Below are 56685 nucleotides of genomic sequence, written 5' to 3'. Positions count from 1 at the left end.
ACGAGAAGGCGCGGCAGCGCAACCTGGCGATCCGGTCCTCGGTGAAGACCGCGATCCGCAAGTTCCGCGAGGCCGCCGAGTCCGGCGACAAGGACAAGGCCCTCGAGCTGCAGCGCGAGGCCGCTCGCAAGCTCGACAAGGCGGTCACCAAGGGCGTCATCCACGCCAACCAGGCCGCGAACAAGAAGTCGGCGATCGCGAAGCGCGCGAACCAGCTCTGAGCCGGTTCGCCTGAAGGCCCGGTGACCTCGGTCGCCGGGCCTTTTCGTATGCCCAGGTGACCTCGGGCCACGCAACCTCGTCCTGGTCCTACCCGTCAACGGCCTGCCCGCACCGTTCGTGCTGCGATGTCCCACGACCTGCGTTCCGTCTGCCACCCGAAGGACTCACAGCACACGCAGGGTCGCGTGGAACAGCACCCCCACCGCCGCGTCATGCACCCGGTCTCACGTCCTGGACCGGGACCCCGTTCCCCGGACGACCGCAGTTCTTGCGCCGGAACCCGCCGCCTTCGACCGATCCGGTCTTCGGTACCTGCCGCATACCCTCCGGATGACCAGGGAACGCGGCCACGCCACCGCGCCGGACGACGGCGCCGGACGATCGGGGTTCAGCGGTCGCCCCTCGCGACGACCACCTCGACGACGGCTCGTTCCAGGGCGTAGTCCGCGTCCGCGGCGGCGCCTTTCACCTCGGCGTTCAGCCTGGCCACGACGCGCATCGCGGTGGCAAGGCCATCCTGGCCCCAGCCCCGGGACTGGCCCTGTGCCTTGCGGATCTTCCACGGCGGCATGCCGAGCTCGCCGGCCATCTGGTTCGGGTTGCCGCGCCCGGCGGCGGACACCCGCGCGATGGTGCGGACGGCGTCGGCCAGCGCGTCGGCGACCAGCACGTGCGGGACGCCCAGCTGCATCGCCCAGCGCAGCGATTCCAGCGCGGCGGCTCGGTCACCGGCCACGGCCTTCTCCGCCACCGCGAACCCGGTCACGTCGGCGCGGCCGGTGTGGTAGCGGCGTACCGCCTGCTCGTCGATCACGCCGCCGGTATCCGCGACCAGCTGGGTCGCCGCCGAGGACAGCTCGCGCAGGTCGGAGCCGACGGAGTCGAGCAGAGCCGACACGCCCGCTGGGTCGATCTTCCCGCCCGCACGGCGGACTTCGTTGCGTACGAACGATTCCCGTTCGGCGGGTTTGGTGAGCTTCGGGCATTCGGTGATCTCCGCGCCTGCCTTCTTCAGCGCGCCCGGCAGCACTTTGGCCGCCTTGCTGCGCCCGCCGCCGCTGTGCACGACCACCAGCACCACCCCCTCCGCCGGGGCCTTCAGGTAGGCGAGCACCGCGTCGGACAGGTCCTGCGAAATGTCCTGCGCCGACTCCAGCACGATCACCCGCCCCTCCGCGAACAGCGAGGGGCTGACCAGTTCGGCCAGTTCGGGCGGTGTGAGTTCAGACACCCGAATCCGGGTCAGGTCGGCCGTCGGATCGGCGGCCCGCGCCGCGTCCAGCGCGGCGCGCACGGCCCGTTCGATGAGCAGTTCTTCCTCGCCCGTGACGAGGTGCAGCGGCGCGGGTGCGGTGGTCACCCGGCCATCCTCTCACCCGGCCGGCAGTCCGCCCGCTCCGGTGATCTGGACCGCCTCCATGGCACGAGGTGATCGGTGTGCCGTACGGTGTGGCCCAGGCGGCATCCACATCCACTGCGGTGCGCCCACAACTGAATACCGCTCATCCAGAGGGGCAGAGGGAACGGCCCGACGAAGCCCCGGCAACCGGCGTACAGCCTGTCATCCCGCGATCGCGGGATAGCTGACGAACACGGTGCCAATTCCGGCCCGCCATGGCGGGACAGATGAGGAAAGGAACCTCGCGATGACCGCATCCCTCGGCACGGACCCCGCCCGCACCACGCTCGATCTCGGCCCCGCCGTCGAGCTGGTGTCGAAGGAAGAGGGACACCGGCAGCCGCTCGCCCCGGAATTCGTGTCCGCGGAGGACTTCTCACCGCTTGAGGTGGCCTACGACTTCGGCCGCGTACGCCGTGAGGACATCGAGGCGGGCCCGAAGAACATCTGGCGCTACAAGAAACTCCTTCCCGTCCCCTCGACCGTCGAGCAGATCCCGAACACCGAACCGGGCGGTACCCGGCTCGTGCGCGCCGACCGGCTTGCCAAGGCACTCGGCCTGAAGACCGTGTGGGTCAAGGACGACACCGGCAACCCCACCCACTCGTTCAAGGACCGTGTGGTCGCGGTGGCACTCGCCGCGGCCCGCGAGTTCGGCTTCGAGGTCCTCGCGTGTCCCTCGACCGGCAACCTGGCCAACGCGACCGCGGCCGCCGCCGCGCGCGCCGGCTGGCGGTCGGTCGTGCTGATCCCGAAGAGCCTCGAACGTGCCAAGATCCTCACCACCGCGGTCTACGACGGCGACCTGATCGCTGTCGACGGCAATTACGACGACGTGAACCGCCTCGCCACTGAGTTGGCCGCCGAGCACCCGAAGTGGGCGTTCGTGAACGTCAACGTCCGCCCGTACTACTCCGAGGGCTCGAAGACGCTCGGCTTCGAGGTCGCCGAACAGCTCGGCTGGCGCCTGCCGGAACAGATCGTGGTGCCCATCGCCTCCGGTTCCCAGCTGACCAAGGTGGACAAGGGTTTCCGCGAGTTCGGTCAGCTCGGCCTCGTGGAAGCCAGCCCGTACAAGGTGTTCGGCGCCCAGGCCACCGGCTGCTCCCCGGTGTCGACGGCGTTCCGCAACGGGCACGACGTGGTCCAGCCGGTGAAGCCGGACACCATCGCCCGTTCGCTCGCGATCGGCAACCCGGCCGACGGCCCCTACGTGCTCGACGTGGTCCACCGCACCGGCGGCGCGATCGAGGACGTCACCGACGAGGAGGTCGTGGAGGGCATCCGGCTGCTCGCGCGCACCGAAGGCATCTTCACCGAGACCGCGGGCGGGGTCACCGTCGCCACCGCGAAGAAGCTGCTGGAGACCGGCAAGCTCGACCCGGACGCGGAGACGGTGCTCCTGATCACCGGCGACGGCCTCAAGACCCTCGACGCGGTGGAGAACCACCTCGGCCCGAAGGCGACGGTGCCGCCGTCCACGGAGGCCGTGAGCAAGGCACTCGGCTACTGACACGACGGTCCGGTCGTATCCGGTCGCCGCCGTTCGGTGACCGGACACGAACCGGCACGCCACCGGCACTGGCAGCAGCTAGTGCGGTGGTCCCCGTGGCTCACCCCTGCGCGCGACGACAGGCCCACCGTCGCCGGGAAGTACCGCGGTGTCCCCGTCGACGTCGGTCCGGGTGATCAGCGCACCCAACGCCCCCAGAACGTCCACTGTGGACTTGCTGGGATGCCCATATCCATTGCCCGCACCGACGCTGATCAACGCCGCGCGCGGCCTTACCGCAGCAAGGAACTGCGGCACGGAGTATTTCGAACCGTGGTGCGGCACCTTGAGCACATCCGCGGTCAGGTCCACTCCCCCGGCCAGCAAGTCCGCCTGCGCGGCCAGTTCGACGTCCCCGCTCAGCAGCACCCGGCCGGCAGACGTGGTGGCGCGCAGCACCACTGAGCTGTTGTTGATCATCGTGCCATCCTGGAGGGCAGGCGATCTGGTAGTCGCGTAACGCGGCCCGAGCACGTCGAGAGACAAGCCCGGCCAGTCGAGCCGCCGGCCCTGGTTCAACTCCACCAGCGGTACCCGGTGCTTCGCGGCCTCGGCCGAGACCTGCTGCCATGCCCACGCAGGCGCCCGCCCCGGCCCGACCGCGACCGCGCCGACGGCTCTCCCCTCGAACACCGACGAGAGCCCGCCCACATGGTCGGCGTGCAGGTGGCTCAACACGATCAGCGGCACCCGGTCCACACCGAGCCGGTTCAGGCATTCGTCGACCGGCCCCGGTTCCGGCCCGGTGTCGACCACCACCGCACGCCCGGGTTCTCCGGTCGCCAATACGAGGGCGTCCCCCTGTCCGACGTCGCATTCGACTGCGGCCCAGTCCTTCGGCGGCCAGCCGAGCTCCAGCACCCGGGCAGGCACCACCGCCAAGAGCACCACCACCAGCCCGACCGCCACGAACACTCGCAGACGCCGGAATCGCAGCGCCACCACGGCGAGGATCATCAGTCCGGCCGCCCACAGACCCCCAAGCCAGCCACCCGGCCAGCCGAGCACGGCGCCAGGTGCGCGCGCACCGTGGCGAGCCACAGTGATCAGCCACCGCGCCTCAGGATCTGCCAGCCGGATCAACAAGTGCCCGGCACCGCTCCACCACGGCCCGACGACGGTGGCCAGCACTCCCAGCACAGTGACCGGCGCGACCACCGGTGCAGCAAGCACATTCGTGAGCACCGAGACCAGGCTGACCGTGCCTGCCATCCCGGCGATCACCGGCGCGGTGACCACGAACGCGGCCAGCGGGACCGCAAGACCTTCCGCGTAACCCGGCGGAATCCCTCGGCGGGCCAAGGAATCCGCCCACTTCGGCGCGATCAGCACCAGCCCGGCGGTGGCGAACACCGACAATGCGAACCCGAAGTCCGCCGCCATCGCCGGGTCCCATCCGACGAGCACACACACCGCGAACGAGAGCGCGGGCAGTGCGGAGCCACGGCGCCCCAACGCCAGCGCGAGCAGCCCGACAGCGCCCATCATCCCGGCCCGCACCACACTCGGCTCCGGTCCCACCAGCACCAGGAAGCCGAGCAGACATACACCGGCGGCTACTGCGGACAATCTCGGCCCGGCGCGCAGTAACCTGCACAACAGCAGTACCGCGCCACAGATAATCGCAACGTTGCCACCGCTCACAGCCATCAAATGGGTGAGACCCGAGGCAGTGAACTCTTGCTCCACCTGTTGCGGCAGCGCGCTGGTGTCGCCGATGACGAGACCGGGCAGCAAGCCGGCCGGTTCCTCGGGCAACACGGAGCACAACGAGTGCAGCCCGCTCCGCAATGTCTCCGCCGCGCGTTGCCACCATGGCGCCGGACCGACGTCTACGGGTCGGTCGCGCACGGAGAGCACCGCCGCCGTCAGATCGCCGCCCCGTGCGGAGCTGAGCCGCCCGGTGGCCGTCACCTCTTGGCCGGGCAGCAACGCTCCCCATCCCGCTACCGGCGCGAGCAGGAGTACCCGCCCCGTCGAGTCGACTGCCTGACCGTCCACAGTGGCCGCTTCCACTACCGCGGGGACGGCGACTGACCGAGCACCGGCTTGCTGATCGGCGTAACCCGCTCTGTGAATGGGCCGCGGACGCTCGCTGACCTCGATCCGGAGCAACGCGGCGGTTCCGCGGACAGCGGCTGACGCGAGAGGATCGTGTTCCGCGTCGTGAATACGCGCCGCGGTGGGGATCGCAGCGACCAATCCGAGGAGCAGCAACGCTCCCCCGGCACCGACGAACCGCCGACGACCGCAGATCAGCAGGACCAGCGCCACGACTGCCGCGAGCGCTCCGGTGAGAACCGCGACCCACCAGCCGAGCTGTAGTCCGCCAAGTGCACCCGCCCATCCCGCCACCGCCGCCGGAACGAGGCGGAAATCGTGATCACGCCAGGAATTCATCTGCGGGTCCGAGCGGCTGGTGATCGTCATCCGACCACCACTTGCGCGCGCAACTTCTCAAACTTACTCTCCCCAATACCGTCGACCTCGCGAAGCTGCTCGACGCTGGTGAAACCGCTGTGCTGGGTACGCCAGTCGATGATGCGCCGCGCTGTGACCTCGCCGACTCCGGGAAGGGTGTCGAGCTGTTCGGGCGTCGCGGAGTTCAGGTCGATCTTGCCGGGCGCAGCCCCGGCGCCTGCCGGAGCGGCCTGGGCCGCCGGCAGGCCGACCGCGAGCTGTTCGCCGTCGGTGAGCTTGCGCGCCAGATTGAGACCGGAAAGATCGATGCCCGGGACCGCGCCGCCCGCCGAGCGCAGTGCGTCGGCCACCCGCGAACCGGGCGGAACCGTGACGAGCCCCGGATTCCGTACTCGCCCAATGACGCTGACGACGAGTTTCGCCGCCGACGATGAGGACGCCGCACCCGCTTCGTGCCCCTGAGCACGAGCACTTGGCAGCGGCGGGGCTACCTCCGCCGCTGGAGATCCGCCGAACACCACGAAGCCGACCACCACGACCACGGCAGCGAGCGCTGCGGAAATGCCGACGAGCACGCCTCGACGGCCGAAGATCGCGGGCAGGCCGGGGTGCCCGGGGTCGTTGCCCCCGGGCAGCCAGCGGCGGACGAGCCGACCACCGGGCCCGACCGTCTGCGGGCCCGCGGCCAGCTGGTCGGCCAGCCAGGCGAGCCTGGCGTTGACGGGAGTGCCCGGATCACGGGCGGATTGCTCGAACACACGATCGACGCTAGCGGCTGGACCGGCCGTCGGCGAGCAAGTTCCGCGGGGGCTGTGGACAACCCACCCCTTGTGGACAACTCGGCCCCCGAAGCCATTAATCGCCTTGGTTCTTCAGGACCGGCGTGCACTATGGCTTCCATGCCATCTCCTTCAGCACGGGCACTCACTCACGTCACCGCACAGTCCGCAGGCGAACCGGTGGAACCGGCCTGGCGGGTAACCCTGCACTTCCACCCGGATCGGCTCGCCGGCGGCGTACCGATCCTCGACCGCATGGCCGACGATGGCCGATACCGCTCGCAGTTCGAAACCGGTACCGGCAACGGTGGGCTGACCGCGTATCCCGGTGGCGACCGGTGGCGCTGGGAAAGCCGGATCTTCGCCGGCGCCTACGACAATGCGCCACCGGCGGATCGGCCGGTCTACGGTGCGTTCAATTTCCGCGCACGTCGGGTCGGCGGCTCGCCGCGATTCGGCTCGGCGCACTTCCGGCTGGCCGCACATACCTTGGCTCGGACCACGTTCTGCTATCCGGACAGCGTGTTCGAACCCACGAATTTCGGGGTTTCCGCCCGGCTCTCACCCTTGATCGCGCAGGCTGCAGCAGACGACAAAGACCCCTTGGACGATTACGTGGAGGCGCACGTACACGGCGGCCTGGATCTGCGCCGGGATGTCGAGGCGCTCGTGCTCGATCCGGTTCATCGGGGCACTCCGACGGAGAACTCCGCGCTGCGGCTCGGCTGCCCGATCGAATGGCACGGCGGTTTCACGCTTGCCGTTGCGGAACTCCGCCGCCATCCGACGTACCGGGGCGCGGAATTCGTCACGCTCGGCCTCTCCCTCGCACAGGACGGGCGGCTCGATCCGGCGGTACTCGGCACCGCCTCCCGGTCCGGGAAGCACGACGAACAGGCGCTCAAACGCGTGTGGCACTACGTGGCGAGATTCGGAAGTCCCGAGATGCGGGCTCACTCACCCGCGGCCCGCTGCACGACCACGCCGAGCACTCCGGGACCGGTGTGCGCGCCGATCACCGCACCGATTTCGGAGACCACGCACCCGCCGCCGCAGCCCGGAATCGCTTCCTCCAGCCGGTTCGCCAGCTCGACTGCTCGTTCCGGCGAGGCGAGGTGGTGTACCGCCAGTTCGACCGGCCCGGTACCGGCGGCACGCACGGACAGCTCGACCAGTCTGTCCATCGCCCGGTTCATCGTGCGGACCTTCTCCAGCGGCAGGATCCGTCCTTCGGACATGTGCAGCACCGGTTTCACCGCCAGGGCGGTGCCGAACAGCGCGGCCGCGGATCCGATCCGCCCGCCGCGACGCAGGTGTTCGAGCGTCTCGACGACGAACAGTGTCGAGGAACGCCTGGCGGCGTCCACTGCCGCGGCTTCCACCTCGGCGGGGCCGGCACCGCTTGCCGCGACGGCCGCCGCGTGCAGTGCGGAAAAACCCAAACCCATTGCCGTGGTACGGGAATCGACCACCCGAATCCGGTCGGAACCCACCTCCTCGGCCGCGATCACCGCGGCCTCCCAGGTGCCGGACAGCTCGCTGGACAGGTGGATCGAGACCACCGCGTCCGAACCCGCATCGAGTGCGGCTCGGAACTCGGCGGCGAACTCCGCGGGCGTGGGCCGGGAGGTCGTGATGATCTTGTGCTCGCCCAGCGCTTCCGCGAGCGCGGCCGGGCCCATGGCGACACCGTCCAACGAACTGACACCGTCTACCAGGACATGCAGAGGCACCACCCGCACCGCGTGCCGCTCGGCGAAGCCTTCGGGCAGGTGCGCGGTGGAGTCCGTGACCACGGCGACCGACACGCGCTCAGCCTACGTTGCCGACGCGGACATACGGCGCGATCAGCTTCGCCATCGCAGTGCCGAACGCCTCATGTCCCGCCCATCCCCAGTGCATACCGTCCGGATTTCCCGCACCACTGAGCACGTGTTCGGCGATAGCGCCGGGCGTGTCGAGCAACGGAACTTCGCGCTGCGCAGCCCACGATGTGAGCGAAGCGACCGCTGCGGCACGCCCCGTGTGTACCCGGCCGTATGCATCCGCGCGGTGCACCGACGGCGCCATTCCGAACACCGGCAACTCGGGACGCAGTGCGCGCAACGCTTCGACGGACTGATCGAGGAAGCCGACCGTCAGGTGCGCCGGCAGGACCCGGGGACGCCCGCGCAAAGCGATGGACAATTTCGGCTGAGCGGCCAGATACGCGCCCCGGACGACGTGGCGCACGCGCTCGGGCCGCAAATACCGCAGACCTTGGCGGAGATAGGTAGGCAACGGCGACGGCAACGTGTCCATGCTGCCCACCCCGAGCACGACGGCGTCCACGCGGTGCAGATCGGCCCAGACTCGAGGATCGCCGGTGAGCGACCACCAGAGATCGCGCGCGGTCCAGCCGATCCCGGCGACCAGATCGGCGCGGCCGGAAAGGACGTTCGCAGTGACATTGGGCCATAACCGCGGCTCATCCGCGGCGCAGGGGCCCTCGGGTCCGTGGAAACTCAGCGAATCGCCGAAGACGAGCAGGTGCGGGCCCATCAGCTCAGCCGGTGATCCCCGCGTTGTAGGCGTGCAGCCGCCATTTTCCGTCCCGGCGGCCGAGCTCCACCCAGTGGCAGTTCATGATCCCGCCCAGCGACGGCCAGAGCCCGACGGGCAGATCGAGCAGCTTGGCGGTGAGCGCGACGATCAGCCCGCCATGGGTGGCCAGCAGCACCGCGTCGCCGACCTCGGAGTTCGGGGCCAGCAGGTCCTCGACCACCTCGGTGGCCCGCTCGGCGACGTCCACGCGCGACTCGCCGCCGGGTGGCGCCCACGCGGCGTCGGCGCGCCAGCGGGCGCGGTCACCGGGGTAGGCCTCGTCGACCTCGGGGCCGGTCATGCCCTGCCATTCGCCGAGGTGCGTTTCCCGCAGCCGCTTGTCGATGCGCAGCGGCACGCCGATCGCTTCGGTGAGCACGGTCGCGGTGTCGGTGGCCCGGTGCAGATCCGAGGCGATCACCAGATCCGGGGAAAACCGGGCAAGCGCGGGGATGGCGAATCGCGCCTGGTTCCAGCCGACCGGGGTCAGCGCGGAATCCAAGTGCCCCTGCATGCGGCCGGCGGCGTTGTAATCCGTCTCGCCGTGCCGCCACAGCAGCAGCCGCCCCGGGCTCACGCCCGCCGGCCCTCCGCGTCGTCGCCGGGCACCTCTGCGGGTACCGGCTTGAGCCCTTCGACCTCGATCCGCGGGCAGTCTTTCCAAAGCCGCTCGAGCCCGTAGAACGAACGCTCTTCGACATGCTGCACGTGGACCACGACGTCGACGTAGTCCAGCAGCACCCAGCGGCCCTCGCGAGCCCCTTCGCGACGGACCGGCTTGTGCCCGTCGATGCGCAGCTTCTCTTCCACGTTGTCGACGATCGCGCCGACCTGCCGCTCGTTCAGCGCGGACGCGATCACGAAGGCGTCGGTGATCACGAGCTGGTCGGACACGTCCAGCACGATCACATCGCTGGCCAGTTTGTCGGCGGCCGCGTGCGCTGCCGCCACCGCCAGGTCCCGCGCCTCGGACGTCGCTGCCACAGTGCTCCTTCGGATTCGGGGTACGCCCGGAAGAGAGTACCCGGTCAGCCGTCGCGGTCCTTGCGGTACAGGTCCTTCTTCGCGATGTAACGCACCACACCGTCCGGCACGAGGTACCAGACCGGCTCCCCGCGCTCGACGCGCTCGCGGCAGGCGGTGGACGAGATCGCCATCGCGGTGACCTCCACCAGGCTCACCTTGCCGCTGGGCAGATGATGCGAATTGAGCCGGTAGCCGGGCCGGGTGACCCCGATGAAATGCGCGAAGTCGAACAGCTCGTCCGCCTTGTGCCAGGTGAGGATCTGCTCGAGTGCGTCCGCTCCGGTGATGAAGAACAACTCGTCGTCCGGGTACTCCTCGTGCAGATCCCGGAGCGTGTCCACGGTGTAGGTCTGGCCGCCACGGTCGATGTCCACCCGGCTCACCGAGAACACCGGGTTGGAGGCGGTCGCGATCACCGTCATCAGATAGCGGTCCTCGGCCCGGGTGACCCGGCGACCCACCTTCTGCCACGGCTGGCCGGTGGGGACGAAGATGACCTCGTCGAGCGCGAACCTGGACTGGACCTCGCTCGCCGCGACGAGGTGGCCGTGGTGCACGGGGTCGAAGGTGCCACCCATGACCCCGATCCGGCGTGGTGACATAGCTGGTGAGCCTATACGCGCGCAGGCGCGGCGGCTGCCCCTCCGGACTGCGACGTGGCTAACCCTGAATCGGCCAGACTGTGACATGAGTCACATAACCCTGGGTTTCCGAGTGTGAGCGGCCCGTTCGCTCCGCATCCGGCTCCTGCTTTGTCGGGGGCATGGGGTAGACGTGGGGATGTGGACACCACCGAGACCCTGCGAACCCGCGCCGAGACACTGCTCCGCGCGCTCGCCGGGGAGACCGCCCAGCTTCGTGACGACCAGTGGACCGCCATCGAGGCGCTGGTCGCCCACCACCGGCGCGCGCTCGTCGTGCAGCGCACCGGATGGGGCAAGTCGGCGGTGTACTTCCTGGCCACGGCGCTGCTGCGGGAGCGGGGCGCGGGGCCGACGGTGATCGTCTCGCCGCTGCTCGCGCTGATGCGCAACCAGATCTCCGCGGCGGCGCGCGCCGGGATCCACGCGGCGACCATCAACTCGGCCAACGCGCAGGAATGGGATCAGGTCCAGGCGACCGTGGCGACCGGCGAGGTGGACGTACTCCTGGTCAGCCCCGAACGGTTGAACAACCCGGACTTCCGCGACCAGGTGCTGCCGAAGCTCACCGCGGAGGCCGGGCTGCTGGTGGTCGACGAGGCCCACTGCATCTCCGATTGGGGACACGACTTCCGGCCGGACTACCGGCGGCTGCGCACACTGCTGGGCGAGCTGCCGGACGGCGTGCCGGTCCTCGCCACCACGGCGACCGCGAACGACCGAGTGGCCACCGACGTCGCCGAGCAGCTCGGCATCGGCGACGATGCGGGCACCCTGGTGCTGCGCGGGCCGCTCGACCGGGAGAGCCTGCGGCTCGCGGTCGCGGAGCTGCCCACCGACGAGGCCCGGCTTGCCTGGCTCGCCGAGCACCTCGCGGATCTGCCCGGGTCGGGGATCATCTACACGCTCACCGTGGCGGCCGCGCACGACGTCACCGCATTGCTGAGCGACCGCGGGTACCCGGTGGCGGCCTACACCGGCAAGACCGATCCGGCCGACCGGCAGGCTGCGGAGGACGATCTCCTGGCGAACCGGGTCAAGGCGCTCGTGGCCACCTCGGCGCTCGGTATGGGGTTCGACAAACCGGACCTGGGATTCGTCGTGCACCTGGGCGCGCCGTCCTCGCCGATCGCGTATTACCAGCAGGTCGGCCGAGCTGGGCGCGGGGTGGAGAGGGCCGAGGTGGTGCTGCTGCCGGGCCGCGAGGACAAGGCGATCTGGGCCTATTTCGGCTCGCTCGCCTTCCCGGACGAGCTGCGGGTGTCCCAGGTGCTGAACGCGCTTTCCTACGCCGACCGTCCACTTTCGACAGCCGCGCTGGAGCCGTCGGTCGAGCTTTCCCGGTCGCGGCTGGAAATGGTGCTGAAGGTGCTCGATGTGGACGGTGCGGTCCGCCGGGTGCGAGGCGGCTGGGAAAGCACCGGGCAGCCGTGGGAGTACGACCGCGAGCGGTACGCGCGGGTCGGCACGGCGCGGGCGGCGGAGCAGGACGCGATGCTCGGCTACCTGGCGACCACGGGGTGCCGGATGGAGTACCTCCGCAAGCAGCTGGACGATCCGGAGGCGGCACCGTGTGGCCGGTGCGACAACTGTACCGGGCAGCACTGGGACACCGCGGTATCCGAGGAGATCGCCGGCGCGACGCGGGAACGGCTCGACCGGCCCGGCGTCGAGATCGCGCCACGCAAGCAGTGGCCGAGCGGGATGAGCGGGCTCGAGGTGCCGCTGTCCGGCCGGATCGCGGCGGGCGAACAGTCCGAGCCGGGTCAGGTGCTGGGCAGGCTCACCGACGTCGGCTGGGGTGGCCGGCTGCGTTCGCTCGTCGGGCCGGGCTCGGCCGACGCCGAAGTGCCGGACTCGGTGTTCGACGCGTGCGTGAAGGTGCTTGCCTCGTGGCAGTGGAAGCAACGCCCGGTGGCGGTGGTCGCGATCCCTTCGGCGACGCGGCCACAGCTGGTCGACAGCCTCGCCTTGCGGTTGTCCGCGATCGGGCGGCTGGACTACCTCGGCGAACTGGCGTCGGCAGGCCCGCCGCCCCGGCAGGCGAACAGCGCCCAGCGGCTGGCGGATCTGTGGCGGCGGCTGAGCCTGCCGGAGCCGTTGGCCGAGGCACTGGCCGGGACGCACGGACCGGTCCTGCTGGTGGACGACGTGATCGACACCGGCTGGACGATGACGTTGGCCGCCCGTCTGCTCCGGACCGCGGGTGCGGACGCGGTGCTGCCGTTCGCGTTGGCCAGCACGGCCTGAGCCGGCTCCGGGGTGCGCGGGGTCGGAAAGGGGCGGGACCTGGAAAGAGGGTGAGGAAGGAGCGGATCCGGAACCAACGGGGCGTGGTCAAGTCGATGGCGTTGGTGAATGGCGGCAGGCTGGTTCAGGAAGGCGCCGGTCGATGGTGCCGATGGACGGAGGGGACTGAGTGAGCGATCTGGGTGAACCGGGCGTGTGAGCGGCCCGGTCCGCCAGGGCGGGTGTGCCGGGCGAGCGATCTGGGAGAGCTCGGCTTGACGGTGTGCGTGGGCGGTGTGAACAAGCGGCGCTGGCGGCCTCGATCGCGCGGCGTGGGCAAATCCGGACCGGCGGCGTGCTTGTGCGGCCTCGGATAGGGCGTCGGCGCGCCGGGACGGTGGTGCGGCGAGTCGTCCTGATGTGTGGCTCCGTAAGGGCTAACCGGGTCCGTAAGGCAGCCGAGTGGCCTGAGCGCAAGACTTGGCAGACGGGCTGTGGCGAACGCACATCTCGTCCCGGGTACGCAGAGACACGGCGGGAGCTGAGGGAGCGAGTGGGCGGTTCGATTGGGCTGTTCCCTGACCCCGAGCGACCGGAAATCCCGGTTTCGGCGGGGCTCATCGGCCGAGGAGTATGCGGGCACTGCGGCACGTCGAAGCCCGGCCAGAGCGGGCAACAAGCAGGTCCGCGGCGCCCGGACGCGCCGGACCCCAGCACGCCAAGCCCTAGCCGGACGAGCAGGACCCAGCACACCGGGCCTGACCGGGTCACGCACCACGCAGACCCAGCCCCGACCGGCCAGGCACCACGTGCGCCAAACCCGACGAGCGGCAGGCACAGGCACCAGGCACACCCAGTTCGACCAGGTCAGGCACCACGCACACCCAGCCCGACCAGGCCAGGCACCACCGGTACCAGACCCCACGAGCCAGCAGGCACGCCAGACCAGCCCGAACCGGCCGACAGGCACGACCGGCACCGAGGGGAAGGCGGGTCCCGGGACTCGGCAGGAACTGATCAGGAGCCGATTCGGCAAGAACTACCGAGGCCGGGCGGTTTCTGGCAAAGTGCCGTCCTGTTTCGGGTGAGACGGGGAGGTCGGGAATGGGCGAGCCGGCGGTGGCCGACGGGACGGCGCGGCATCGGTTGCCGGTGCGGAAGTTGTTCGCGGCCAGTGCGGGGAACGCGCTGGAGTGGTTCGACTGGACGATCTACGCGACGTTCAGCATCTACTTCGCGGCGGCCTTCTTCCCGGCAGGGAACGACACGCTGGCGTTGATCAACACGTTCGCCACCTATGCGCTCGCGTTCTTCTTCCGGCCGCTCGGTGGGGTGCTGCTCGGGCGGTTCGCGGACGTGCGCGGGCGCAAGCCGGCGATGATTCTCACCATCGGGTTGATGGCGGGCGGGTCCGTGGCGATCGGGGTGCTGCCGACGTTCGAACAGGTGGGATGGCTGGCGCCGGTGCTGCTGCTCGTCGCGCGGATCGCGCAGGGGCTTTCGCTCGGGGGTGAGGTGTCCAACGCCTCCGCCTACCTCGGGGAGATCGCGCCGAGCGAACGGCGGGGGCGGTATTCCTCGTTCTTCTACATCTCGACCGGGTCGGCGGTGCTGGTCGCGACGGTGCTCGGGTTCGTGCTCGCGCGGACGATGGACAAAAGCCAGCTGAGTTCGTTCGGCTGGCGGATTCCGTTCCTGCTGGGCGGAGTGCTCGGCGTGGTCGGGCTGTGGTTGCGCCGCAGTCTCGCCGAAAGCGAGCTGTACCAACGAAAGAAGGAACAAGCCCGGCGCGTCGAACGGCCGTTGCGCACCACGCTCACGCACCACCCGCGTGCGGTCGGGCAGCTGGTCGGGTTCACGATGCTGTCGACGCTTTGCTACTACACGTTCTTCAGCGCGCTCACCTCGTTCGCGGTGAAGAACCGGGGCGCGGACGACGTCGACACCTTCCTGGCGTTGTCCATCGGCACCGCGTTGTTCGTCGCGCTCCAGTACCCGATGGGGGCGCTCGCCGATCGGGCGGGGCGCAAACCGCAGCTGCTCGTGTGGGCCGGGGCGACGGCGCTTGTGATCGTCCCGCTGTCCTACCTCGTGCGGCCGGGGCTCGGTGGGTTACTCGTCGTGTTCTGCGTGGGACTCGGGCTCTACACGGCGATGACCTCGCTCGCCCCGGCGATCATGAGTGAGCTGTTCCCGACCGAACTGCGCGGGCTGGGCATCGGCGCCTGGTACAACCTCACCGTCGCGGTGTTCGGCGGCACCGCTCCCCTGGTGCTCAACGCGCTGTCCGCGGCGGGGGCCGGGACGGCGTTCTTCTGGTACGTGGCAATCGCGGCGGCCATCGCGTTCCTGGTCATCCTGCGCCTGCCCGAGACAACGGGCACTGAGCTGCAGTAATCCATTCGAGACCGTCCGCGCAGAGTCGATACGCTGCGGCGATCCGCCGACGCGAAGGAGGGACACCGTGCAACCGCAGCTCGAAGTGAACGAGGACTTGGCGCGACGCGTGGTAGCCGCCATCGGCCGCGCGTTCGGTCTCGATCTGGCCCCTGCCGAAGCGCTCATCGCAGTGTCCACACGCGACGGTGTGGACTACCAGTGCAACCTGGCGATGAGCCTGGGCAAACGACTCGCCACCCCACCCCGTGAAGTGGCCAGGCGGATCCTGGAACACCTCGACCTCGGGAATGTCCTGGAGCCGCCGGAGATCGCCGGGCCCGGGTTCCTCAACTTCGTGTTGCGCCGAAGCTGGCTCGAGGACCGGGTGCACGCGCTGGCCGGGGACGACCGGCTCGGCGTGGCGCCGGAGGAGCAGCCCCGCCGCATCGCGCTCGACTACAGCAGTCCCAACGTCGCGAAGGAAATGCACGTCGGGCACCTGCGGTCCACGGTGCTCGGCGACGCGATCACCCGGCTGCTGCGGTTCGCCGGGCACGAAGTGCTGCCACACAACCATCTCGGCGACTGGGGCACGCCGTTCGGCATGCTCATCGAGCATCTGCTTGACAAACCACCGGCGGCCCGCAGCGGGATAGGCGACCTGAACGCGTTCTACCAGACCGCACGGCGGAAGTTCAACAGCGACGAGAAGTTCGCCGCGAGATCTCGTGAGCGCGTGGTCAAGCTGCAGAGCGGAGACCTCGAAACCCTTGCGGTCTGGCAGGAACTCGTCGACGAGTCGACTCGGCACTTCAACGAGGTCTACCGAAGTCTCGGCATCACGCTGACCGACGCCGACATCTACGGCGAGAGCTTCTACAACCCGTACCTCGCGAATGTTGTACACGAGCTGGAAGCAGACGGGCTCACCGAGATCAGCGACGGCGCGGTCTGCGTGTTCCCCGAAGGCTTCCACAACCGCGAAGGCGACCGCCTTCCGCTGATCGTCCGCAAACGCGACGGCGGCTATGGCTATGCGGCCACGGACCTCGCCACGGCGAAGTATTGGACCACGGAACGTGGCGCCACCGATCTGCTGTACGTGGTCGGCACACCGCAGGCACAGCACTTCGCGATGCTGTTCGCGGTGTGCCGCGCAGCAGGCTGGCTAGACGGCGTACACGCCAAGCACATCGGGTTCGGCTCCGTACTCGGTACGGACGGCAAGGTGATGCGGACGCGCGCGGGCGAGACGATCAAGCTCGCCGACCTGCTGGACGAAGCGGTCTCCCAAGCCGCGGAAGTCGTCGCCGAACGCAGTGAATTGGGCGCGGACGAACAGCGTGCCGTCGCGCACGCTGTCGGCATCGGCGCGGTGAAGTACGCCGACCTGTCCGGTGACCGCGAGCGTGACTACGTGTTCGACTGGGGTCGCATGCTGGCGAAGGACGGCAACACCTCCGTGTACCTGCAGTACGCACACGCACGCATCGAGTCGATCCTTACGAAAGCAGGTAACCGCAGCGACGACACGGCCGTGCTACTCGCCGAACCAGCGGACCGCGCACTCGCGCTCACCCTGTTGCGCTTCGGCGAGGCCATACGAGCAGCAGTGTCCGCGTACGCGCCGCACAAGCTGTGTACGTACCTGTACGACGCCGCAGTCGCGTTTTCTCGCTTCTACGAACAGTGTCCGGTGCTCGCTGCAGAGAACGCCGAGCTACGCGCTTCCCGGCTCCAGCTGGCAGCGTTGACCTCGCGCACCTTGGTGCTCGGGCTGGGGCTGCTCGGCATCGAAGCGCCGCAACGTCTGTGACCGGCGGCGGTGATCGGTGGCGATGCGTTGCCGCGGCAGCGCAGGTGCGGAAAGGAAACAGCGGGCGCGAGCAAATGCAGATCGGTGAATTCGCCGAGCGTACCGGCCTTTCCCTGCGCACCATCCGCTACTACGAGGAAGTCGGGCTGTCGTGCCGAGCGCGCGCAGCCAGGGCGGGTTCCGCCTGTACACCGAACCGGACATCGACCGGCTACAGCTGATCAAGCGGATGAAGCCGCTGGGCTTCCATCTGGAGGAGATGCGCGAGGTGCTCGCCATCCTGGACCCGTTTGTCGGGCAGCCCACCGGTCGACGATCCGGCCGGGTTCAGCGGCACCGCCGAACAGGCCTGCCGCGATCTGCGCGCGAAGCTCGCCGCGGTCGGCGGGTCGCGGAGATTCGGGGCGGCCTCGGGTGTGGTTCGGGGTAGCCGGAACCGTCGGCTGCCGCAGGGAAGGGGTTCAGCGGCACCAAGATCCGCGTGCACCCCGTTCGCGGCGCTGCCCCATGGGAAATTCGTAGCTGGAACGGCCGATCAACGCAGCCAACTCCGCCGCGTCGAGTCGGCGGGAGACACACGGCGACTCAACGACGCAACGGCACCAAATCATCCGCATGTACCACCTCACGACGCTGCTCCACCGGAAGCTCATGACTGGAGCGGCCGATCAACGCAGGCAACTCCGCCGCATCGAAGGCGACCACGCCGCGGGCGACCGGGAGGTCGGCCGGGTCGACGAGGTCGACCACGTCGCCGGCCTGGAAATCGCCGTCGAGGCCGGTGATGCCGGCGGACAGGAGCGAGCGGCGGCGCAGGATGGCCTGGACCGCGCCTTCGTCGAGGCGGAGTTTTCCGGTGGCGTCGGTGGCGTAGCCGAGCCAGAAACGCCGGGCGGACAGGCGGGTGTCGGCGGGGGTGAACGCGGTGCCGACCTCGGCCGTGCCGAGCGCGTCGGCGGCGTTCGCGGCGGCGGCGAGCAGGACGGGGATGCCGGCGCCGGCGGCGGTGCGGGCGGCGGCGAGTTTCGAGACCATGCCGCCGGTGCCGAGGCCGGAGGAGGACATGCCGACCGAGATTCCGTCCACATCGGACTCGCTGTGCACCTCGGCGATACGGCGGGTGGCACCGGCGCGTGGATCCCCGTCGTACAGTCCGTCCACATCGGACAGCAGGACGAGTGCGTCGGCGCCGATCAGGTGGGCCACCAGTGCGGCCAGCCGGTCGTTGTCGCCGAACCGGATCTCCTGGGTGGCCACGGTGTCGTTCTCGTTCACCACGGGCACCGCGCCGAGGGCGAGCAGCCGGGAGAAAGTGCGCTGCGCGTTGCGGTAGTGGGACCGGCGGACCACGTCGTCCGAGGTCAGCAGGACCTGGCCGACGGTGAGCGCGTAACGGCCGAACGACTCCGCGTACGCGTGCGCGAGCGCGAGCTGGCCAACGCTCGCGGCGGCCTGCTGGGTGGCCAGGTCACGCGGGCGTTTGCCCAGCTCCAGCGGCGCCAGGCCGGCGCCGATCGCACCCGAGGACACGAGCACGATCTGCGCGCCGCGCCGTGCCCGGTCGGCGATCGCGTCGACCAGCGCGTCCAGCCGGGCCACGTCGAGCCCGCTGCCCGCAGTGGTCAGCGCGGACGAGCCGACCTTGACCACGAGCCTGCGGGCCTCGGCGATCTCCTGCCGGGTCCCGTTCACCGGTCCTGCTCCGGGTCGGCCGGATCCTCGCCGGTCCATACCTCGCCGAGGTCGTCGGTGAGGCCGGCCGGCTCGTCGTCCGGGCCGTCCTCGGGCTCGTCCGGGCCGTCCCGGCGGATGCGCCGGGCTTCCTTGCGTTCGGCCGCGCCAACCCGGTCGTTGCGCTCCAGCCGGACGTCGGTGCCCCGGCCGGACAGATGCACGGCGGCCCCCGGCGTGGACGGCTCCCATTCGAACTGGATGTCGCCGATGGTGACCGGGCTGCCCGGTTTCGCGCCGCGTTTGGCCAGCGCGTCCTCGACGCCGAGGCGGTTGAGGCGGTCGGCCAGGTAGCCGACCGCCTCGTCGTTGGCGAAGTTGGTCTGCCGGATCCAGCGTTCCGGCCGGGCGCCCCGGACGACGAACGCGCCCTCCTCTTCGGGGTCGGGCGACACGGTGAACCCGGTGTCGTCGACCGCGAGCGGGCGCAGCACGATCTTTTCCGGTTCCAGCACCGGCTGTGCCTCGCGATAGGCCGTGACCACCTCGGCGAGGGCGAAGCTCAGCTCCCGCAGGCCCTTGCGCGAGGCAGTGGACACCTCGAACACCCGCAGCCCGCGTTCCTCGAAGTCGGCGCGCACGAACTCGGCCAGCTCCGCCGCCTCCGGGACGTCGATCTTGTTCAGCACGACCACTCGCGGGCGCTCGTCGAGTTTGCCTCCCAGGCCCGGGGTGTAGCGGGCCAGCTCCGCCTCCAGTGCGTCCACATCGGACACTGGATCGCGGCCGGGTTCGAGGGTGGCGCAGTCGACCACATGCACCAGTACCGCGCAGCGCTCGATGTGGCGCAGGAAGTCCAGGCCGAGACCGCGGCCCTCGGAGGCGCCCGGAATCAGGCCGGGCACGTCGGCCATCGTGTACACAGTGGACCCGGCGGTGATCACGCCGAGGTTCGGCACCAGCGTGGTGAACGGGTAGTCGGCGATCTTCGGCTTGGCCGCGGACAGCACGGAGATCAGCGAGGACTTGCCCGCGGACGGGAAGCCGAGCAGCCCGACGTCGGCCACCGAACGCAGCTCCAGCACCAGGTTGCGGCTCTCCCCCGGCTCGCCCAGCAGCGCGAACCCGGGTGCCTTGCGGGCCCTCGAGGCCAGCGCCGCGTTGCCCAGCCCGCCCCGGCCGCCCTGCGCGGCGACGAACCGGGTGCCCGGGTTGACCAGGTCGGCCACCAGTTCGCCGTCCTCGGTGAACACCACGGTGCCGGCCGGTACGCGCATCTCCAGCGGCTGGCCCGCGGCGCCGTTGCGGTTGCTGCCCATGCCCATCTTGCCGTTGCCGGCGCGGGCGTGCGGGCGGAAGTGAAAGTCGAGCAGAGTGTGCACGCTGGGGTCGACGACGAGGGTGACGTCGCCGCCGTTGCCGCCGTTGCCGCCGTCCGGGCCGCCGAGCGGCTTGAACTTCTCACGGTGCACCGAGGCGCAGCCGTTGCCCCCGTCACCGGCGGTCAGATGGATGACCGCACGGTCCACGAACCGGGACGCCATGACCTTGCACCTTTCCCTGCACACGAAAAACGGCGCGGCTCACGCTGGGTCTGCCAGCGGCCGCACCGTGGGGGTTTCCGGGGTCTCGGCCCCCGGGCTAACACGAGTAACGGGCGACGTGATCCGCGCTTTCCGCGGACACACGCCGCCCGTTCTTCTCCGAGATCAGGCCTCGACCGGCTCAATGTTGACGGTCTTACGACCGCGCTTCGCACCGAACTTGACCGCACCGGCGGCCAGCGCGAACAGCGTGTCGTCGCCGCCACGGCCGACGTTCACGCCGGGGTGGAACTTGGTGCCCCGCTGGCGGATGATGATCTCGCCCGCGTTGACCTGCTGGCCGCCGAAGCGCTTCACGCCGAGGCGCTGCGCGTTCGAATCACGACCGTTACGGGAGCTGGACGCACCCTTCTTGTGAGCCATCGTTCAAGCCCTTCTTGCTCTGGCGAAGATCCGGAAAGTCTTACTGGGAGATCGCGGTGACCTCGACGCGGGTCAGCTTCTGCCGGTGACCCTGGCGCTTGTGGTAGCCGGTCTTGTTCTTGAACTTGTGGATCCGGATCTTCGGACCCTTGGTCTGCTCGACGACCTTGCCGGTGACCGAGACCTTCGCCAGCGCGTCGGCGTCCGTGGTGACCTGGCCACCGTCGACGAACAGCACGGCGGTGAAGGTGTGCTCGGTGCCCGGCTCGCCCTCGAGCTTCTCGACCTCGACGACGTCGCCGACGGCCACCTTGTACTGCTTGCCGCCGGTCTTGACGATCGCGTACGCCGACACGGAAGTCTCCTGCATTACTCGACAATGGGTTCAGGGGCTGGCGCGGCCGGCCCGCCGGGAGGCGGTCCAGGTGCTCGCGCAGCGGCTCACTCTGGCGGTGAGCCGTAGTCCAGGTTACGGGAGGCCCCGGGCTTGGTTACACCCGGGGTCCCCCTGCGCTCGATCAGCTCTGGTCGGTGGCGTGCACCGGCGGGCCTGCCGGCCGCGAAGCCGCCCGCCGCGAGCGCCGACGGCCGCTGCGTCCGGCCGGAGCGGGCACCTCGACCTCGGGTTCCCCGACGGGCTCCGCAGCGGCCTCAGGGGCTTCTGCGGGCTCCGGTTCCGGAGAGGACGGCGCCACGGCCGGTTCCGCCTGGGGCACCACGGTTTCGTCGGCCGACGTAGTGACCGGCGCATCCGCGACTTCCCGGGCGGGGCCGGCGGACGGCTCCGCCGGGCGCACCTCGGCCTCGTCGGCCGCAGTGGTCACCGGCTGGCCGGCGAGTTCCCGCGCGGGACCGGCGCTTCCGGCGGCCCGGCTCGCGACCCGGCGGGACCGGGTGGCCGAGCGGCGGGCGGGTTCGGCGGACGGGGCCTTGGCGGTCACCGGCTGGTCGCCGGCGGACTCGCCGCGGCCCTCGCGGGGCTGCCGGTCCGGTTCGGCCGCCCGCTCCCCGTCGGGCTGGTCGTGTTCACCGCGGGTGGACGCGGCCTTCGAGGCGTTGGCCATCGCCTGTACCGCGGAGGCCACCGATTCGCGCTGCTCCGGCGTCGGGCCCGTGGGCACCGGCTCGTTCTTCGCCTGATGCTCGGTGTGCTGCTCTTCGCCGCCCTTGCCGCGGCCGCGGGAACGCCGGGAGGACTTCGTGTCCCCGCCGTGGTTGTGCCCGTTGCCGTTGTGCCCGCCGCCGCCACCGCCGTTGCCGCGCTGCGGTTCGGTGGAGACGACCACGCCGCGGCCCTTGCAGTGCTCACACGGCGTGGAGAACGCTTCGAGCAGCCCGGTGCCGATCTTCTTGCGGGTCATCTGCACCAGGCCGAGCGAGGTGACCTCGGCGACCTGGTGGCGGGTGCGGTCGCGGCCGAGGCATTCGGTGAGCCGGCGCAGCACCAGTTCCCGGTTGGACTCCAGCACCATGTCGATGAAGTCGATCACGATGATGCCGCCGATGTCGCGCAGCCGCAGCTGGCGGACGATCTCCTCGGCCGACTCCAGGTTGTTGCGGGTCACCGTCTCCTCGAGGTTGCCGCCGGAGCCGGTGAACTTGCCGGTGTTCACGTCGATCACGGTCATCGCCTCGGTACGGTCGATGACCAGGTAACCGCCGGAGGGCAGCCAGACCTTGCGGTCGAGCGCCTTGGTGATCTGCTCGTCGATCCGGTGGTCGGCGAACGCGTCGCCGTTGCCGATGTAGCGCTTGAGCCGGTCGGTCAGGTCGGGGGCGACGTGCTGCACATAGCCGTGGATGGTGTCCCATGCCTTGCCGCCCTGCACCTCCAGCTGGGCGAAGTCCTCGGTGAACAGGTCCCGCACGACCTTGACCAGCAGATCCGGCTCTTCGTAGAGCATCGCCGGAGCGCCGCCCTTCTTGCCGGACCCGGCCGCGGCCTTGTCCTTGATGACGTCCCACTGCGCCTTGAGCCGCTGCACGTCGCGGTCCAGCTCCTCTTCGGAGATGCCCTCCGAGGCGGTGCGGATGATCACGCCCGCGTCCTCCGGGACGATCCGCTTGAGGATGTCCTTGAGCCGGCGGCGCTCGTTCTCCGGGAGCTTGCGGGAGATGCCGGTGGCCCCGCCCGCGGGGACGTAGACCAGGAACCGCCCGGGCAGCGAGATCTGCGTGGTCAGCCGGGCGCCCTTATGCCCGACCGGGTCCTTGGTGACCTGCACGAGCACGCTGTCGCCGGTGGAGAGGGCCTGCTCGATCTTGCGGGCCTTGCCTTCCAGGCCGGCCGCGTCCCAGTCGACCTCGCCGGCGTAGAGCACGGCGTTGCGGCCGCGGCCGATGTCGATGAACGCGGCCTCCATGCTGGGCAGCACGTTCTGCACCCGGCCCAGGTACACGTTGCCGACGATCGAGCCGGTGCCCGACTGGGTCACGAAGTGCTCGACCAGCACGCCGTCCTCGAGCACGCCGATCTGCGTGGAGTCGCCCTTCTCGGCGACGACCATGGTGCGCTCGACCGCTTCGCGGCGGGCCAGGAACTCGGCCTCGGACAGGATCGGGGCACGGCGGCGGCCCGCCTCCCGGCCGTCGCGGCGGCGCTGGCGCTTGGCCTCCAGCCGGGTGGAGCCGCGGACGCTGCGCACCTCGTCGCGCGCCGGGCGCTCGGACTCGGACTTGCCCTGGCGGACATGGGTGACCGTGTTCGGCGGGTCGTCACCGGCCGTGGTCTCGGCCGCGTCGTCGTCCCCGCCCTTGCGGCGACGGCGACGGCGGCGGCGCTTGCTGCCCCCGTCGGCGTCGTTGTCGTCGCCGGAGTCGGCCTCGTCCTGCTCAATCTTGTCCTCGCGCTTGCCGCCCTGGTCGGCGGCGGGCTGCTCGGCGTCCTCGGACTGCTCGGTGGCGTCGGCGCCCTCTTCGCCGCCCTTGCCACGGCCACGGCCACGGCGGCCACGGCGGCGGCGACGGCGGCCGTTGGCGTCCTCGCCGTCCTCGTCCGGGCGCTCGTCGCGCGGCTCGGACGCGGTGTCCTCGGCAGCGGTGTCTTCGACGTCCTCCGTGGCCTCGGCCGGCGCGGGCTTGCTGCGCGTAGTGGGCTGCGTTTCCTGCTCCTCCGGCGGCAGGAAGACCGGCGACGGCGCGGCGAACACTGGCACGTGCACCGGACCCCGGGCGGGCGTGGCCTGCCCGATCTCCTGCTGCTCGGCAGGGATCGCCGGGGCGACCGCCCGGCGGCCGCGCCGGGAACCGCCTCGCGCGGTCTTGCCGCCGGTGGTCCCGGCGGCGTCGGCGGGTGCCGGGCCGGTGGTGAACGGGCTGGTCACGACGGCCTGGCCAGGCGCGTCGGCCTTTGCTTCGCCGTCTTCGGCGGGCTCGGCCGCGGCGGCCGGGGTGGCCTCGGGCTCGGGGGCGGTCCGGGCGGCCGAGCCGCGGCGGCGCTCCCGGGTCCGGGCGGGGCGGGCCGGGGTTTCGGCGGTCGCGGCTTCAGCGGGCTGGTCGGCGCGGGCGGTGGCTTCGTCCGTGGCCGGGGTCGCCGGAGCCGGACCGGCGGCCGGGGTGGGGTCCGCGGCCGGGGTGACGCCGGCGGCCTGGTCCAGCGCCTCGGCCACCTGGTGGGCGACCTCGCGGGTCACGCTGGAGGCCGCGCTGCGCGGGCTCTCCCCGAGTTCGGCGAGTTTGGCGAGCAGGTCGCGGCTGCTCTGGCCGAGCAGCTTGGCCAGAGCGTGCACGCGGATGCGCGGCGGCAACTCGCCCAGGCGGCTGGTGGGTTCGGCGGTAGTCCCGCCGGTCTGGTCGGCGGGTGTGTCCGCGTTCGGCATGTTTCTCCTCCGCCCCCGGGCGCGTCCGCCGGTTCACACCGGTCACGACGCGGCCGCACAGGGGCCCTTTCCGTTCCGTGCCCGCCGTGGTGACCAGCGGCGGGAATCCTGCTGGCGACCGTGCGCTCCGCCGGAACCGGCGGCCGCGCACGTCCTGGTCTGCTCGGCGGCGTGCCCCCGGGACCGCCGCCGGCACGTCGACCTTGGCCCGGCCTCCCGGGGGCGACGCGCGTAGTGCCGGTCCGGCACTCCACCGGGCCACTCACGACGCGAGCGGGATGCCCGTCGGCGCGGCGGCCAAGGTCAGTATCCCACACCCGGGGGTGCACCCGGTGGAGTCGGTGCCCCGGGGCAGGCGTCCGGGCGCGCCGCGTGCGGCTCTCCGCCTGGTCGGGGCGGCCGGGATTCGCCCCGACCTGCGCTTACGGCAGGACGACCGTGGGGGAGACGGCGGCGAACTGCGCTTACGCCGAAACAGCCGTCGTGGTCCGATCCGCCGGGCGCAACCGGCAGATCGGAAGTTGCCTCCATCCCGGCAGCCCCGGTCGGCCGGCGGAGCGGTTCAGGTCAGCAGCAGTTTCGCGATCCTCCTTGTCGCGCCCCACACGCCGAGCGCGGCGAGCGCCAGCAGGTAGGCCAGGTTGCCGGCCATCCCCCAGGAGAAGAACCCGGCGGCGAGCCCGCGCATCAGCTCGATGGCGTGGTACAGCGGGAAGCACCGGACCGGCCATTGCAGCGCCTCGGGGTACACGGTGAGCGGGAAGAACGTGGTGGAGAACAGGAACATCGGCATCAGCACGAGCTGGATGTAGTCCAGCTGCGAGGTGGACTTCAGGAAGCTCACCAGCGCCATGCTGATCGCCGAGAAGGCGAACGACACCAGCAGCGCGACCGGGAGCAGCGCCAACGCCCACCACGACGTGAGCAGGCCCATCGCCCCGGTGATGCCCATGAACGCGACGGTGTAGAGCCCGCCGCGCAGCATCGCCCAGCCGATCTCGCCGAGCGCCACGTCCAGGGGTCCCACCGGGGTGGCGAGGACCGCCTCGTAGTGGTTGGCGTAGCGCAGCTTGAAGAACATGTTGTAGCTCTCGAACACCGCGCCGTTCATCGCCGAGGCCGCGAGCAGCGCCGGGGCCACGAAGGCGACGTAGCTCATCGGCTGCCCGTCCGGCCCGGCCACGGTGGTGACCAGCCTGCCGAAGCCGATCTGGAACGCGAGCAGGTACAGCAGCGGTTCGAGCGCGCCGGAGACCAGTACGAGCCACGAACGGCCGCAGACGACCACCGAGCGTTCGATCAGCGCACCGGCCCGGCCGTGGTACCCGGTGATCGGCAGGATGCGCAGCAGCAGCCCGGGCCGCGCGGTCATCACGCCACCAGCCTTCGGTAGAACCCGCGATGCGCGATCGCCCAGCCGACGAGCACGAGCACGATCAGGTACGCGAGATGCCCGAGCACGGCCCCGGCGCCGAGACCGCCGAGGGTGGCCGCGCGGGCCAGCTCGGTACCGTGCCACAGCGGGGAGAGCCAGGCGAGCCAGCGCAGGAACACCGGGATCTGCGTGATCGGGAAGAACGTGCCGGAGAACAAGGTCATCGGGGTGAGCACGAACCGGAACAGCAGGCCGAACCGCTGGCCCTCGTCGAAGGTGTACGCGGCCAACGCGGTGACCAGTACGGCGCAGGCGAGCCCGGTCAGCGTGCCGACCAGGACGACGATGAGCGCGCCCGCATTCGGCCAGGCGCCGAACAGCAGCGCGATGAGCCCGTAGACCAGACCGGCCGTGGTGAGCCGCAGGGTGGTCCAGATCAGGTGCCCGCCGAGCACCTGGCCGGGCGACACCGGTGTCGCGGTGACCGCGAGATAGTCCTTCTGCCATTTGAACCCGGACAGCACGGGGTAGCTGGACTCGCCGATGCCCAGCTGCGCGGCGCCCGCCACGAGCAGCGCCGGGGCCAGGTAGACCAGATACGGCACCCCGCCGGTGGCCGGTCCGGCCTTGACCTGCGAGCCGAAGCCGAGGCCCATCGCGGCGAGGAACACCACCGGTTGCAGCCCCGTGGAATACAGCGTGCTGACCCAGTGGCGCCGGTACCAGGTCCAATGCCCTTCGACGCGCAGCCAGGCGCCGTGCAGCGGGCCGACCACCCGGGCGGCGGACGCGGTCGCCATCAGTCGACCAGCGTCCGGCCGGTGAGCCGGAGGAACACGTCCTCCAGCGAACTGCGACGGACCAGGCTGGACACCGGGCGTACCCCGCGTTCGTGCGCACGTTCCAGGGTGGCTTCGCCGGTCATGGTGTAGAGCAGCACCCGGTCCGGCAGGACCTCGGTGCGCTCGGCCAGCCCGGCGAGCCCCGCGGCGGCGGCCTCCTGCTCCCCCGGCGCGAACCGCAGCTCCACCACCTCCCGGGTGGAGTACCGCGCGATCAGCTCGGCAGGCGAGCCCTCGGCGGCGATCCGGCCGCCGTCCATGACGACCAGGCGATCGCACAGCTGCTCCGCCTCGTCCATGTAATGCGTGGTCACGATCAGCGTGGTGCCCTCGGCCTTGAGCCGGAACAGCCTGTCCCACAACAGATGCCGGGCCTGCGGGTCGAGCCCGGTGGTGGGCTCGTCGAGCAATAGCAGCTCCGGGTCGTTGACCAGCGAACGGGCGATGGTCAGCCGCCGTTTCATCCCGCCGGAGAGCGAGTCCACGGGCTTGTCCGCCCGGTCGGCGAGCTGCGCGAATTCCAGCAGCTCCTCGGCCCGGCGCCGCACGTGTGCCCGGGACAGCCCGAAGTAGCGACCGTAGACGTGCAGGTTCTGCCGCACGGTCAGCTCGGTGTCGAGGTTGTCCTCCTGCGGCACCACGCCCAGCCGCGCGCGGATCCGCGGCCCGTCGGCTTCCGGGTCCAGGCCGAGGACCCGCAGCTGCCCTTCGGTGCGCGGGGACACGCACGCGATCATCCGCATGGTCGAGGACTTCCCGGCCCCGTTGGGACCGAGGAATCCGAACGCCTCCCCTCGCCGCACGGCGATGTCGATGCCGCGTACTGCTTCGAACTCGCCAAAACGTTTCACCAGGGCCTTGGCTCGCACCAATGCCGAGTCGATCTCTGCCACCCCGCCGACTCTAGGCGGGGGCACCGACAGTTTTCGACAGACTTGTTCCGGCCGGGGGTTGCAGGCGGACCTGCCGGATGCGCCGGGACGGCGAATGACCCCGGCAGCTCACGGCACCGTGATCGCCGTCGTGCGGGAGACCCCGTTCACCGCAACCGAAATCCACGCGGTCCCCGGGCGCAGGGCGTGGACCGTGCCGGTCGCCGGGTCGAACGAGACCGCGTCGCGCGGGCCGGACGGCCAGGTGCCGATGGTCCAGTGGGCGCTGACCGGGTAGGCCACGGGGATGGTGCGGGTGCCCTGGGTGAAGGTGGCGGTGATGCGGGCGGTCGCGGTGCGGGGCAGAGTGGTCGGGCCGGTCAGGGTGAGGGTGTCCACGTTCGGGTGGGTTTCGAAGCGGACCGGCTGGGCTCGGTCGGCCGGGTCGAGGCGTACGAGTGTCCAGCCGGCGAAACCGCCGTCGCCGGGGGCGGCGGCGGGGGTCTTGCCGGAGTTTCCGTTGACCAGATAGGGCACGCCGTCGGTGCGGGACAGCGCGAAGACGCCTGCGTGGGAAGCGATCGCGGCGGCCGGTTTTCCGGACTTCTCTTCGAACCCGGTCAGCCAGGTCTGCAGGAGGGCGGCTTCCTTTCGATCCGTGAGCTGCGAGTTCCCGGTCGGGCTGGGGTCGAGCACCGGGTGGTGCATGGCCACCGCCACGCCACGCACCGAACGGTCGCCGGCGGCGGTGTCCAGCGCGTCGCGCAGCATCCGCACCTGGTCGAAGCCGCCGGCCCGCAGGGACCCGCGAGAGGAGTCGAGCAGGACCAGCCGGATGCCGTGGACGTCGACGACGCGGTGGGTCGCCCCGAAGACCTCCTGGAACCGGGCCAGTCCGTCGCCGCCTTCGGCCTCATGGTTGCCAGGCACGTAGTACCACGGCACTCGGCCGTCGAGTTCTTCACCGATCACCTTGCGCGCCAACGCGAAGTCCGGCGCCGTGCCGCGGTCCACGAGGTCGCCGTTGATCAGCACGAGGTCCGGTTTCGCGGCGACCGCCTCCCGGAATGCGCGCCGCGCCTGGGCGACGAGCGGGCCGTCCGGCGCGTCCGCGGTGAACTGGGCGTCGCTGACGACGGCGATCCGCAGGCCGCCGGTGCCCAGTGTGCCATCGGTGACGAGCGCGGGATCGTGGTAGGCCGGGTCGCCGGGGATCTGGGCGGTGGGGGCGACCTCGAAGGTGAGGTCGTCGAACACGAGGTGGCCCGAGTACTGCTGATCCGGCACGTTCTCCACGGCGTAGAACCGGGTCAGCCGCTGGCCGTCCGGCAGTCCGGCGGGCACCGTGGCCGTGACGTACCGCCAGCCGGTCCAGTCGACGCTCAGCGAGAGGTCCACAATGGACGCAACGTTCGCCGCGTCGCGCAGTTCCGCGCGCAGCCACGCGCCTTTGCCATCCCCGTTGACCCACAGGCCGATCTTCTGCGTACCCGCAGGCACCGGGATCGGATTGGCTGCGTTCACGTACGCTGCGCGCGTCGCGGTGGTGCCGGTGAGGCGGTAGTCCAGAGCGAGGCCTTTGCCGCCGTCGCGGCCTTCGGCCGAGGATAGCGCGGCGCCGACCACGGCCGGGTACACGGATGCGGACCAGCCGTCCGGGCCGTCGAGCGGAGACGCCACCTGCGGGACCGCGCCGATGGAGGCACCGAGGTGCTCTGTCAGCCCGGCAGCGTGCACGGTGATCGCTGTGGCGCCGGAGGAGGCCAGAGCCGTTACGGCGAAGCCGTTGCCCGAAGGAACCACTTTCACTACCGAGGTGTCGTACTCCAGCTTCACGTCCGACGGCTCGAGCCAGGTTCCGTAGCCGTCGGCGTCGTAGCCGTAGACCTGGAACGTCCCGCGCGCACCGGAGGCGGACAACGCGACCTGCTTCGCGCTCGTACCGAGGCGAACCGGCGTACCCAGCACAGTGAGCTTCGTGTGGCCACTTGCGCGGCCTTGCCGTGCAGTGACATCAACGTCTGTGCGCACGTCGTTCTCGTGCGCGGTGAAGACGTTCCTCGTCACCGTGCCGGGTGCTGGATTCGAGACATGCCAACCCGGGTTGGCCGCGACCGCGGCACCAGTCTCGTCATGACCGTTTGGCGTGAGTACGCGAGTCAGGCCGGACAGCACGCGGTCGGAGTTGTCACCCTGTTGCGCAGGCGCCGGTGCGAAGCCGGTCAGCCGCCCGCTGCCGGGGACCGTCGCCACGCCGATCCCGTTGGGTACCATGCGCTCCTCGCCGTCGGAGGGCGAGTTGCGCACGGCCGGCATGGCCTCGCCTTCGCCGCGGGCGAGCAACGTCGAGGAGCCACCGCCGTCGAGGTTGATCGCGTCGTCGGCACCGAGGCTTTTCATCTGCCGCGCCAGTTCCAGCTCGGTCATGCCCCGGCTGTCGGCCTGTCGTCCGTCGACAGTGATCAGCCACATCCGCTTGCCGTCCGCGGAGAACCCCACCGCCGTACGCGGCGCGAGAGCTGTGTCGTTGACCGGCTGCAGCTGTCCGTCCTTCAGCAACGCCTCGTTGCCGCCGACAGCGACCGCGATCTTCCCGGCGTCCGTACGCGGCGCGTACGAGACGCCTACCCGGTCGCCGACGTGCAATGCCGATAGAGCGTCCGCGCCTGCTTCTCGGCCGAGCAGGAGGATCGCGCCGGCCGGGACAGGCCCGTCCGCAGGCTTCGCGCGAAGTTGCGTAACCACGCCGTCGTGAATCTCCGCTTCGACGACACGCTGTGCTCCGGCGACCGAAGTCCCACGCGCCGAAGCGCCCCACAACGGCGTGTACACGCCCAACGCGTCCTTGCCGAGTACGGGGCTGTTGAAGTTGCTGGCGGGGACGACACGGCCGTCCGGCATCGTCACCGACGCCTCAAGGAAGATGTCCGCGAGCTTCGCGCGGCCTTCCTCGGTGATCGCCGCGGTCGTGTTGTGCCCGGCCGCCGGCGCCGTCTGCAGCTTCCCCTTGTCGATCCCGACGCCGATCGGGGCGCCGGTCGCGTTGATGTCGAAGAAGTCCCCGTTCACGCCCGCGACCGCGCCCGCCTTGGCGACCTGCTGAGAAAGCGGGGTCCGCGCGGACACCGTGCCAGGGCTGAGGTACGTCGGCTTCAGCACCTTGCTGGTGAGGTCGACGCTCAGGGTGTCGCCGCGGATCCAGCCCTTCGGGTCGAAGCGGTCGAACTGGGTGAGGTCCAGACCGGGCGCGACCTCCGTCGACGAGCTGCTGGTCACCAATCCGTCGTCGGCGGCCGGAGCGGCTGCGGAAACCGGCGCTTCACGGGCCGAAGACGCCGCGGGGGCACCTTCCACCGGCGGCGAGCCGAGCGGCGCGGCGAGTGGATCGGCCTGGGCGGGAGTGGCCAGCGAAACCGTGAGAACGGCCGCCAGCAGCAGGAAGCGTGACTTCTTCACAAGAACCCCAGGATCGAGGAAGCAGCTTGGGTCAGGTAAGTCGACCGGCACGGCTTCCGGAAGACGCGCCGGTGAACGCCGCCTGAATGGCGCAGGGACGATCAGGGCGTGAGCTTGGCCGCGAGGAACCCACGAGCGGCCTCCTCGGCCTCCGCCGCTCCGGTGATCCGCGGGCTGATCTCGCCCCGTTTCCACAGCAGCATCAGCAACTCCTGGGCCGTCGCCTCAACCGTCGCGACGGGCTCCGCCTCGCCGAGCGCGGGCGGTTCGCCGGGCACGAGCGTCCAGGAATACCCGAGATCACTGGCGTGCAAAGCGATCGGTGCGGCCAGGGAGGGGATGGCCACGAACCGCGCGGCCACGGGCAGGAACCTGCCGAGCACCTCGTCCACCCCGTCCGCGGCCACCAGCGGTTCCAGCCGGACCACTTCGCCACGAGCGGCGTGCGCGTCGATCAGGTGCACTGCGGTTTCGTGCACCTGACGGCGGAACCAGAACGCCTTGGTCATCTCGATGCCGGCGAAGTGCCGGGACGGCTCGTCCGGATCCGCTGCGGCGAGCACGTCCAGCAACCTGGCCGCGCTTTCGGCATACCAGCCCGCCGGGTCCTCCCCCATCTCCGCCTCGACACGCTCCTGCTGCCCGGTCTCCACGATCGTCGCCACCGTCCGGTGCACGACGCCCAGGTGGGCCAGGAGATCACGCCGGGTCCAGTCTCCACAGCTGGGCACTGCGGCCTCGAACCGGCCGGCCCGCGCCTCTTCGGCGAAGGCCTCGGTCAGTGCCCGCAGGTGCGGCAGGTAATCCGGCGCAGGAAACGGAAAAGTCGGCACGGGCCGAGACTAGCGCGCGGCGGTACCGTCCTCCAGCATGATCGTCTGCGTGCCGAGGACCGAGAGCAGCCGCAGCGCCTCCTCGGCCGGCGAGCCGGGCGGAGCGGAGTAGAACACGACCTGCTGGTCCCGGTCGGAAATCTCCAGCACGTCACAGTTCACCGTGATCGGACCGACTGCCGTCATCCGGGCGGCGGTGGACCGGACCGTGCACCGGTTCGGGCGGCTCGACATCGCCTTCACCAACGGGGCGACGCTCGCCCCGCCCCCCAGGGTTCCGGCAAAGTCGGTGTAGAGGTCCGTGAAGGGACCCTTCACGGACTCTGAGTCTGTGAAGGGTCCCTTCACAGACCCGAAACCGGTCCGGCGCACGCTACGAGGTGGTCGCACACACCTCCGCATCGCCCACTGCCGGGTCCCCGACCAACTTTGCCGACACCCTGCCCCGCCCCCGCCGGTGGACCGGATGCCGATGGCCGATTTCGACCGGCTCTACGCAGTGAATCTGCGCGGCCCGTGGCCGGCCATGGTCACCGAGGCCGACGCGATCCGGGCGAGTGCCGGCATCCGGGTCAACGCGATCGCGCCCGGCTACACCGTGACCGAGATGTCCGGCGCCCGGGCGAACGACAGCCCGGGTCTGGCCGAACGGCTGATCGCGGCCACCTCCCTGGGCCGCGGCGCTGGTCCCGCGGAGATCGCCGAGGCGGCGGCCTGGCTGCTCAGCGACCGGGCCTCCTACGTCAGCGGCACGGTGCTGCCCGTGGATGGCGGGATGGCGGCCTGAACCGCGGGTGCCGGGGAGCCCGTCCCCGGCACCCGCTCCGGCTCACAGGTCCGGGAACCAGAGCTTCAGCTCGCGCTCGGCCGACTCCGGCGAGTCCGAGCCGTGCACGAGGTTGTACTGCGTCTCCAGGGCGAAGTCGCCGCGCAGCGTGCCCGGGGTGGCCTTCTCCACCGGGTCGGTGCCGCCAGCCAGCTGACGGAACGCGGCGATGGCGCGCGGGCCCTCGACGGCGAGCGCGACGACCGGGCCGGAGGTGATGAACTCCAGCAGATCGCCGAAGAACGGGCGTTCCTTGTGCTCGGCGTAGTGTTCCTCGGCGAGCGACCGCTCGACCGTGCGCAGCTCCAGCGCGGCCAGCTTCAGGCCCTTGCGCTCGATGCGCGAGACGACCTCGCCGACGAGGCCGCGCGCGACGCCATCGGGCTTGACGAGGACCAGCGTGCGTTCAGTCACGACGGTGTTTCTCCTTGGTGGATTGGCGTTACCGACCCGGCCGGAAGCAGGCGACGTACCCGTGGACACTGTTTCCCGCCGGAGGGGTAACGAACAGCACAGTATTCGCCCGCTGAGCCTATCCGGTGCGATCACCCGTGCCGCGGGGACGGTGTGGTCACTACCCCGCGCCACCTCACCCCGCCCGCGAACCACCGCCGCGTCCTCGACCGAGCTGCTGTTCGTCAACGGCCGCAGCGGACCGCTGAGCGACGCGCGGGTCCGCAAGGCCATCTCGGTGTCCAGGCGATGCAGGCAGCTCTGGCCAAGGCGGGCATCACGCTGCAGACCCAAGCCCTCGATCTGGGCGCCTGGGTCGACAACGTGCTGGCCTACCAGTCGGTCAGCGATCCGGGCAGCACGGCCGAGTCGACGATGGCGTTCTCCATCTCGACGAAGGGTTTCGCCGGCGGCTGGTCCACCGACGTTGCCAAGGCGTCGCTTCAGGAGTACCAAGAGGCGACCGACCCGGCGAGCCAGGCGGACGCGCTGGACAAGTTCCAGAACTGGGTCGGCGCCGAGCTGCCGGTGATCCCGACCGTCTCGGTGCGACCGTGGCTCGTGCGCAGCAGCCGGGTCGGCGGCTACGAGGGGCTGGGCCAGATCACCCAGCAGGCCCTTGCCTTCGAGGAGCTGTGGATCGGCAAGTAGGCAACCCACCATCCATCGACCGTCACGGGAAAGGTCAGCACGCATGGTGCTCGGTGTACTGAGACGACTCGCGAGCGTGGTGATCCTGCTCATCGGGGTCCTGGCGGTGGTCTTCATCCTGGGCCACCGCGCCCCGGGCAGCCCCGGGCGAGCGATGCTGGGCATCAACGCCCCGCAGTAGGCAGTGGACGCGATGAACCACCAGCTCGGCCTGGATCGTCCACTGTGGACGCAGTTCTGGTCCTACGCAGGCGACGTGCTCCACGGCGACTTCGGCCGTTCCTACAGCAGCCTGGAGCCGGTCGGCGGACTGGTCTGGGATCGCTTCGCCGCCACGGCCTGGCTGCTGGTGGCGGGGCTGATCCTGTCCCTGCTCCTGTCGATCACGCTGGCCACACTGGCGGCCCGGTACCGGGGCACCTGGGTGGACAGTGCGATCAGGACGTTCACGGTGACCTCCATCGCCGTGCCCACGTTCTGGAGCGGCCTGCTGCTCGTGCTCGTCTTCGCGCTCCCCACCGGCTGGTTCCCCGTGGGCGGTTTCGGGGACACAACCGTCGAGCACTTCCGCAGCATCGTGCTCCCGGCGATCACGCTCGCGATCGCCACCGCACCCATCCAGGTAAGGGTGTTGCGCGCCAACCTGATCGAGTCGCTGGGTTCCGGGTACGTGGAGGCGGCGGCTTCGAGGGGAGTCCCGCGCCGCCGTCTCCTGCTCCGGCACGCGTTGCCCAACGCGGCTGTCCCGGCGATCGCGGTGGTCTCGATCCAGGCGGGCTACCTGCTGTTCGGCTCGGTGATCGTCGAGAACACCTTCCAGCTGCCGGGCCTGGGGTCCGGGCTGGTCACGGCCATCACCCAGCGCGACTATCCGATGATCAACGGCATCACCCTGCTGTTCGCGGTCCTGGTGATCTCGTTCAGCCTGATCGGCGACGCGCTGTCGGCGATCGTCGATCCCAGAGTGAGGGTCTCATGAGCGAGCTGAGTGCCGGCGCCACCGCGGGTCACGTGGCCGTCGCGACGGCCACGCGCCGGCCCGCGCGGCGGCTGGGTTTCCGGATCGGGCTGGTCATCATCGGCGTCGCGGTGCTGCTCGCGGCCCTCGGCCCGTACATCGTCCCGTACGACCCCAACGCGCAGGATCTGCTGAACCGCCTCGCTTCCCCGTCCGCGGCACACTGGCTGGGCACCGACGCGCTCGGCAGGGACACCCTCTCGCGGCTGGTCGCGGCGGCGCGGGTCGATCTGGGCGTCGGGATCCTCGGGGCCCTGCTGCCGTTCATCGCGGGCACGGTGATCGGCGGGATCGCGGCGTACTTCGGCTCGATCTGGGACCTCGCCGTCACCCGGCTCGTCGATCTCGTGCTCGCCTTCCCGGTCTACGTACTGATCATCACGCTGATCGCGGTCGCGGGCTCGGGGGTCAAGAGCCTGCTGATCGCCTTCACGCTGGTCGGCTGGGTCGGCTACGCGCGAGTCGTCCGTTCCGTGGTCCTGCGGGTCAAGAACGAGGACTACATCTCGGCGGCCCGGCTCGGCGGGATCTCCCATTTCCGGACCCTGCTGCGTCACCTGCTGCCGAACGTGCTGCGCAGCTCGCTGACCGTGCTGGTCACCGACGTGATGTTCGTGCTGCTGGGCCTGGCGTCCTTCTCCTACCTCGGGCTGGGCATCCAGCCACCGACCCCGGATTGGGGGGCGATGATCGCCGAAGCCCAGCCGTACATGCAGCAGCAGTGGTGGCTCATCGCGGCACCGGGTTTCCTGATCGCGCTCATCGGTTCGGGCCTGATGCTGATCGGGGAACGTCTCGATGACCACTGAGACCACGGGCAAGGCCGCGTCGCCGGCGGTGGCCGTCTCCGGCCTGTCGCTGTCCGGGCCGCAGGGCCTGCTCGTCACCGACGTCGCGCTCGACCTCGGCGCCGGCGAATGCCTTGGCCTGGTGGGCGAATCGGGCTCGGGCAAGACGCTGACCGTCCGGGCCATCGCGGGCCTGCTCCCGCCGGGGATCACGCAGGCGGCCGGCCGGATCGACACCGGCGGACGCCGTGTCGGGATGGTCTTCCAGGACCCGATGCGGGCGCTGAACCCGACCTTCACCATCCGGCGCACCATGCGGGAACCCCTGGTCCAGCATCACGGGCTCGCCCGGAAGGCCGCGGACCGGCAGGCGCTCGACCTGATGCGGGACGTCGGGATCAAGGACGCGGAGCGCGTCGCGAAGTGTTATCCGCACCAGCTGTCCGGCGGGTTGCGGCAACGGGTGCTGATCGCCGCCGCGCTGGCCTGCGAACCCCAGATCCTGCTCTGCGACGAGCCGACCACGGCGCTGGATGTCACGACCCAGGCGATCATTCTCGATCTGCTCCACCGGTTGCGCCAAGAGCGACAGCTGGCGATGCTCTTCGTGTCGCACGATCTCGCCGTCATCTCCAAAGTCTCGGACCGGGTCGCGGTGATGTACGCGGGCCAGACGATCGAAACCGGCCCCACCGAAGAGATCCTGCGTTCCCCACGACACGCGTACACGGCCGGTCTCCTCCGGTCGAGCCCGTCCGCGGGCCGGCCGGATGAGCCGCTGTTCGCGATCGGCGGGATCCCGCCCCAGCGGCCCGGGGAGATCGTCGGCTGCCGCTTCGCCGAACGGTGCCCGTGGGCCGTCCCGGAATGCACGTCGGCACCGGTGCCCGTGGTCCGCCACGGTGATCGGCACCTCGTCAGCTGTATCCGCCCCGAGGACGTGGCCGCCGGATTCGCCCGGCCCGTCGAGCAAGGCGGCTGGCCGCCCAACCCGGAGGCACCCCATGCCGATGCTTGAGATCGACGACGTCTCGGTCACCTACGGACGTACCGGCAGGTTCACCCGCGGCACCGCGCACCTGGCGGTCGACCGCGTGAGCCTCACGGTGGAGCGCGGCCAGATCGTCGGGGTGGTCGGTGAGTCCGGGTCGGGGAAATCCAGTCTGGCCAAGGCCGCGGTCGGGCTCATCAGGCCGCAGCACGGTGAGATCCGGCTGGGTGGCGAGGTCCTGCCGCGCAAACGTCCCCGTGCGGTACGGCGAAGGATGCAGATGGTGTTCCAGGATCCGTCCTCGGCCTTGAACCCTTCGCTGACCGTCGGGCAGGTCCTCGTCGAGCTGCTCCGGACGGGCGGGATGGACCGATCCGCGGCACGCAGCCGCGCCGTGGATCTGATCGACCGGGTGGGCCTGTCGTCGAGTGCGCTCGAAGCCAAGCCGGGATCGCTGTCCGGCGGGCAGCGTCAGCGTGCGAGCATCGCGCGCGCGTTGGCCACCGAGCCGGAGGTCATCGTCGCGGACGAGCCGACCTCCGCTCTCGACGTCTCGGTGCAGGCGACCGTGCTCAACCTGCTTCGCGAACTTGCGGAGTCGCTTGGGCTGGCCGTCCTCTTCATCACCCACGATCTCGGTGTCGTGCAGCGCCTGTGCGACGACGTGGCCGTGATGCAGAAGGGCCGCGTGGTCGAGAGCGGTTCCACAGCCGCGGTCTTCGAGACACCGTCCGATCCGTACACGAAGCAGCTTCTGGCCTCGATCCCCACCATCTCGGCGCGCACCAGCTGACCGGGCGCCGCGCCGGTGACAAGACCGGCGCGGCGTACCGGGACCACGCCCTCATCGCGCGCCTTCAGCACCGTGCCCGCAGCCAGTCCCCCGCCCGCGCTCGATCCGCCGACAGCGATGCGCGCCGGATCCAGTCCCAGCTCGGCGCTGTGCTCGTGGACGTACCGCAATGCCGCGTAACAGTCGTTCAGCGGGCCAGGGAACGACGTTTCGGGGGCGAGGCGGTACTCCACGTTCGCCACTGGCTCCTGCGCTCGGGTCGGCTCGATTGTGCTCGTACCCCAAGTTCTGGGCACAGAGGTGCGCGAAATCCCGCTTGCCGCGCGATAATCGACGTATGGACCGCATCGATCGCGCAATCATCGACCAGCTGAGACGCAATTGCCGGCAGTCCAACCTGGAACTGGCCGACGCGGTCGGGCTGACGCCTTCGCCCTGCCTGCGGCGCGTCAAGCGGCTCGAAGACGAAGGCATCATCACCGGCTACCACGCCAGCATCGAGCCCTCGGCCATCGATCGCGCGTTCGAGGTGCTGGTGGACATCGACCTCGCCGACCAGTCCCCGGCCAGTGCCAAGCGATTCGTCGCGGAACTGATCGCATACGACGAAGTCCTCGAAGCACGGCGGATGTTCGGCTCGCCGGACCTGCACGTGCTGGTGGCGACCAAGGATCTCGCCGGGTACGAGGCGTTCGTCACCGACAAGCTCCTGACGCTGCCGGGAATCGGGAAGCTCCAATCGCGATTCCCGATGTCGACCGTCAAGCGCCGCCCGACGGTCTAGCGCCCAGCTGCCGGTTCTGCTGTAAGCGAGACCGGCGCCCATCAGCGTTCGGCGGCGATGGTGAGGGCCTGGTCGAGAATGCCGAGCCCGGTGTCGAGGTCCGGCTCGCTGATCGTCAGCGGCGGAGCCAGCCGCAGGATGCTGTTGACACCGGGCAGCTGCGCGATGTTGAGATGCAGGCCGAGGTCGAAACAGGCCGCCGTGACATGCGTTCCGTAATCGTCGGCGGGTTCCTTCGTCTTCCGGTCCATGACGAGTTCGATGCCCTGCAGCAGCCCGCGACCGCGGACGTCACCGATGCGTTCGTGCCGCTGCTGAAGGTCCAGCAGCCCGCGGCGCAGCCGTTCGCCGAGGCGCTGCGCAGTGAGTTCGAACCGTCCCTCTTCGAGCGTGCGGAGCACCGTGCGGCCCACGGCCGCGGCCAGCGGATCGGACACGTGCGTGGTGGTGAACATGAAACCCCGGTCACTGCAAGTGGTTTCGATCTCGTCGGAGGTCACCACCGCCGACACCGGCAGGCCCGCGCCGAGCGTCTTCGACAAGGTGAGGATGTCCGGGACCACGCCGTGCCGCTGGAACGCGTACCAGTCACCTGTGCGGCACAACCCCGTCTGCGCCTCGTCGACGATCAGGAGCATGCCACGCTCGTCGCATTTCTTGCGCAGAGCGGCGAAGTATCCCGTCGGCGGTTCGATGATGCCGCCGGTGCTCAGCAGCGGTTCGGCGATGAAAGCCGCCAGACTGCCCACCGACTGACGGTCGACCATCGCGAAACCGTAGTCGAGTTCGGTCTGCCAGTCGTGCACCCCGTCCTTGCGGAACACCGAACGGTAGGAATTCGGCGTCGGGATGATGAGGTTTCCCGGCACGACCGGGCCATAGCCCGCGCGTGAAAGGCTGTAGGTCGCGGCACCCGACGCGTGCGTGACGCCGTGGTAGGACTGGTCGAAGGTGACGATTTCGTGCTTGCCGGTATAGAGCTTCGCCATCTTGATGGCGGCCTCGTTCGATTCACCGCCGGTGCTGAGGATCATGGTCTTGCACAACGGCTCGGGAAGAGTACGCGCGAGCGCCGCGGCCAGGTCGACGACCGGACGGCTCAGCATGCCGCTGAACAAATGGTCCAGCGTGGCGATCGACTCCCGCACCGTCGCCACGATGGCCGGATGCGAATGGCCCAGCAGCGAACTCATCTGCCCCGACGTGAAGTCGATGATCATGCGCCCGGATTCGTCGTACAGATGCGCGCCCTCGGCCCGCTCGATGATCGCCGGGACGAAACCGCCACGGCCGTACCGGATCAGGTGCCGCCTCGCGGTGTCCCAGAATTCCTCCTGCGCCGACAGGGAATCCACAGAATCCACGGCCTGACGCTCGCCTGAAGTGGTGGTCATGTCTCACCTCTCGCAATCCCTCGACGTTTCGGCTCACGCTAGGGCAATCGCCGAGGCGAATGATTGCGAAAATTCCACGAAAGAGGCTGCTGCAAGCATTGTCCGTGCGCGAAGCGGGCGCCCGGCGCAATCCTGTGCCAACCGGGTTCAGGAGGAGCCGGGGACCCTCGCCGACCACTGCCCGGCCCGCTCGCTCAGCAGGCCTCCCCAGCGTTCGAGATCGTCCTTCATCTCTTCCGGCGTCCCGGTCAGCCCGACCGCGGCTGTTACTACCTGCCACGCATGATCGGCCGGTCCCGGGCGCTGCGTCTACTGTGGACCGGCGAGTTCATCACCGCCCGGCACGCACTCGACTGGGCATCGTCGACGAACTCTGCCCCGCCGGCGATCTCGACGACCGGCTCGGCGAATTCGCCCGGCACCTGGCCGGCCAGCCACCGGCCGCGAGCCAGATGATCAAGACCGCGGTCCGCCAGTCCGAGCACGGCGACCTGAAGTCCGCGCTCGATCTGATCGCATCGCATCAGGGCGTCGCCATGGCGACCGCGGACTCGCTGGAGGCACTGGCCGCACGGGCGGAGGGGAGACCACCGATCTTCGTAGGCCGGTGAGGCACCTCGTCGCCCGGCACCCCCGGGAACGCCGCGCCGCGACGGGTACGATCGCTGCCGATGATCACGAATGTGTCTCGGTCCGGTTCGCAGCACGGCTTGCTCGTCGGCGACGGCCGGTGCGGATCGCAGGTCCGGTTACGTGAAGTCCGCCCAGCGGATCGCCGGACCCTGGCCGGGTTCGATCGGGCCGCGGAGCAGGAGCCAGGGGGCTACCGGCACTGGGCGACGCACCGGCGCGGCACCTCCCCAGCCGGCGACGACGGGCACTTCGCGATCGAGACGTTGCGCAACCGGACGGTGGTCGGGTCGCTCTGGGTTCGGGCTGATCCGGCGTCCGGCTGGTTCAGCTACGGCGTCGGCATCGGGGCGCAACACCGGCGCTGCGGCTACGCGGCCGACGCCGTGACCGTGCTGCTGTCGTATATGTTCGAGCAGCAGTGCTACCGCAAGTGCGAGGTCAGCATCAACGGCGGCAACTTCGCCTCGCTGGCCCTGCACAGTGAACTCGGCTTCCGGGAGGAAGGGCGGCCGCGGGATACGGAGTTGCTGCAGGGAGAAGTCCGGTATCCGGTGCTGATGGGTCTCACCGGCGACAGCTTCGCGGCGCGCCCCTCCGCTCGTGAGCGGCGGCGCGGGCGGACTCGGCGGCGCGGGCGCCACTGGCGGATCGCCGCACCGGCGGCCCATCGGGCGATACCGGCCCATTGAGATCCATCAAGAGGCCAGTCAGGCCGAGGCGTCAGGGCTGAGACTTGTCAGCTGCGGCCCGACGAGACGGAAGCCGGTCGCGGCTGTGACCTGTCCAGACTGCAGTACCGGTCAAGACTGCAGCCGTCAAGCCGCGACCCCGGTCAAGGCCGAGCCAGCCAGAACCACGACCGTCACACCGAGGCAGCCCGTCAGAACCGCGGCCACCGAACCGAGGGCAGCCCGCCAGGCCGGCGACCCATCAGGACTGCGGCTGCTGACTGGCCAGCGTCCCGGCGGCCATCCGGCGGGCGACATCGCGGCGCAGCCACAGGAACCAGAGGAACGCGGCGAGGAACAGCACGCCGAGAATGGCGATCGCGGGCAGCACGAAGGCCATCGCGATCAGCGCCACCTGCAGCACCAGCACCACCGGCACCGCCCACCGGTGCTTGAGCATCCCGCACAGCACGATCAGCGCGGCGGCGATCGCGATCACCGTCCAGCCGGTGAAGCTGGTGACACCACCACCACCACCGAGCTTCGCCACCACCGGCAGCGCGAGCGCGACCGTGATCGCCTCCATGATCAGGGTTCCGGAGAGCACCCCACGGAAGCCCTTCATCGGATCCTTCGACGGTGGCCGGGGCGCCGCGGGGGGCTCCGGAGTGTCGTTCTCACTCATGCCGGCTCCTTTCCGAACAACGTACGCGCCTCGCCCGCGGTGACCACCGAACCGGTGACCAGCACCCCGCCACCGGACAGCGGCTCCTCCGGATCGTCGGACTGTTCCACCAGCCCGATCGCGGTCTCGATCGCGGTACCCAGGTCCTGGTCGGCCAGCACCCGTTCCTCACCGAACACCGACACCGCCAGCTGCGCCAGCTCCTCGACCGGCATCGACCGGGGCGAGGAGTTGCGGGTGACCACGATGTCGGACACCACCGGTTCCAACGCCTCCAGGATGCCCCTGGCGTCCTTGTCCGTCAGCACCCCGACGACCGCGACCAGCCGCCGGAACGCGAATTCCTCGGTGACCGTGGTGGCCAGGGCCCGGGCACCCATCGGGTTGTGCGCGGCGTCGATCAGGACCGCGGGCGCGGCCCGGACCCGCTCCAGCCGGCCCGGGTTCGTGATCTCGGCGAATCCCTCCCGCACGGCCTCCAGCACCAGCTGTTTGTCCTTGCCCGCGCCGAAGAACGCCTCCACGGCCGCGAGCGCGAGCGCCGCGTTCGCCGCCTGGTGCGCGCCGTGCAGCGGCAGGAAGATCTCGTCGTACACCCCGCCGAGGCCTTGCAGCTTCAGCATCTGGCCGCCGACCGCGACCTCCCGCTCCAGCACGCCGAACTCGCTGCCCGCGCGGGCCACCGCGGCGTCCACCTCGACCGCCCGCGCCAGCAGCACGTTCAGCACGTCGGTGTCCTGCTCGGCGAGGACCGCAACAGAGCCGGGCTTGATGATCCCGGCCTTCTCACGTGCCGCGTCGACCGCGGCGGGGCCGAGATAGTCGGTGTGGTCCAACCCGATCGGGGTGATGACCGCGACCTGGCCATCGGCCACGTTCGTGGCGTCCCAGGCCCCGCCCATGCCCGCCTCGACGACGGCGGCCTCCACCGGCGCGTCGGAGAACGCGGCGAATGCCATCCCGGTGAGCACCTCGAACTTGCTCATCGGCACGCCGTCTTCGCTCGCCCCGTCGACCATCGCGACGTACGGGGCGATGTCGTCGTACAGTTCGGCGTAGCGGGCCGCGGAGATCGGCTGCCCGTCCAGCGCGATCCGCTCGGTCACCAGCTGCAGATGCGGGCTCGTGTAGCGGCCGACGCGCAGGCCCATGCGGGTGAGCAGCGAGTCGATCATGCGGGTAACCGAGCCCTTGCCGTTGGTCCCGGCCACGTGCAGCACCGGGTATCCGCGCTGCGGCTCGCCGAGCAGCGTGACCAACGCCTGGATCCGGGCCAGTGAAGGGGCGATCTTCGTCTCCGGCCAGCGCTGATTCAGCTCCGCCTCGACCGCCATCAGCGCCCGGCGGGCCTCCGGGCCGTGTTCGTCGCCGGGTGTCTCCAGGACGCCCTCGTCGTCCAGCTCGTGCAGCTCGGCACCCTCGCCGGCGACCAGGTCCGGCACCGGGCCGAGGGCGAGGTTGTCGCCGAGCTGGCCGATTCCGCCGATCCCGCCACCGGCGCCGCCGCCCACGGTGTAGGCCGCGTCGGGTGCGTCCAGGTCGGGCTCGATGCTGTCGTCGATACCGTCGTCATCGCCGGACGGCCCGCCCAGCTCGTCCACGCCGGCGAAGCTGTCCGGATCCGCGAGATCGGGCCGCCGGGGCCGCCCGCCGGGCTCTTCGGATTCCTCGGCACCGAACGGCCCTTCCGGACCGCCGCCCTCACCACGCGGCACGCACTTGCTCCTCGACGACGTCGCACAGCGCCGGGAAACGGCGCCTCCAGCCCGGCCGACCAGGCGGTATGCCCTATGCCGAACCGGCGTGACCAGCCTACCCGGCCCGTTCCCGCCGTCAGGCATGGCAGGGTCGGGGCATGCCATGCAAGCCGCAGACCTCGTCGCCCACGCGACAGCAACCGGCCCCCGACACGGTGTCCTAGCTATTACGGTAGTCGCGACTGTGCCAGCGCCTGCGACGCCGTGCGACGTTGTGGTATTCTTTCGTCGCGGACCTGCCCCACACATGTGGATTGGCAGGTCTAGCTTTTTTCGGGGGTCTTTCAGACCTCCACCGGGCCACCGTTGACATCGCAGGCACGCAAGTACCGGTCGTACCAGTCCCACGTGAACCGCTTGCCCGGATGCCGTTGCAGGCACTGGTACGTCGTCCATGCCACGAAGTCCGCCATCTGTACCCAGGCTGAGCGGTGCGCCGGGACGAATAGTGGGTCTTCGATCAGGTTCCGCGAGCTCAGCTTGAGCCCGCGGTGGGCGGCGTAGTAGGCGCCCGACGCAGTGCCATTGCCGTCCATGATGATCATCCCGTTCTCCCCGGCGACGCCGAGGCGGGTGTCGAGGTGGTCGACCAGGCCGACGTAGGTGGCATCCCGCTCGACCGCGTACGCCTTCTTGCGCGCCGGCGTCTGGCGGTAGACCGCACCGACATGCAGCTCGGCGCACGCGCAGATCGTGGCCAGCGCCCGCTCGGCAACCTCTTGGCGCGCCCGCTTGGATATGTTCACCCCAGGGTTCTGCGAGGGCTTCCCGCGTCCATTGATGAACTGGGTCGCGTGCAGTTCGGCGGATGGCGGGATCTGGTACTGCGCATACAGCGATTTCCGCAGATCCAGCCAGGCGCGTAGACCGTTGGACCAGTTTGGGAACGTGCACTCGATCCAGGCGAACACCGCCCAGCCGGTGTCTTCGGCGCCGGAGTCGTCGATATAGAACAGCCGCACCGGGGCAGCGGGCAGCAGTGCCCCGGGCGGGGTGCCAGCACGACCTCCGTGGGTCGGGGTGCTCATGCAGTTGTCCTCTTTCTGTTCGTGTCAGCGGGCGCGGCCACATCGGGGGACGCCTGGACCTGCGCCACGAAGTTGTCAAGGGTCGGCGCCGGGCGCGCTTGCGCGTCGCTGGGTGTCTCCCGGATACCCTCGTCGTCCAGCTCGCGCAGTTCGGCATCCTCGCCGGGGAACCAGGTCCGGCACCGCCGCCAGGCATGGCAGGGTCGGGGCATGCCATTCGACCACAACCACCACTACCACCCGCAACTGCTGCGGCTAGCACCTCCGGGACCAGGCCGAGCACTCGACGTCGGCTGCGGCCACGGCCGATTCGCACGAAAGCTCGCCGCAACGGGCCTGACCGTGGAAGGCATCGACCAAGCCGCAGACCTCGTCGCCCACGCGACAGCAACCAGCCCCACGGTCTCCTACCGGCACGCGGACGTCACCGACGTACAGCTTGAACCCGGCGCGTACGCGTTCATCTCCTGCCTCGCGTCGCTGCACCATGTGCCGTTCGACACGGTGCTGAAGTTCCGCCGCGCACTCGCGCCCGGCGGGGTGCTGGCCGTGCTGGGGTGCGCCCGCCCCAGCAGCCCCCGTGACTACGCGAGGGAACTCGTCGCAGCCCCGGCCAACCTCGCGGCCCGGCTGGTGGTCGCGGCCGGAGACCGGCTCAACGGCGGCGCCGACCCCGTGCCGAAGGCCCCCGTGCGGATGGAGTTCCCCGCGCTGTCCGACGTACGCCGCGACGCGGCCCGTCTGCTGCCCGGCAGCGAGCTACGGCCACTGCTCTTCTGGCGGTACCTCCTGAGCTACCGGAAGCCCTGGGGCGGAAGGGAATCCGAGGTTCACCCGGCTGCCGGGTGAACCTCCGCGCCGACCACCCGAACGGCGGCAGGCAACGCTCCCGGTCCGGGCCGAAAGTGGAGCCCGTCCCGCGTTCCCCGGCGAAGGGATCTCCATGCGCCCCACCCGGTTCGTGCTCGCGATGCTGGCCGCGCTCGCGCTGCTCGGCACCTCGGCGACGGCCGCATCCGCCGCACAGCCCGGTTTCCGGCACTACGTCGCGCTCGGCGACTCCTACACCGCCGGGCCGTTCATCCCCGTTCTCCGGCTCGATCCGCTCGGCTGCGCGAGATCGACCGGCAACTATCCGGCGCGCGTGGCCGCGGCCCTGCACGTTAACTCCTACACCGACGTCAGCTGCTCCAGCGCGGACACCACGCACATGAGGCAGGAGCAGCAGGTGCCGCTGGGCGTGAACCCGCCGCAGTTCTCCGCCCTGCGCCCGGACACGGACCTGATCACCATCGGCATCGGCGGCAACGACTCCGAGGTGTTCGGCAAGCTCGTCGGCACCTGCCCCGGGCTGCGGCCGGGCGATCCCACCGGCAACCCTTGCCGGCAGCACTTCACGGTGGACGGGGTGGACACGATCAAGGCGCTGCTCCCGGCGACCGGGGAACGCGTGCGGCAGGTGCTGGCGGGGATCCACGCGCGCTCGCCGCAGGCGCGCGTGCTCGCCGTCGGCTACCCCCGGATCGCCCCGGAATCCGGCCACTGCCCGGAGATTCTGCCGTTCGCGGACGGCGACTACGCGTGGCTCTCCAGCGTCGAAAAGGCCCTGAACGCGGCGATCGAGGACGCCGTACGGGCCGACGGCCAAGCATCCTATGTGGACACCTACACCCCGTCCGCCGGGCACGACGCCTGTGCGGGCGACGCGGCGTGGATCAACGGGAAGGACACGAACCTGTTCGCCGCGGCCGCGTACCACCCGCTGGCCGCGGGAATGGCCGGCATCGCCGGGGTGATCCGGCAGCAGCTGGGCGGCTGAGTCACCGCCGCCGGCGTCGGGCCTCGTGGTGGCCACTCCGGCACAGCCACCACGAGGCCCCTCCACCGCTCAGAAAGAGCCGATGCCACGTGGCATCGAACAGAGCCCGCTAGGAAGCAGGCAACGCAGCCAGCCTCGCCTCGATCCGGGTGATGTCCGCCGCGGCGGTCTCCCGGCGCACCTTGATCTTCTCGATCACTGGAGCCGGGGCTTTCGCTATGAACGACTCGTTGCCAAGCTTGCCCTCGGTCTGGGCCAGTTCCTTCTGCGCCGCGCCGAGATCCTTCTGCAGCCGCTTGCGTTCGGCGGCCACGTCGATGGTGCCGGAGGTGTCCAGCTCCACGGTGACCACGCCGCCGGCCAGCGCCACCTCCAGCGAGGCGCTCACCACGAACCCGTCGCCGGGCGGGGTGAGCCGGACCAGCGAGCGGATCGCGTCCTCGTGCCCGGCCGGGAACGCCTCCCCGGCGAGCCGCGCGACCACCTTCTGCCCCGGCTTCAGGCCCTGATCGGCCCGGAACCGGCGGATCTCGGTGACCAGCTTCTGCACGTCCGCGATCCGCGCGGCGGCGGCCGGATCCGCGTAGCCCTCGATCGGCTTCGGCCAGGCCGCGATCACCAGCGACTCCCCGCCGGTCAGCGCGGTCCACAGCTTCTCGGTGACGAACGGGATGAACGGGTGCAGCAGCCGCAGCACCGCGTCCAGCACGTGCCCGAGCACCGCGCGCGTGGCCGCGACGCGAGCCTCGTCACCCTGGTACAGCGCCACCTTCGCCAGTTCGAGGTACCAGTCGCACAGCTCGTTCCAGGTGAACTGGTACAGCGCGTTCGCCACCTTGGCGAACTGGAACTGCTCGAACAGTTCGTCCACTTCGGACACCGTGGCGGCCAGCCTGCCCAGGATCCAGCGGTCCGCCTCGGTCAGCTCCCCGGGCGCGGGCAGCGCACCGGTGGCGTCCGCGCCGTTCATCATGGCGAACTTGCTGGCGTTCCACAGCTTCGTGCAGAAGTTGCGCGAGCCCGCGGCCCATTCGTCGGCCAGCGCCATGTCCGCGCCCGGGTTCGCGCCGCGGGCGAGGGTGAACCGGGTGGCGTCGGCCCCGTAGGCGTCCATCCACTCCAGCGGGTCGATCACGTTGCCGCGCGACTTCGACATCTTCTTGCCGTTCGCATCGCGGATCAGCCCGTGCAGGTAGACGTGGTCGAACGGCTGACGGCCGTCCATCTCCTGCACGCCGAACATCATCATCCGCACGACCCAGAAGAACAGGATGTCGTAGCCGGTGGACAGGACGCTGGTCGGATAGAACTTCGCCAGGTCGGCGGTCTGCTCCGGCCAGCCCATGGTCGACATCGGCCACAGGCCCGAGGAGAACCAGGTGTCGAGCACGTCCGGATCCTGGGTCCAGCCCTCGCCGGATGGCGGCTGCTCGTCGGGGCCCACGCACACGACCTCGCCGTCCGGGCCGTACCAGACCGGGATCCGGTGCCCCCACCACAGCTGGCGCGAGATCGTCCAGTCGTGCATGTTGTCGACCCAGTCGAAGTACCGCTTCTCCAGCTCGACCGGGTGCACCTTCGTGCGGCCGTCGCGCACCGCGTCGCCCGCGGCCTTGGCCAGCTCGGCCACCTTGACCCACCACTGCAGCGACAGCCGCGGCTCCACCACGGTGTCACACCGCGAGCAGTGCCCCACCGAATGCAGGTACGGCCGCTTCTCCGCGACGATCCGGCCGTCCTCGCGCAGCGCGGCGACCACGGCCGGGCGCGCCTCGAACCGGTCCAGTCCCTCGAACGGGCCCGCCACGGTGATCTCCGCGCGCTCGTTCATCACGGTCAGCATGGGCAGGTCGTGCCTGCGGCCGATCTCGAAGTCGTTCGGATCGTGCGCCGGGGTCACCTTCACCGCGCCGGTGCCGAACTCCGGGTCCACGTGCCGGTCCGCGATGATCGGGATGCGGCGCCCGGTCAGCGGCAGCTCGACCTCGGTGCCGACCAGGTGCGCGTACCGCTCGTCCTCGGGGTGCACGGCGACGCCGGTGTCGCCCAGCATCGTCTCCGCGCGGGTGGTCGCCACGACGATCGCGTCCGCGCCCTCGCCGTAGCGGATGGAGACGAGTTCGCCCTCGTCCTCGCTGTGGTCCACCTCGATGTCCGACAACGCGGTCTGACAGCGCGGGCACCAGTTGATGATCCGCTCGGCGCGGTAGATCAGGCCCGCGTCGTAGAAGTTCTTGAAGACCGTCTGCACGGCCTTCGACAGGTTCTCGTCCATGGTGAACCGCTCGCGCGACCAGTCCACGCTGTCGCCGAGGCGCTTCATCTGGCCGAGGATCCGGCCGCCGTACTCCGCCTTCCACTCCCAGACACGATCGACGAACTTCTCCCGGCCCAGGTCGTGGCGGGAGAGCCCCTCCCCCGCGAGCTGGCGCTCGACCACGTTCTGCGTGGCGATGCCCGCATGGTCCATGCCCGGCAGCCAGAGCACCTCGTAGCCCTGCATCCGGCGGCGGCGGCTCATCGCGTCCATCAGGGTGTGGTTGAGCGCGTGGCCCATGTGCAGGCTGCCGGTGACGTTCGGCGGCGGCAGTACGATCGAGAACGGCGGCTTGTCCGACGAGGCATCGGCCGTGAAGTACCCGGCCGCTACCCAGCGGTCGTACATCGGGGCTTCCTCGGCGGCCGGGTCCCAGGCACCCGGAAGGTCGGTTTTCTGCTGCGGAGCGTTCTCGGTCACAATGGACAAGTCTACGAACCCGCCGCCGCGGGCTCGCTCAGGGGGAAAGAGGTGGCAAGAATGACCCGGCCGGAGGATCCGGACGACTACTCGATCGAGACCCATCCGGACTTGATCGACCCGGAATGGCGCAAGCACGCCGAGCTGGACGCGTGGCTCGGCGCGAAGAAGGAGCTGAAGAAGAAGCGCCGCCGCGAACGCCGCGCGCGCTCCGCCGGCCACGGCGCGGGCTACGGCACGGCCGCCCCGAGCCGCTGGCCGGGCATCGCCGCGCTGATCGGCCTGGTGGTCCTGGTGGCCGCCGCGGTCACCGTGCACGAGGTGCGCGGCCCCGGCGTGAACGAAACCTCGATCGAGTACCAGGTCGGCTCCGGCTGACGCCGCGCCGCCCCCGAGCACGGCTGTGAAGGGCACCTTCACGGACTCCGCGTCCGTGAAGGTGCCCTTCACAGCCTTTTCCGGCCACGACTTGGGCAACCGGCCAATCAGGCGCACGATGAGGGCATGACCCGTGAAGCGCCGACGAACGATGTGGACGAAGCCCACCTCGAAGTGGGCAAGCCGAAGACCTGGGCGGCCGGAATCCCCGGAGTCGCGGTGTCGCTGGCCCGCGGAGTCGAGCAGATGGGCGTCGTCCGGACCGCGCGGACGCTGCGGTTGCTCAACCAGCGGGCCGGGTTCGACTGCCCCGGCTGCGCGTGGCCGGAGCCGCGCCAGGTCGACGGGGAGAAGCGCAAGCTCGCCGAATTCTGCGAGAACGGCGCGAAAGCGGTCGCCGAGGAGGCCACGAAACGCCACATCGGCCGGGAGTTCTTCGCCGCGCACCCGGTGGCGGAGCTGGCCGGGCACACGGATTTCTGGCTCGGTCAGCAGGGCCGGCTGACCGAGCCGCTCGTGCTGCGTGAAGGCGGCACGCACTACGAGCCGATCTCCTGGGCGGACGCGTTCGAGCTGGTGGCCGGCGAACTGCGCGCGCTGGCGAGCCCGGACGAGGCGATCTTCTACACCTCCGGCCGGACCAGCAACGAGGCCGCGTTCGTCTACCAGCTGCTTGTGCGTTCGTTCGGCACGAACAACCTGCCGGACTGCTCGAACATGTGCCACGAATCCTCCGGGGCGGCGCTGTCCGCGGCGATCGGTGTCGGCAAGGGCTCGGTGACGCTGGCCGATCTGTACCAGGCCGACCTGATCGTGGTCGTCGGGCAGAACCCAGGCACGAACCACCCGCGCATGCTTTCCGCGCTGGAAGTGGCCAAGGGCAACGGCGCGCGGATCGTCGCGGTGAACCCGCTGCCCGAGGCCGGGCTGATGCGTTTCAAGAATCCGCAGCTGGTGCGCGGTGTGGTGGGCAAGGGCACGCCGCTGGCCGACGAGTTCGCGCAGATCCGCGTGGGCGGTGATCTCGCGCTGTTCCAGGCGGTCGGGCATCTGCTGCTGCGGTGGGAGGAAGCGGCGCCGGGCTCGATCGTCGACCACGAGTTCGTGCGGAACGAGACGCTCGGGTTCGAGGACTGGGCCAAGCAGCTGCGGGAGATCGACTGGCCGGAGACCGAGCGCGCGACCGGCCTGCTCCGCACGCAGGTCGAACATCTCGCCCGGATGATCGCCGGGTCCGAACGCACCATCTACTGCTGGGCGATGGGCCTGACCCAGCACAAGCACGCGGTGCCGACGATCGCCGAGATCGCCAACCTCGCGCTCGCCCGCGGCATGATCGGCCGTCCGGGCGCGGGACTGTGCCCGGTCCGCGGCCATTCGAACGTGCAAGGCGACCGGACCATGGGCATCTGGGAGAAGATGCCGGAGAAGTTCATGGACTCGCTCGAGGGCGAGTTCGGCATCACCGTGCCGCGCAAGCACGGCCGGGACACAGTGGACTCGATCCGCGCCATGCTCGACGGGCGCGGCAAGGTCTTCTTCGCCATGGGCGGCAATTTCGCCTCCGCGACGCCGGATTCCGAGCGCACCGCCGAAGCACTGCGTTCCTGCGCGCTGACCGTGCACGTGTCGACGAAGCTCAACCGTTCGCACGTGGTACCCGGGCGCACCGCGCTGATCCTGCCCACGCTCGGCCGCACCGAGCGGGACGAGCAGCAGTCGGGACGGCAGTTCGTGACCGTCGAGGATTCGATGTCGCAGGTGCACGCCTCCCGCGGCCGGCTCGCCCCGGCGAGCGAACACCTGCTGTCCGAAGTGGCGATCGTGTGCCGGCTCGCCGACCAGCTGTTCGGGCCTGGGCATGCGGTGCCGTGGCAGTCCTTCGAACAGGATTACGACCTGATCCGCGACCGCATCGCCGCCGTCGTGCCCGGCTGTCACGACTACAACCGCCGCGTCCGCGAGCCGGACGGGTTCGTGCTGCCGCATCCGCCGCGGGATTCGCGCCGGTTTACGGGGACCGCCACCGGCAAGGGCATGTTCACAGTGTCCGAACTGGACTTTCCCAAGGTGCCCGAAGGAAGGCTGTTGCTGCAGACCGTGCGTAGCCACGATCAGTACAACACCACCATCTACGGCCTCTCCGACCGCTACCGCGGCATCGAGGACGGCAGGCGCGTGGTGTTCGTGCACCCGGAGGATCTGATCGCGCTGGGCATCGCCGACGGCGAGATCGTGGACCTGGTCTCGGAATGGCGCGACGGCGAACGCCGGGCACCGGCCTTCCGCGCGGTGTCCTATCCGACCGCCCGCGGCTGCGCGGCGGCGTACTTCCCCGAGGCGAATGCGCTGGTACCACTGGATTCCGTGGCGGAGAAGTCCAACACGCCGGTGTCCAAGGCGATCGTGGTGCGACTGGAACCCCGCCACCACTCCTGACGGAGTCTCAGCGCAGGTACGAGGCCCCGTTCAGATCGAGGATCGCACCGGAGGCCCAGGTCGCCTCCGCCGAGGCGAGGAACACCACCGCGTCGGCGATCTCCTCCGGCTCGGCGACCCGGCCGAACGGGCTCTGCTCGCGGATCTCGTCGGTCAGCCGCCCGGCCTGGCGCTCGGTGGCGGTGAAGCCCGGCGCGACCGAGGTGACCGAAATCCCGTGCGGGGCCAGCGCGACCGCGAGAGACTGGCCGAGCGCGTGCAATGCCGCCTTGCTCGCCCCGTACGCCGGATGCTCGGGCTCCCCGCGGAACGCCCCGCGCGAGCCGATGTTCACGATCCGGCCCGGCGCGCCGCGGGCGATCAGGTGCCGCGCGAAATGGAACGAGATGTTGGCCGCGCCCAGCAGGTTCACGTCCACTGTGGAGCGCCAGACCTCCTGCCAGTGCTCGTAGGAGACGTCCGCGATCGGGGTGGCCGTCTCCGCCGAAGTGCCGACCGCGGCGTTGTTGACCAGCACATCGACCCCGCCGAGCTGCTTTTCCGCGATGTCGGCGAGCCACTGCGCGGCGGCCGGGTTGCCCAGGTCGCCGGACACCAGCACGTGCCCGGAACCGGGCAGTGCCTCCAGCGTCTCCCTGGCCGCCTCCCGGTTCGATCCACAGTGGACGGCGATCCGGTCGCCCCGGGTGGCGAAGGCGACGGCGATGGCGCGCCCGATCCCGCGCGAGGCACCCGTGACGAGGACGTTCATATCGCGAACAACTGCGACTCGTCACGAAACGCCTTGAACTCCAAGGCATTGCCGGCCGGATCGTGCAGGAACATGGTCCACTGCTCCCCCGGCTCCCCGGCGAAGCGCTGATACGGCTCGATCACGAACTCGGTACCCGCGGCCCGCAGCCTCCCGGCCAGCTCGTGGAACCCGGCCACGTCGAGCACCAGCCCGAAATGCGGCACCGGCACCTCGTGCCCGTCCACCGGATTGCGGCCCGCCTCCGCCCGCGCCCCCGGCACCAGATGCGTGACCACCTGGTGACCGTGGAAGTTCCAGTCCACCCAGGACGGTGCCGAGCGGCCCTCGGCGAGCCCGAGCACCCCGCCGTAGAACGCGCGGGCGCGGCCCAGGTCGTCGACCGGAACGGCCAGGTGGAACGCGGGGCGGACGGACATGCGCACTCCTCGGGGCTCGGCTTCGTGACCCCACGTTGACTCGCGAATGTCCAAATGTCAACATTAACCCGTGGAAGTCACCCAGCTCCGGAAGGCGGCCCGCCGCGGGCTCGCCGAGGAGGCCGCCGACCGGGTGCGGGAAGCGATTTTCGCCGGTCACTTCCGTCCCGGCGCGCCGCTGCGCGAGGTCGAGCTGGCCGCTTCGCTCGGGATCAGCCGCGGTTCGGTCCGGGAGGGCCTGGCGCTGCTCTCCCGCGAGGGCCTGATCCACGGCGGCTGGCACCGGCCGACCACCGTGGTCGAGGTGACCGTCGCGGACGTGGAAGAGGTCTACTCCGTCCGCGCCGCGCTGGACCGGCTGGCCGCCACCACCGCGCACACGCACGCCACACCGGACGAGCTGGCCGGGCTGGACTCCCTCGTCGCCGAGCTGGCCACCGCGGTCCGCGAAGACGCCGACGGCCCCCGCCTGCTGGCCCTGGATATCGCGTTCCACGACCAGGTATACGCCGCCGCGGGCAACACCCGGCTGCGCGAGGCGTGGCACGCGGTGCGCTCACAGGTGTTCCTGTTCCAACTGCAGCGGATTTCCCTCGGCCACCGGCATTACCGCGCGCGGGTGGTCGCCGAGCACCGCGAGCTGGCGACCCTCATCCGCGCCGGGGAGACCGCACGGCTCGCCCGCGCCGCCGAGGACCACGTGCATTCCGCACGGCAGAGCCTGCTCGCCGAACTGAGCGGGTAACTGCCTGCGGATCAGCACCGAACTGACCACAAAGGACAGTGCGCGATCAGCCGCCGAACAGGTCGACCACCTTCGCGATCAGCTCGAGCACGCCGTAGGCGAACGGGGCCAGCACCCACAGCCAGGCGAACACCAGCAGCGCGGTACGTCCGGTGGACCGGCCCTCGGCCGGGGTCGAGGTGCTCATCGGGCCTCACTTCCCACCGGAATCTCCTGGACCGGTTCGTGGTAGCGCGCCTTGACCGGGCGCACGAGTTCGTTGGCGACGAAGCCGACCACCAGCAGGCCGATCATGATGTAAAAGGACGTCGAGTAGAGATCCGGACCGGTCTTGCCGGCCGCCTTCTCGCTGTCCGCGATCCCGTCCACGATCAGCGGGCCGAGCACCCCGGCCACCGACCAGGCGGTCAGCAGCCGGCCGTGGATCGCGCCGACCTGATAGGTGCCGAACAGGTCCTTCAGGTACGCCGGGAGAGTGGAGAACCCGCCGCCATAGAAGGAAAGGATCAGCATCGCGCACAGCACGAACAGCAGCTTGGAGCTGTTCGTGGTCAGCGCGATCACCAGGTACAGCAGCGCGCCCACGCCGAGGTAGAACCGGTAGATGTTCTTACGCCCGGCCATATCCGACAGCCAGGACCAGACGAACCGGCCGAGCATGTTGGTCAGCGAAAGCATGGCGACGAACCCGGCCGCGGCGGCCGTGCCGACCGGAGCCGAGGTGTCCTTGAAGAAGTCCGTGATCATCGGCGCTGCCTTCTCCAGGATGCCGATGCCCGCCGTGACGTTGAGGCACAACACAATCCACAAGAGCCAGAACTGCGGGGTCTTGATGGCGTTGGCCGCGGAGACGCTCGCGGTGGAGACCAGTGGCTTGGCCGCGTCCGCCTCCGGTGACCAGACGGCCGGGCGCCAGCCGTCCGCGGGCACGCGCACCAGCAGCACGCCGAGCCCCATGAACACCGCGTACACCAGCCCGTGTATCAAGAAGGCCACCGCGATATCGCTCGTCTCCGGATGGTCGCCGAGCATCGCCGAGGACCACGGCGAGGCGACCAGCGCGCCGCCGCCGAAGCCCATGATCGCGATCCCGGTCGCCATCCCCGGGCGGTCCGGGAACCATTTCATCAGCGTGGACACCGGCGAGATGTAGCCGATGCCCAGCCCGATACCACCGATCCCGCCGTAACCGGCCACCACGAGCCAGAACTGGCCCGTGGCCACGCCGAGCGCGGAAATCAGGAATCCGGCGGAGAAGCACACCGTGGCCACGGCCATCGCCCAGCGCGGGCCGTTCTTCTCGACCAGAGTCCCGCCGAAGGCCGCGGACAGCCCGAGCATCACGATGCCCAGCTGGAACGGCAGACCGGACTCGGTACCCGACAGGTGCAGCGTCTTCTCCAGCGGAGTCTTGAACACGCTCCACGCGTACGCCTGGCCGATCGACAGGTGAATCGACAGCGCGGCAGGCGGCACCAGCCAGCGGGTCCACCCCGGCGGGGCCACGATACGGGCACGGGCGAGAAAGCCGGGGACGGCCATTGTCAGAGTCCTCCGAACAGTCGGGTGTCCAGGAAATGTATTACCAAACGGTCGACCTCGCACCGCCCAAATGTCGTATGTCTGGTTCGTCTCGCCACGATTCCGCGGACGGGGCAGCACCGGTGCCCGGGGCGAGTTTGCGCACCTGGCACCCCGCTCGACGGGGCTTGTACCGGGGCAATGTCACGATTGGATTCCGGCCCGGTGGAAAGTCCACAAAAGTCCACATGGGAGTCACCGGAACGTCCACAGTGGCCGAGCCCGCCCGAAACCGCCCTTGTTGTCCGGTGTCGGTTATGACTTGGTTAACATCCACGGGAAAGATCACCAGACGCAACGATCTTGCTCCCGTCGGCGTCCTACCCTGTGCGGATAGGAGGCTCAGGTGGACGAACCAACCGGGGAGCGGCGGCGAGTGAGCCGTCGTTCGCTGCTGATCGCGGGCGCGTCGGGACTCGGCGTGGCCGGTCTCGCGGTGGGCACGGCCACCGGCGTCGTCCCGTTCAGCCCGGCGTTGCAGCGCGCCCTCGGGGTGGCCTCGTCCACTCCGGTCACGCAGCTGGGCAGCATGCGGGTGGAGCGGGTGTACTCCGCCGCCCGCGGGCGCATGGTGAACCTGGTGTTCCTGCTGCCGAGCAAGCAGCCGAAGCGCGGGCTGCCGATGTCACTGCTCCTGCACGGCCTGCACGGCAACGCCCGCACCGCGGGCCCGAGCGGTCTGCTCAAGCAGCTCGGCAGCGAAGTCGCGCGCAAGTCCGTGCCCGCCTACGGCTACGTCGCCGTGGACGGCGGCGACAACTACTGGCACCAGGTCCACCCCGGCGACGATCCGATGGCGATGCTGCTGGAAGAGGTCCCGCAATGGCTGCGCCAGCGCGGGTTCGGCGGCACGGACGGCCTGCCCTTCGCCTGCGCGGGCGTGTCGATGGGCGGCTTCGGCACGCTGCTGTACGGCCGCCGCCGGGCCGAGCGCCGCCAGCCCCCGGCCGCGCTCGCCGCGATCTCCCCCGCGCTGATCACGTCCTGGCCGGAAATGGCCAAGCGCCACATCTTCACCGGCCTGACCGACTGGACGGACCTGGACCCGCTCCGGCACACCGAGGCGCTCGCCGGCATCCCCACCGCGATCTACTGCGGCACGGAGGACTCGTTCATCACCGGCGTCCGCGAATACATCGCCGCCACTCACCCGGCCGTGGCCTACACCGCGAAGGGCAAGCACAGCGACACGTTCTTCCGCAGCGTGGTGCCGAGCATGGTGAGCTTCCTCGGCAAGCACCTACCCCGACCGGTCTAGCGGATCCGGTTCGCGCGAGGTCTGTGAAGGGTCCCTTCACAGCCTGAGAGTCCAGGGTGTCGGCAAAGTTGGTCGGGGGCCCGGCAGTGGGCGATGCGGAGGTGTGTGCGACCACCTCGTGGCGTGCGCCGGACCGGTTTCGGGTCTGTGAAGGGTCCCTTCACAGCCTCAGAGTCCGTGAAGGGACCCTTCACAGACCTCTACACCG

50 protein-coding genes, 3 pseudogenes and 1 riboswitch (1 of these 54 only partly in view) are annotated in these 56685 nt (G+C 70.1%); of the genes and pseudogenes, 23 read left to right on the top strand and 30 right to left on the bottom strand.

The window, feature by feature from the left end; genetic code table 11:
• A protein-coding gene (gene rpsT / locus D5S19_RS11695; protein WP_120023376.1) for a 30S ribosomal protein S20 crosses the window boundary here: on the top strand, positions 1-221 show its 3' portion. It extends 40 nt beyond the left edge of the window; 221 of the gene's 261 nt are visible here — the last part of the coding sequence; its start codon lies beyond the left edge, outside the window; its stop codon occupies positions 219-221.
• Positions 222-610: 389 nt separating this feature from the next.
• Here the strand turns inward: rpsT and holA are convergent, their stop codons facing one another.
• Positions 611-1582: a DNA polymerase III subunit delta gene (gene holA, locus D5S19_RS11690; RefSeq protein WP_120023375.1), complete on the bottom strand. Its 972-nt coding sequence runs from the start codon at positions 1580-1582 to the stop codon at positions 611-613.
• 139 nt (positions 1583-1721) lie between these two features.
• Positions 1722-1855: riboswitch (SAM riboswitch) on the top strand.
• A gap of 13 nt (positions 1856-1868) precedes the next feature.
• Between holA and thrC the strand changes: the two genes are divergently transcribed.
• Positions 1869-3134, top strand: a complete 1266-nt coding sequence (gene thrC, locus D5S19_RS11685) for a threonine synthase (RefSeq protein WP_120023374.1) — start codon at positions 1869-1871, stop codon at positions 3132-3134.
• Positions 3135-3212: 78 nt separating this feature from the next.
• Here thrC and D5S19_RS11680 read toward each other — a convergent pair whose 3' ends face one another.
• Together D5S19_RS11680 and D5S19_RS11675 are read right to left on the bottom strand one after the other, a co-directional pair.
• Complete coding sequence (locus D5S19_RS11680; protein ID WP_407641746.1) at positions 3213-5603, bottom strand: ComEC/Rec2 family competence protein; 2391 nt, start codon at positions 5601-5603, stop codon at positions 3213-3215.
• A complete protein-coding gene (locus tag D5S19_RS11675; protein WP_120023373.1) occupies positions 5600-6352 on the bottom strand; it encodes a ComEA family DNA-binding protein in 753 nt (250 codons plus the stop codon). The genes D5S19_RS11680 and D5S19_RS11675 overlap by 4 nt, the downstream gene beginning before the upstream one ends.
• A gap of 141 nt (positions 6353-6493) precedes the next feature.
• Between D5S19_RS11675 and D5S19_RS11670 the strand changes: the two are divergent.
• Positions 6494-7312, top strand: a pseudogene (locus D5S19_RS11670) (DUF3626 domain-containing protein); the annotation flags it as partial.
• A 14-nt stretch (positions 7313-7326) separates the two neighbouring features.
• On the opposite strand, the gene D5S19_RS11665 reads toward D5S19_RS11670, so the two are convergent.
• Genes D5S19_RS11665 through nadD form a run of 5 tightly spaced genes read right to left on the bottom strand, consistent with a single transcriptional unit; the run spans position 7327 to position 10584 of the window.
• Positions 7327-8181 (bottom strand): DegV family protein, encoded by an 855-nt coding sequence (locus tag D5S19_RS11665; RefSeq protein ID WP_120023372.1) that lies wholly within the window; start codon positions 8179-8181, stop codon positions 7327-7329.
• Between the two features lie 4 nt (positions 8182-8185).
• Complete coding sequence (gene octT / locus D5S19_RS11660) at positions 8186-8914, bottom strand: diglucosylglycerate octanoyltransferase (RefSeq protein ID WP_120023371.1); 729 nt, start codon at positions 8912-8914, stop codon at positions 8186-8188.
• Positions 8915-8918: 4 nt separating this feature from the next.
• On the bottom strand, positions 8919-9533 hold the full coding sequence (locus D5S19_RS11655) for a histidine phosphatase family protein (protein WP_120023370.1): 615 nt from the start codon (positions 9531-9533) through the stop codon (positions 8919-8921).
• Positions 9530-9940: a ribosome silencing factor gene (gene rsfS, locus D5S19_RS11650; RefSeq protein ID WP_120023369.1), complete on the bottom strand. Its 411-nt coding sequence runs from the start codon at positions 9938-9940 to the stop codon at positions 9530-9532. The genes D5S19_RS11655 and rsfS overlap by 4 nt, the downstream gene beginning before the upstream one ends.
• Before the next feature lie 44 nt (positions 9941-9984).
• Positions 9985-10584 carry a nicotinate-nucleotide adenylyltransferase gene (gene nadD, locus D5S19_RS11645; protein WP_098514092.1) on the bottom strand — a complete coding sequence of 200 codons (600 nt, stop codon included), beginning with the start codon at positions 10582-10584 and terminating at the stop codon, positions 9985-9987.
• 180 nt (positions 10585-10764) lie between these two features.
• Between nadD and D5S19_RS11640 the strand changes: the two genes are divergently transcribed.
• The 4 genes and pseudogenes from D5S19_RS11640 to D5S19_RS33060 all read left to right on the top strand — a co-directional run.
• Positions 10765-12873 carry a RecQ family ATP-dependent DNA helicase gene (locus tag D5S19_RS11640; RefSeq protein ID WP_120023368.1) on the top strand — a complete coding sequence of 703 codons (2109 nt, stop codon included), beginning with the start codon at positions 10765-10767 and terminating at the stop codon, positions 12871-12873.
• 1083 nt (positions 12874-13956) lie between these two features.
• On the top strand, positions 13957-15249 hold the full coding sequence (locus D5S19_RS11635) for an MFS transporter (protein ID WP_120023367.1): 1293 nt from the start codon (positions 13957-13959) through the stop codon (positions 15247-15249).
• Between the two features lie 67 nt (positions 15250-15316).
• Positions 15317-17047 carry an arginine--tRNA ligase gene (gene argS / locus D5S19_RS11630; protein ID WP_120023366.1) on the top strand — a complete coding sequence of 577 codons (1731 nt, stop codon included), beginning with the start codon at positions 15317-15319 and terminating at the stop codon, positions 17045-17047.
• A 74-nt stretch (positions 17048-17121) separates the two neighbouring features.
• Positions 17122-17331, top strand: a pseudogene (locus tag D5S19_RS33060) (MerR family transcriptional regulator); the annotation flags it as partial.
• 301 nt (positions 17332-17632) lie between these two features.
• On the opposite strand, the gene proB reads toward D5S19_RS33060, so the two are convergent.
• The 11 genes from proB to D5S19_RS33795 form a co-directional block, all read right to left on the bottom strand.
• A complete protein-coding gene (gene proB / locus D5S19_RS11620) occupies positions 17633-18778 on the bottom strand; it encodes a glutamate 5-kinase (RefSeq protein WP_407641745.1) in 1146 nt (381 codons plus the stop codon).
• Positions 18736-20262 (bottom strand): GTPase ObgE, encoded by a 1527-nt coding sequence (obgE, locus tag D5S19_RS11615; protein WP_120023364.1) that lies wholly within the window; start codon positions 20260-20262, stop codon positions 18736-18738. The genes proB and obgE overlap by 43 nt, the downstream gene beginning before the upstream one ends.
• Before the next feature lie 165 nt (positions 20263-20427).
• Positions 20428-20685 carry a 50S ribosomal protein L27 gene (gene rpmA, locus D5S19_RS11610; RefSeq protein WP_120023363.1) on the bottom strand — a complete coding sequence of 86 codons (258 nt, stop codon included), beginning with the start codon at positions 20683-20685 and terminating at the stop codon, positions 20428-20430.
• Positions 20686-20725: 40 nt separating this feature from the next.
• Complete coding sequence (gene rplU, locus D5S19_RS11605) at positions 20726-21040, bottom strand: 50S ribosomal protein L21 (protein ID WP_098515217.1); 315 nt, start codon at positions 21038-21040, stop codon at positions 20726-20728.
• Positions 21041-21203: 163 nt separating this feature from the next.
• Positions 21204-24503: a translation initiation factor IF-2 N-terminal domain-containing protein gene (locus D5S19_RS11600; protein WP_120023362.1), complete on the bottom strand. Its 3300-nt coding sequence runs from the start codon at positions 24501-24503 to the stop codon at positions 21204-21206.
• A 562-nt stretch (positions 24504-25065) separates the two neighbouring features.
• On the bottom strand, positions 25066-25875 hold the full coding sequence (locus tag D5S19_RS11595) for an ABC transporter permease (RefSeq protein WP_120023361.1): 810 nt from the start codon (positions 25873-25875) through the stop codon (positions 25066-25068).
• Positions 25875-26678: an ABC transporter permease gene (locus D5S19_RS11590; RefSeq protein WP_120023360.1), complete on the bottom strand. Its 804-nt coding sequence runs from the start codon at positions 26676-26678 to the stop codon at positions 25875-25877. The genes D5S19_RS11595 and D5S19_RS11590 overlap by 1 nt, the downstream gene beginning before the upstream one ends.
• On the bottom strand, positions 26678-27613 hold the full coding sequence (locus D5S19_RS11585) for an ABC transporter ATP-binding protein (RefSeq protein WP_120023359.1): 936 nt from the start codon (positions 27611-27613) through the stop codon (positions 26678-26680). Before D5S19_RS11585 ends, D5S19_RS11590 begins: the two co-directional genes overlap by 1 nt.
• Before the next feature lie 108 nt (positions 27614-27721).
• On the bottom strand, positions 27722-31048 hold the full coding sequence (locus tag D5S19_RS11580) for a phosphodiester glycosidase family protein (RefSeq protein WP_407641744.1): 3327 nt from the start codon (positions 31046-31048) through the stop codon (positions 27722-27724).
• Between the two features lie 101 nt (positions 31049-31149).
• A complete protein-coding gene (locus D5S19_RS11575) occupies positions 31150-31881 on the bottom strand; it encodes a maleylpyruvate isomerase family mycothiol-dependent enzyme (protein WP_120023358.1) in 732 nt (243 codons plus the stop codon).
• 9 nt (positions 31882-31890) lie between these two features.
• Positions 31891-32199 carry an MmyB family transcriptional regulator gene (locus D5S19_RS33795; protein ID WP_325050255.1) on the bottom strand — a complete coding sequence of 103 codons (309 nt, stop codon included), beginning with the start codon at positions 32197-32199 and terminating at the stop codon, positions 31891-31893.
• 148 nt (positions 32200-32347) lie between these two features.
• On the opposite strand from D5S19_RS33795, the gene D5S19_RS31975 reads away from it, so the two are divergent.
• A complete protein-coding gene (locus D5S19_RS31975; RefSeq protein WP_158605521.1) occupies positions 32348-32668 on the top strand; it encodes an SDR family oxidoreductase in 321 nt (106 codons plus the stop codon).
• 42 nt (positions 32669-32710) lie between these two features.
• Here D5S19_RS31975 and ndk read toward each other — a convergent pair whose 3' ends face one another.
• Positions 32711-33121 (bottom strand): nucleoside-diphosphate kinase, encoded by a 411-nt coding sequence (gene ndk / locus D5S19_RS11565; RefSeq protein ID WP_098514081.1) that lies wholly within the window; start codon positions 33119-33121, stop codon positions 32711-32713.
• A 288-nt stretch (positions 33122-33409) separates the two neighbouring features.
• Here ndk and D5S19_RS11560 point away from each other — a divergent pair, with 288 nt between their 5' ends.
• From D5S19_RS11560 to D5S19_RS11540, 6 genes are read left to right on the top strand one after another with little or no spacing between them, the layout of a single operon-like run.
• Entirely contained in the window at positions 33410-33811 is a 402-nt protein-coding gene (locus D5S19_RS11560) for a periplasmic substrate-binding domain-containing protein (protein WP_120023357.1), read from the top strand.
• Positions 33812-33854: 43 nt separating this feature from the next.
• Entirely contained in the window at positions 33855-33992 is a 138-nt protein-coding gene (locus D5S19_RS31970) for a hypothetical protein (protein ID WP_158605520.1), read from the top strand.
• 12 nt (positions 33993-34004) lie between these two features.
• Positions 34005-34790 (top strand): ABC transporter permease, encoded by a 786-nt coding sequence (locus tag D5S19_RS11555; RefSeq protein WP_147397374.1) that lies wholly within the window; start codon positions 34005-34007, stop codon positions 34788-34790.
• Positions 34787-35638 (top strand): ABC transporter permease, encoded by an 852-nt coding sequence (locus D5S19_RS11550; protein ID WP_120023355.1) that lies wholly within the window; start codon positions 34787-34789, stop codon positions 35636-35638. The genes D5S19_RS11555 and D5S19_RS11550 overlap by 4 nt, the downstream gene beginning before the upstream one ends.
• Positions 35628-36635 (top strand): ABC transporter ATP-binding protein, encoded by a 1008-nt coding sequence (locus D5S19_RS11545; protein WP_120023354.1) that lies wholly within the window; start codon positions 35628-35630, stop codon positions 36633-36635. The genes D5S19_RS11550 and D5S19_RS11545 overlap by 11 nt, the downstream gene beginning before the upstream one ends.
• On the top strand, positions 36622-37401 hold the full coding sequence (locus D5S19_RS11540) for an ABC transporter ATP-binding protein (RefSeq protein WP_120023353.1): 780 nt from the start codon (positions 36622-36624) through the stop codon (positions 37399-37401). Before D5S19_RS11545 ends, D5S19_RS11540 begins: the two co-directional genes overlap by 14 nt.
• A 26-nt stretch (positions 37402-37427) precedes the next feature.
• On the opposite strand, the pseudogene D5S19_RS11535 reads toward D5S19_RS11540, so the two are convergent.
• A pseudogene (locus D5S19_RS11535) lies at positions 37428-37697 on the bottom strand (alpha/beta hydrolase fold domain-containing protein); the annotation flags it as partial.
• A gap of 41 nt (positions 37698-37738) precedes the next feature.
• On the opposite strand from D5S19_RS11535, the gene D5S19_RS11530 reads away from it, so the two are divergent.
• Positions 37739-38185 carry an Lrp/AsnC family transcriptional regulator gene (locus D5S19_RS11530; RefSeq protein WP_120023352.1) on the top strand — a complete coding sequence of 149 codons (447 nt, stop codon included), beginning with the start codon at positions 37739-37741 and terminating at the stop codon, positions 38183-38185.
• A 41-nt stretch (positions 38186-38226) separates the two neighbouring features.
• Here the strand turns inward: D5S19_RS11530 and D5S19_RS11525 are convergent, their stop codons facing one another.
• Complete coding sequence (locus D5S19_RS11525; RefSeq protein ID WP_120023351.1) at positions 38227-39579, bottom strand: aspartate aminotransferase family protein; 1353 nt, start codon at positions 39577-39579, stop codon at positions 38227-38229.
• A gap of 314 nt (positions 39580-39893) precedes the next feature.
• Between D5S19_RS11525 and D5S19_RS11520 the strand changes: the two genes are divergently transcribed.
• Together D5S19_RS11520 and D5S19_RS11515 are read left to right on the top strand one after the other, a co-directional pair.
• Positions 39894-40190 carry an enoyl-CoA hydratase/isomerase family protein gene (locus D5S19_RS11520; protein ID WP_120023350.1) on the top strand — a complete coding sequence of 99 codons (297 nt, stop codon included), beginning with the start codon at positions 39894-39896 and terminating at the stop codon, positions 40188-40190.
• Positions 40191-40250: 60 nt separating this feature from the next.
• Positions 40251-40901, top strand: a complete 651-nt coding sequence (locus tag D5S19_RS11515; RefSeq protein WP_120023349.1) for a GNAT family N-acetyltransferase — start codon at positions 40251-40253, stop codon at positions 40899-40901.
• Between the two features lie 241 nt (positions 40902-41142).
• Here D5S19_RS11515 and D5S19_RS11510 read toward each other — a convergent pair whose 3' ends face one another.
• From D5S19_RS11510 to D5S19_RS11500, 3 genes are all read right to left on the bottom strand, one after another.
• On the bottom strand, positions 41143-41565 hold the full coding sequence (locus D5S19_RS11510) for a DUF4233 domain-containing protein (protein ID WP_120023348.1): 423 nt from the start codon (positions 41563-41565) through the stop codon (positions 41143-41145).
• The gene (gene folC / locus D5S19_RS11505; RefSeq protein ID WP_120023347.1) at positions 41562-43280 is read right to left on the bottom strand and encodes a bifunctional tetrahydrofolate synthase/dihydrofolate synthase; all 1719 of its coding nucleotides are present in this window, start codon (positions 43278-43280) and stop codon (positions 41562-41564) included. The genes D5S19_RS11510 and folC overlap by 4 nt, the downstream gene beginning before the upstream one ends.
• Before the next feature lie 326 nt (positions 43281-43606).
• On the bottom strand, positions 43607-44350 hold the full coding sequence (locus tag D5S19_RS11500; protein ID WP_233573838.1) for a DUF3800 domain-containing protein: 744 nt from the start codon (positions 44348-44350) through the stop codon (positions 43607-43609).
• A 210-nt stretch (positions 44351-44560) separates the two neighbouring features.
• Between D5S19_RS11500 and D5S19_RS11495 the strand changes: the two genes are divergently transcribed.
• Both D5S19_RS11495 and D5S19_RS11490 read left to right on the top strand, forming a co-directional pair.
• Positions 44561-45199, top strand: coding sequence for a class I SAM-dependent methyltransferase (locus D5S19_RS11495; RefSeq protein WP_120023346.1), 639 nt, complete (start codon positions 44561-44563; stop codon positions 45197-45199).
• A 94-nt stretch (positions 45200-45293) separates the two neighbouring features.
• Entirely contained in the window at positions 45294-46169 is an 876-nt protein-coding gene (locus D5S19_RS11490) for an SGNH/GDSL hydrolase family protein (RefSeq protein WP_120023345.1), read from the top strand.
• Positions 46170-46278: 109 nt separating this feature from the next.
• Here D5S19_RS11490 and D5S19_RS11485 read toward each other — a convergent pair whose 3' ends face one another.
• Positions 46279-48906 (bottom strand): valine--tRNA ligase, encoded by a 2628-nt coding sequence (locus D5S19_RS11485; RefSeq protein ID WP_120023344.1) that lies wholly within the window; start codon positions 48904-48906, stop codon positions 46279-46281.
• A 60-nt stretch (positions 48907-48966) separates the two neighbouring features.
• Here D5S19_RS11485 and D5S19_RS11480 point away from each other — a divergent pair, with 60 nt between their 5' ends.
• Entirely contained in the window at positions 48967-49284 is a 318-nt protein-coding gene (locus tag D5S19_RS11480; RefSeq protein ID WP_098514073.1) for a hypothetical protein, read from the top strand.
• A 126-nt stretch (positions 49285-49410) separates the two neighbouring features.
• A complete protein-coding gene (locus tag D5S19_RS11475) occupies positions 49411-51723 on the top strand; it encodes an FdhF/YdeP family oxidoreductase (RefSeq protein ID WP_120023343.1) in 2313 nt (770 codons plus the stop codon).
• Positions 51724-51730: 7 nt separating this feature from the next.
• Here the strand turns inward: D5S19_RS11475 and D5S19_RS11470 are convergent, their stop codons facing one another.
• Both D5S19_RS11470 and D5S19_RS11465 read right to left on the bottom strand, forming a co-directional pair.
• Positions 51731-52474, bottom strand: coding sequence for an SDR family NAD(P)-dependent oxidoreductase (locus tag D5S19_RS11470; RefSeq protein WP_120023342.1), 744 nt, complete (start codon positions 52472-52474; stop codon positions 51731-51733).
• Positions 52471-52893 carry a VOC family protein gene (locus D5S19_RS11465; protein WP_120023341.1) on the bottom strand — a complete coding sequence of 141 codons (423 nt, stop codon included), beginning with the start codon at positions 52891-52893 and terminating at the stop codon, positions 52471-52473. The genes D5S19_RS11470 and D5S19_RS11465 overlap by 4 nt, the downstream gene beginning before the upstream one ends.
• Before the next feature lie 70 nt (positions 52894-52963).
• Here D5S19_RS11465 and D5S19_RS11460 point away from each other — a divergent pair, with 70 nt between their 5' ends.
• The gene (locus D5S19_RS11460) at positions 52964-53638 is read left to right on the top strand and encodes a GntR family transcriptional regulator (RefSeq protein WP_120023340.1); all 675 of its coding nucleotides are present in this window, start codon (positions 52964-52966) and stop codon (positions 53636-53638) included.
• A gap of 46 nt (positions 53639-53684) precedes the next feature.
• On the opposite strand, the gene D5S19_RS32455 is transcribed toward D5S19_RS11460, so the two are convergent.
• Complete coding sequence (locus tag D5S19_RS32455; RefSeq protein WP_199730449.1) at positions 53685-53825, bottom strand: MFS transporter small subunit; 141 nt, start codon at positions 53823-53825, stop codon at positions 53685-53687.
• Positions 53822-55180: an L-lactate MFS transporter gene (locus tag D5S19_RS11455; RefSeq protein WP_120023339.1), complete on the bottom strand. Its 1359-nt coding sequence runs from the start codon at positions 55178-55180 to the stop codon at positions 53822-53824. Before D5S19_RS11455 ends, D5S19_RS32455 begins: the two co-directional genes overlap by 4 nt.
• Before the next feature lie 385 nt (positions 55181-55565).
• Here D5S19_RS11455 and D5S19_RS11450 point away from each other — a divergent pair, with 385 nt between their 5' ends.
• Entirely contained in the window at positions 55566-56477 is a 912-nt protein-coding gene (locus D5S19_RS11450; RefSeq protein WP_120023338.1) for an alpha/beta hydrolase, read from the top strand.
• Positions 56478-56685: the final 208 nt, after the last annotated feature.

The sequence above is a fragment of the Amycolatopsis panacis genome, from assembly GCF_003600245.1.
Taxonomy (GTDB): domain Bacteria; phylum Actinomycetota; class Actinomycetes; order Mycobacteriales; family Pseudonocardiaceae; genus Amycolatopsis; species Amycolatopsis sulphurea.
This window is presented reverse-complemented; position numbering and strand designations above follow the sequence as displayed.

What these genes read in the sequence shown, in the direction of transcription:
- D5S19_RS11470 (WP_120023342.1), bottom strand. Translation starts at nt 52,474, where the DNA reads ATGAACGTCCTCGTCACGGGTGCCTCGCGCGGGATCGGGCGCGCCATC.
- D5S19_RS11540 (WP_120023353.1), top strand. Translation starts at nt 36,622, where the DNA reads ATGCCGATGCTTGAGATCGACGACGTCTCGGTCACCTACGGACGTACC.
- D5S19_RS31975 (WP_158605521.1), top strand. Translation starts at nt 32,348, where the DNA reads ATGCCGATGGCCGATTTCGACCGGCTCTACGCAGTGAATCTGCGCGGC.
- D5S19_RS11480 (WP_098514073.1), top strand. Translation starts at nt 48,967, where the DNA reads ATGACCCGGCCGGAGGATCCGGACGACTACTCGATCGAGACCCATCCG.
- D5S19_RS11500 (WP_233573838.1), bottom strand. Translation starts at nt 44,350, where the DNA reads ATGAGCACCCCGACCCACGGAGGTCGTGCTGGCACCCCGCCCGGGGCA.
- D5S19_RS31970 (WP_158605520.1), top strand. Translation starts at nt 33,855, where the DNA reads ATGGTGCTCGGTGTACTGAGACGACTCGCGAGCGTGGTGATCCTGCTC.
- D5S19_RS11680 (WP_407641746.1), bottom strand. Translation starts at nt 5,603, where the DNA reads ATGACGATCACCAGCCGCTCGGACCCGCAGATGAATTCCTGGCGTGAT.
- thrC (WP_120023374.1), top strand. Translation starts at nt 1,869, where the DNA reads ATGACCGCATCCCTCGGCACGGACCCCGCCCGCACCACGCTCGATCTC.
- D5S19_RS11515 (WP_120023349.1), top strand. Translation starts at nt 40,251, where the DNA reads ATGATCACGAATGTGTCTCGGTCCGGTTCGCAGCACGGCTTGCTCGTC.
- D5S19_RS11510 (WP_120023348.1), bottom strand. Translation starts at nt 41,565, where the DNA reads ATGAGTGAGAACGACACTCCGGAGCCCCCCGCGGCGCCCCGGCCACCG.
- proB (WP_407641745.1), bottom strand. Translation starts at nt 18,778, where the DNA reads ATGGACCGGCGAGGATCCGGCCGACCCGGAGCAGGACCGGTGAACGGG.
- D5S19_RS11455 (WP_120023339.1), bottom strand. Translation starts at nt 55,180, where the DNA reads ATGGCCGTCCCCGGCTTTCTCGCCCGTGCCCGTATCGTGGCCCCGCCG.
- D5S19_RS11635 (WP_120023367.1), top strand. Translation starts at nt 13,957, where the DNA reads ATGGGCGAGCCGGCGGTGGCCGACGGGACGGCGCGGCATCGGTTGCCG.
- D5S19_RS11475 (WP_120023343.1), top strand. Translation starts at nt 49,411, where the DNA reads ATGACCCGTGAAGCGCCGACGAACGATGTGGACGAAGCCCACCTCGAA.
- D5S19_RS11525 (WP_120023351.1), bottom strand. Translation starts at nt 39,579, where the DNA reads ATGACCACCACTTCAGGCGAGCGTCAGGCCGTGGATTCTGTGGATTCC.
- octT (WP_120023371.1), bottom strand. Translation starts at nt 8,914, where the DNA reads ATGGGCCCGCACCTGCTCGTCTTCGGCGATTCGCTGAGTTTCCACGGA.
- D5S19_RS11530 (WP_120023352.1), top strand. Translation starts at nt 37,739, where the DNA reads ATGGACCGCATCGATCGCGCAATCATCGACCAGCTGAGACGCAATTGC.
- D5S19_RS11560 (WP_120023357.1), top strand. Translation starts at nt 33,410, where the DNA reads ATGCAGGCAGCTCTGGCCAAGGCGGGCATCACGCTGCAGACCCAAGCC.
- D5S19_RS11550 (WP_120023355.1), top strand. Translation starts at nt 34,787, where the DNA reads ATGAGCGAGCTGAGTGCCGGCGCCACCGCGGGTCACGTGGCCGTCGCG.
- D5S19_RS32455 (WP_199730449.1), bottom strand. Translation starts at nt 53,825, where the DNA reads ATGAGCACCTCGACCCCGGCCGAGGGCCGGTCCACCGGACGTACCGCG.
- D5S19_RS11495 (WP_120023346.1), top strand. Translation starts at nt 44,561, where the DNA reads ATGCCATTCGACCACAACCACCACTACCACCCGCAACTGCTGCGGCTA.
- rpmA (WP_120023363.1), bottom strand. Translation starts at nt 20,685, where the DNA reads ATGGCTCACAAGAAGGGTGCGTCCAGCTCCCGTAACGGTCGTGATTCG.
- D5S19_RS11595 (WP_120023361.1), bottom strand. Translation starts at nt 25,875, where the DNA reads ATGACCGCGCGGCCCGGGCTGCTGCTGCGCATCCTGCCGATCACCGGG.
- obgE (WP_120023364.1), bottom strand. Translation starts at nt 20,262, where the DNA reads ATGGCGTCCCGGTTCGTGGACCGTGCGGTCATCCATCTGACCGCCGGT.
- D5S19_RS11600 (WP_120023362.1), bottom strand. Translation starts at nt 24,503, where the DNA reads ATGCCGAACGCGGACACACCCGCCGACCAGACCGGCGGGACTACCGCC.
- D5S19_RS11545 (WP_120023354.1), top strand. Translation starts at nt 35,628, where the DNA reads ATGACCACTGAGACCACGGGCAAGGCCGCGTCGCCGGCGGTGGCCGTC.
- D5S19_RS11555 (WP_147397374.1), top strand. Translation starts at nt 34,005, where the DNA reads ATGAACCACCAGCTCGGCCTGGATCGTCCACTGTGGACGCAGTTCTGG.
- D5S19_RS11490 (WP_120023345.1), top strand. Translation starts at nt 45,294, where the DNA reads ATGCGCCCCACCCGGTTCGTGCTCGCGATGCTGGCCGCGCTCGCGCTG.
- D5S19_RS11590 (WP_120023360.1), bottom strand. Translation starts at nt 26,678, where the DNA reads ATGGCGACCGCGTCCGCCGCCCGGGTGGTCGGCCCGCTGCACGGCGCC.
- nadD (WP_098514092.1), bottom strand. Translation starts at nt 10,584, where the DNA reads ATGTCACCACGCCGGATCGGGGTCATGGGTGGCACCTTCGACCCCGTG.
- D5S19_RS11465 (WP_120023341.1), bottom strand. Translation starts at nt 52,893, where the DNA reads ATGTCCGTCCGCCCCGCGTTCCACCTGGCCGTTCCGGTCGACGACCTG.